The 57,529-nt window shown below is 59.5% G+C and carries 51 protein-coding genes and 1 riboswitch (1 of these 52 running past the window's edge); of the genes, 29 read left to right on the top strand and 22 right to left on the bottom strand.

Annotated features, from left to right (window positions below):
- Window positions 1–126: 126 nt before the first annotated feature.
- The 12 genes from PLU72_09370 to PLU72_09315 all read right to left on the bottom strand — a co-directional run bounded on the left by PLU72_09370 (window position 127) and on the right by PLU72_09315 (window position 15,455).
- The gene (locus PLU72_09370; GenBank protein ID HOT28387.1) at window positions 127–912 is read right to left on the bottom strand and encodes an aldolase/citrate lyase family protein; all 786 of its coding nucleotides are present in this window, start codon (window positions 910–912) and stop codon (window positions 127–129) included.
- Window positions 909–1,700, bottom strand: coding sequence for an HAD-IIA family hydrolase (locus PLU72_09365; GenBank protein ID HOT28386.1), 792 nt, complete (start codon window positions 1,698–1,700; stop codon window positions 909–911). Before PLU72_09365 ends, PLU72_09370 begins: the two co-directional genes overlap by 4 nt.
- A complete protein-coding gene (locus PLU72_09360) occupies window positions 1,675–3,480 on the bottom strand; it encodes a thiamine pyrophosphate-binding protein (GenBank protein HOT28385.1) in 1,806 nt (601 codons plus the stop codon). Before PLU72_09360 ends, PLU72_09365 begins: the two co-directional genes overlap by 26 nt.
- Entirely contained in the window at window positions 3,477–3,974 is a 498-nt protein-coding gene (locus PLU72_09355; GenBank protein ID HOT28384.1) for an NUDIX hydrolase, read from the bottom strand. The genes PLU72_09360 and PLU72_09355 overlap by 4 nt, the downstream gene beginning before the upstream one ends.
- 195 nt (window positions 3,975–4,169) lie before the next feature.
- A complete protein-coding gene (rfbH, locus tag PLU72_09350; GenBank protein ID HOT28383.1) occupies window positions 4,170–5,486 on the bottom strand; it encodes a lipopolysaccharide biosynthesis protein RfbH in 1,317 nt (438 codons plus the stop codon).
- A gap of 12 nt (window positions 5,487–5,498) precedes the next feature.
- Window positions 5,499–6,620 carry a CDP-glucose 4,6-dehydratase gene (gene rfbG, locus PLU72_09345; protein HOT28382.1) on the bottom strand — a complete coding sequence of 374 codons (1,122 nt, stop codon included), beginning with the start codon at window positions 6,618–6,620 and terminating at the stop codon, window positions 5,499–5,501.
- 5 nt (window positions 6,621–6,625) lie between these two features.
- Entirely contained in the window at window positions 6,626–7,396 is a 771-nt protein-coding gene (gene rfbF / locus PLU72_09340) for a glucose-1-phosphate cytidylyltransferase (GenBank protein HOT28381.1), read from the bottom strand.
- 195 nt (window positions 7,397–7,591) lie between these two features.
- Complete coding sequence (locus PLU72_09335) at window positions 7,592–8,554, bottom strand: class I SAM-dependent methyltransferase (protein ID HOT28380.1); 963 nt, start codon at window positions 8,552–8,554, stop codon at window positions 7,592–7,594.
- Between the two features lie 25 nt (window positions 8,555–8,579).
- Entirely contained in the window at window positions 8,580–9,893 is a 1,314-nt protein-coding gene (locus tag PLU72_09330; protein ID HOT28379.1) for a hypothetical protein, read from the bottom strand.
- 51 nt (window positions 9,894–9,944) lie between these two features.
- Window positions 9,945–11,102 carry a glycosyltransferase family 4 protein gene (locus tag PLU72_09325; protein HOT28378.1) on the bottom strand — a complete coding sequence of 386 codons (1,158 nt, stop codon included), beginning with the start codon at window positions 11,100–11,102 and terminating at the stop codon, window positions 9,945–9,947.
- A gap of 71 nt (window positions 11,103–11,173) precedes the next feature.
- Window positions 11,174–13,891, bottom strand: coding sequence for a saccharopine dehydrogenase C-terminal domain-containing protein (locus PLU72_09320; protein HOT28377.1), 2,718 nt, complete (start codon window positions 13,889–13,891; stop codon window positions 11,174–11,176).
- A 58-nt stretch (window positions 13,892–13,949) separates the two neighbouring features.
- Window positions 13,950–15,455, bottom strand: a complete 1,506-nt coding sequence (locus PLU72_09315) for a hypothetical protein (protein ID HOT28376.1) — start codon at window positions 15,453–15,455, stop codon at window positions 13,950–13,952.
- An 855-nt stretch (window positions 15,456–16,310) separates the two neighbouring features.
- Between PLU72_09315 and PLU72_09310 the strand changes: the two genes are divergently transcribed.
- Window positions 16,311–16,532 (top strand): hypothetical protein, encoded by a 222-nt coding sequence (locus PLU72_09310; protein ID HOT28375.1) that lies wholly within the window; start codon window positions 16,311–16,313, stop codon window positions 16,530–16,532.
- Window positions 16,533–16,638: 106 nt separating this feature from the next.
- On the top strand, window positions 16,639–18,414 hold the full coding sequence (locus PLU72_09305; protein HOT28374.1) for a WecB/TagA/CpsF family glycosyltransferase: 1,776 nt from the start codon (window positions 16,639–16,641) through the stop codon (window positions 18,412–18,414).
- Between the two features lie 88 nt (window positions 18,415–18,502).
- Here the strand turns inward: PLU72_09305 and PLU72_09300 are convergent, their stop codons facing one another.
- Entirely contained in the window at window positions 18,503–19,468 is a 966-nt protein-coding gene (locus tag PLU72_09300; protein HOT28373.1) for a hypothetical protein, read from the bottom strand.
- Window positions 19,469–19,632: 164 nt separating this feature from the next.
- Between PLU72_09300 and PLU72_09295 the strand changes: the two genes are divergently transcribed.
- Entirely contained in the window at window positions 19,633–20,088 is a 456-nt protein-coding gene (locus PLU72_09295; protein HOT28372.1) for a hypothetical protein, read from the top strand.
- Between the two features lie 100 nt (window positions 20,089–20,188).
- Here the strand turns inward: PLU72_09295 and PLU72_09290 are convergent, their stop codons facing one another.
- Together PLU72_09290 and PLU72_09285 are read right to left on the bottom strand one after the other, a co-directional pair.
- Window positions 20,189–20,416 carry a cytotoxic translational repressor of toxin-antitoxin stability system gene (locus PLU72_09290; protein HOT28371.1) on the bottom strand — a complete coding sequence of 76 codons (228 nt, stop codon included), beginning with the start codon at window positions 20,414–20,416 and terminating at the stop codon, window positions 20,189–20,191.
- A 374-nt stretch (window positions 20,417–20,790) separates the two neighbouring features.
- Complete coding sequence (locus PLU72_09285) at window positions 20,791–22,677, bottom strand: S-layer homology domain-containing protein (GenBank protein ID HOT28370.1); 1,887 nt, start codon at window positions 22,675–22,677, stop codon at window positions 20,791–20,793.
- 537 nt (window positions 22,678–23,214) lie between these two features.
- Here PLU72_09285 and speB point away from each other — a divergent pair.
- From speB to eno, 15 genes are all read left to right on the top strand, one after another.
- Window positions 23,215–24,135 carry an agmatinase gene (gene speB / locus PLU72_09280; GenBank protein HOT28369.1) on the top strand — a complete coding sequence of 307 codons (921 nt, stop codon included), beginning with the start codon at window positions 23,215–23,217 and terminating at the stop codon, window positions 24,133–24,135.
- 6 nt (window positions 24,136–24,141) lie between these two features.
- Window positions 24,142–24,963 carry an A24 family peptidase gene (locus PLU72_09275; protein ID HOT28368.1) on the top strand — a complete coding sequence of 274 codons (822 nt, stop codon included), beginning with the start codon at window positions 24,142–24,144 and terminating at the stop codon, window positions 24,961–24,963.
- Window positions 24,964–24,995: 32 nt separating this feature from the next.
- Window positions 24,996–25,619, top strand: a complete 624-nt coding sequence (locus PLU72_09270; GenBank protein ID HOT28367.1) for a 2'-5' RNA ligase family protein — start codon at window positions 24,996–24,998, stop codon at window positions 25,617–25,619.
- Window positions 25,620–25,635: 16 nt separating this feature from the next.
- On the top strand, window positions 25,636–26,661 hold the full coding sequence (locus PLU72_09265) for an extracellular solute-binding protein (protein HOT28366.1): 1,026 nt from the start codon (window positions 25,636–25,638) through the stop codon (window positions 26,659–26,661).
- A gap of 8 nt (window positions 26,662–26,669) precedes the next feature.
- Window positions 26,670–28,244: a hypothetical protein gene (locus PLU72_09260; protein HOT28365.1), complete on the top strand. Its 1,575-nt coding sequence runs from the start codon at window positions 26,670–26,672 to the stop codon at window positions 28,242–28,244.
- Complete coding sequence (locus PLU72_09255) at window positions 28,241–28,969, top strand: ATP-binding cassette domain-containing protein (protein HOT28364.1); 729 nt, start codon at window positions 28,241–28,243, stop codon at window positions 28,967–28,969. Before PLU72_09260 ends, PLU72_09255 begins: the two co-directional genes overlap by 4 nt.
- Before the next feature lie 155 nt (window positions 28,970–29,124).
- Window positions 29,125–29,301: riboswitch (cobalamin riboswitch) on the top strand.
- Between the two features lie 27 nt (window positions 29,302–29,328).
- Complete coding sequence (gene cobT / locus PLU72_09250) at window positions 29,329–30,417, top strand: nicotinate-nucleotide--dimethylbenzimidazole phosphoribosyltransferase (protein HOT28363.1); 1,089 nt, start codon at window positions 29,329–29,331, stop codon at window positions 30,415–30,417.
- A 30-nt stretch (window positions 30,418–30,447) separates the two neighbouring features.
- Window positions 30,448–31,218: an adenosylcobinamide-GDP ribazoletransferase gene (cobS, locus tag PLU72_09245; GenBank protein HOT28362.1), complete on the top strand. Its 771-nt coding sequence runs from the start codon at window positions 30,448–30,450 to the stop codon at window positions 31,216–31,218.
- On the top strand, window positions 31,215–32,051 hold the full coding sequence (gene cbiR / locus PLU72_09240; GenBank protein HOT28361.1) for a cobamide remodeling phosphodiesterase CbiR: 837 nt from the start codon (window positions 31,215–31,217) through the stop codon (window positions 32,049–32,051). Before cobS ends, cbiR begins: the two co-directional genes overlap by 4 nt.
- The gene (gene cobU / locus PLU72_09235) at window positions 32,051–32,599 is read left to right on the top strand and encodes a bifunctional adenosylcobinamide kinase/adenosylcobinamide-phosphate guanylyltransferase (GenBank protein HOT28360.1); all 549 of its coding nucleotides are present in this window, start codon (window positions 32,051–32,053) and stop codon (window positions 32,597–32,599) included. The genes cbiR and cobU overlap by 1 nt, the downstream gene beginning before the upstream one ends.
- 1 nt (window position 32,600) lies before the next feature.
- Complete coding sequence (locus PLU72_09230) at window positions 32,601–33,581, top strand: helical backbone metal receptor (protein HOT28359.1); 981 nt, start codon at window positions 32,601–32,603, stop codon at window positions 33,579–33,581.
- Complete coding sequence (locus tag PLU72_09225) at window positions 33,578–34,423, top strand: ABC transporter ATP-binding protein (protein HOT28358.1); 846 nt, start codon at window positions 33,578–33,580, stop codon at window positions 34,421–34,423. The genes PLU72_09230 and PLU72_09225 overlap by 4 nt, the downstream gene beginning before the upstream one ends.
- Window positions 34,420–35,415 (top strand): iron ABC transporter permease, encoded by a 996-nt coding sequence (locus tag PLU72_09220; GenBank protein HOT28357.1) that lies wholly within the window; start codon window positions 34,420–34,422, stop codon window positions 35,413–35,415. Before PLU72_09225 ends, PLU72_09220 begins: the two co-directional genes overlap by 4 nt.
- Before the next feature lie 97 nt (window positions 35,416–35,512).
- Window positions 35,513–35,938, top strand: coding sequence for a preprotein translocase subunit SecG (gene secG / locus PLU72_09215; GenBank protein HOT28356.1), 426 nt, complete (start codon window positions 35,513–35,515; stop codon window positions 35,936–35,938).
- 159 nt (window positions 35,939–36,097) lie between these two features.
- Window positions 36,098–37,396, top strand: a complete 1,299-nt coding sequence (eno, locus tag PLU72_09210) for a phosphopyruvate hydratase (protein ID HOT28355.1) — start codon at window positions 36,098–36,100, stop codon at window positions 37,394–37,396.
- 63 nt (window positions 37,397–37,459) lie between these two features.
- On the opposite strand, the gene PLU72_09205 is transcribed toward eno, so the two are convergent.
- From PLU72_09205 to PLU72_09180, 6 genes are all read right to left on the bottom strand, one after another.
- Complete coding sequence (locus PLU72_09205) at window positions 37,460–38,137, bottom strand: hypothetical protein (protein HOT28354.1); 678 nt, start codon at window positions 38,135–38,137, stop codon at window positions 37,460–37,462.
- Window positions 38,138–38,377: 240 nt separating this feature from the next.
- Window positions 38,378–38,776, bottom strand: a complete 399-nt coding sequence (locus PLU72_09200; GenBank protein HOT28353.1) for an Hsp20/alpha crystallin family protein — start codon at window positions 38,774–38,776, stop codon at window positions 38,378–38,380.
- A 53-nt stretch (window positions 38,777–38,829) separates the two neighbouring features.
- Window positions 38,830–39,276, bottom strand: a complete 447-nt coding sequence (locus PLU72_09195) for an Hsp20/alpha crystallin family protein (protein ID HOT28352.1) — start codon at window positions 39,274–39,276, stop codon at window positions 38,830–38,832.
- 177 nt (window positions 39,277–39,453) lie between these two features.
- Entirely contained in the window at window positions 39,454–40,173 is a 720-nt protein-coding gene (locus tag PLU72_09190; protein ID HOT28351.1) for a hypothetical protein, read from the bottom strand.
- 224 nt (window positions 40,174–40,397) lie between these two features.
- Window positions 40,398–43,280 carry a HEAT repeat domain-containing protein gene (locus tag PLU72_09185; protein ID HOT28350.1) on the bottom strand — a complete coding sequence of 961 codons (2,883 nt, stop codon included), beginning with the start codon at window positions 43,278–43,280 and terminating at the stop codon, window positions 40,398–40,400.
- A gap of 102 nt (window positions 43,281–43,382) precedes the next feature.
- Window positions 43,383–44,588 (bottom strand): tetratricopeptide repeat protein, encoded by a 1,206-nt coding sequence (locus PLU72_09180; protein HOT28349.1) that lies wholly within the window; start codon window positions 44,586–44,588, stop codon window positions 43,383–43,385.
- A gap of 353 nt (window positions 44,589–44,941) precedes the next feature.
- On the opposite strand from PLU72_09180, the gene PLU72_09175 reads away from it, so the two are divergent.
- From PLU72_09175 to PLU72_09125, 11 genes are all read left to right on the top strand, one after another.
- Window positions 44,942–47,272 carry an S-layer homology domain-containing protein gene (locus PLU72_09175; GenBank protein HOT28348.1) on the top strand — a complete coding sequence of 777 codons (2,331 nt, stop codon included), beginning with the start codon at window positions 44,942–44,944 and terminating at the stop codon, window positions 47,270–47,272.
- Window positions 47,273–47,282: 10 nt separating this feature from the next.
- Window positions 47,283–48,491, top strand: a complete 1,209-nt coding sequence (locus tag PLU72_09170; GenBank protein HOT28347.1) for a carboxypeptidase-like regulatory domain-containing protein — start codon at window positions 47,283–47,285, stop codon at window positions 48,489–48,491.
- A gap of 1 nt (window position 48,492) precedes the next feature.
- The gene (locus PLU72_09165; protein ID HOT28346.1) at window positions 48,493–49,740 is read left to right on the top strand and encodes a glucodextranase DOMON-like domain-containing protein; all 1,248 of its coding nucleotides are present in this window, start codon (window positions 48,493–48,495) and stop codon (window positions 49,738–49,740) included.
- 256 nt (window positions 49,741–49,996) lie between these two features.
- Window positions 49,997–50,986, top strand: a complete 990-nt coding sequence (locus tag PLU72_09160) for a hypothetical protein (GenBank protein ID HOT28345.1) — start codon at window positions 49,997–49,999, stop codon at window positions 50,984–50,986.
- A gap of 13 nt (window positions 50,987–50,999) precedes the next feature.
- On the top strand, window positions 51,000–51,989 hold the full coding sequence (locus PLU72_09155) for a hypothetical protein (protein HOT28344.1): 990 nt from the start codon (window positions 51,000–51,002) through the stop codon (window positions 51,987–51,989).
- Window positions 51,990–52,250: 261 nt separating this feature from the next.
- On the top strand, window positions 52,251–53,192 hold the full coding sequence (locus tag PLU72_09150; protein HOT28343.1) for a hypothetical protein: 942 nt from the start codon (window positions 52,251–52,253) through the stop codon (window positions 53,190–53,192).
- 133 nt (window positions 53,193–53,325) lie between these two features.
- On the top strand, window positions 53,326–53,781 hold the full coding sequence (locus tag PLU72_09145; protein ID HOT28342.1) for a MarR family transcriptional regulator: 456 nt from the start codon (window positions 53,326–53,328) through the stop codon (window positions 53,779–53,781).
- A 28-nt stretch (window positions 53,782–53,809) separates the two neighbouring features.
- Window positions 53,810–54,433, top strand: a complete 624-nt coding sequence (locus PLU72_09140; GenBank protein HOT28341.1) for an NAD(P)H-dependent oxidoreductase — start codon at window positions 53,810–53,812, stop codon at window positions 54,431–54,433.
- Window positions 54,434–54,477: 44 nt separating this feature from the next.
- Window positions 54,478–55,215, top strand: a complete 738-nt coding sequence (locus PLU72_09135) for a hypothetical protein (GenBank protein ID HOT28340.1) — start codon at window positions 54,478–54,480, stop codon at window positions 55,213–55,215.
- Window positions 55,216–55,227: 12 nt separating this feature from the next.
- Window positions 55,228–56,079 (top strand): prolipoprotein diacylglyceryl transferase, encoded by an 852-nt coding sequence (locus PLU72_09130; protein HOT28339.1) that lies wholly within the window; start codon window positions 55,228–55,230, stop codon window positions 56,077–56,079.
- Complete coding sequence (locus tag PLU72_09125; GenBank protein ID HOT28338.1) at window positions 56,076–57,476, top strand: deoxyribodipyrimidine photo-lyase; 1,401 nt, start codon at window positions 56,076–56,078, stop codon at window positions 57,474–57,476. The genes PLU72_09130 and PLU72_09125 overlap by 4 nt, the downstream gene beginning before the upstream one ends.
- Here the strand turns inward: PLU72_09125 and PLU72_09120 are convergent.
- Window positions 57,457–57,529: the 3' portion of a coproporphyrinogen-III oxidase family protein gene (locus PLU72_09120; GenBank protein HOT28337.1), read on the bottom strand. Its footprint extends 1,058 nt past the window's final position; the window shows 73 of its 1,131 coding nt (coding positions 1,059–1,131); its start codon lies off the right edge, out of view; it ends in the stop codon at window positions 57,457–57,459. The two genes, PLU72_09125 and PLU72_09120, sit on opposite strands and share 20 nt — an antisense overlap.

Genomic DNA, 57,529 nt, shown 5'->3' with positions numbered 1-57,529 from the left:
TCAGAGACGATGGATCGTTGATTCTACCCTACCCACGCCGAATAGCGAAGAGCCCTTTCATACAACCCCATATCCCGACCGAAAAGCCACAGATTCCTCTGTAATCGATCAGGGATCATCTCGCCTCTATTTCTCCGCCACTCTTGCCTCGAGCATAGCAATTCGCTTCTCATCTTCCTTATGAATGCGATGATAGTATCTTCGCTTGCTTTTCAACCATAACAACTCGAATTTGATTCCCTCGGTAAGGCCAGCAACGAAATTCTCCACGCCCGTGTTGCGATAAACCAGTTTTCTGGTCTCATATTTATCGATCAGGTTCTGGTCGACAAGGGTCCGGATAAACAGTTCAGATTCGTTGGAAATAGCTCCACCAAGAGCTGTTTTCAATTTCTTTTCCCGGACCTTCCGAAAGATGGTGATACACTGATCCAATATTTCCGGGCTATCGGCGAACTTCCGATCCTTGCCCATCGAGCCACAAAAATCCACCCGCCCGACGGTGATGCTTTGCAGAAGGTTCAGTTTTGGGAGGCGAAGAATCTCATCCAGATTTTGAAACGCCGTTATGGTCTCAATATTGATAGCGAACTCGATATCCCGCTGGTTGTCCTCGGGAACGAAAACATCGATCATATTGAGAAATTTGCTTGCTGCGAATGCTGTTTCGGCCATGGGAGCGATGATTCCTCGTGCTCCGAGCGAAAGGGCTTCATACATGTCCGTGAGAGCTTCCACCCCTCCGATCTTGAGAATGATGGGCAAATCGACCCGGTCCACCACATCCTTCAACCGCATTAATTCCACTTGGCGGCTGCCCTCGCTTTCATACTCCGCTTTGATCTCGAAAACGCCATACTCGTATTTCAGGCGTTTCAGCATATCAATCATTTCATATTCGAGAACATTCATTCATTCCTCCGAAGATATTCCTGGAATTCCTCCAGATTCTTGAATTGTCGGATCCCGGGATCAATGACCAACGGACCACCGATCAGGACACCGGGACTCCGAAATTCTCTAGCCATCGCCATATCGCTGGTCAAGGAATCTCCCACAACCATGAGCTCGTCAGGCTGGACCCCATGTTCTCGCGAAATCTTAGCTAGCATGTAAACATGAGGTTTGCCAACGATGAAATCCGGCCTTCTACCAACTGCCGCGGCAATCGCTCCGACCATAGCGCCACAACCAGGCATTACTTTCTTTCCTTCTACGGGAAACGATGCATCCTCGTTACACGCGATGAATCGCCCCCCCCGAAGAATGATCGACAAGGCAATGGCGATCTTCTGGTAGGTAAAGCCGGAGTCAAGTCCAACGACCACGTGTTCCGCAGATTCATTGTCCACCAGCGTAATGCCATAATTTGTCATTTCTTCGTGAAAATCAGAAGATCCGACCAGAAAGATACGATTTAGGGCTTGCTCCTGCAGATAGCTGATCGTGGCAAAAGAGGAGGTGTAGATCTCCTCCGGAGCGCATTCTATCTGTAGCCTGCATAGTTTTTCGAATATCTGTCGGGGTGTTTTCGTCGAATTGTTTGTGAAGAACACCACCCTCGCCCTCCGGCGGATATCCTGGACAAGATCAATCGCCCCAGGAACAGCCTGTTCGCCAAGATACAATGTCCCGTCAAGATCGAAGGCAATGAGTTTACAAGGGAAAGTCATCCTATCCTTTTTCCTGAACAAGATCATCGACAATCATATTGGATCGGAATTCATCCCTGTCGAGGAAAGGGAATAGATCTTCCAAGGGCTTGGAAACAAGCTTGCCATCCGCTTGTTTCTCCGACGACACCTTGGGAGAGAAAATATACTCCCGATTCAGAACGATTTCGATCAATGCAGCCCCCGGGAAATTCAGGATGTTCGTCAAGTCCTGATCCATGGTTTCTGTGGATTGGATCCGGAAGAAGGGGAAACCATACAGGTCAGCAAGCTTTGCACAATTCGGGAGAGAAACCCCGGAACTCTCATTGCAGCCGATGAAATCCGCCTGGAAGAACGAAGTCTGGGTTTGCTCGATCGACCGATACCCACCGTTGTTCAGGATGAAGAGCTTGATAGGAAGCCTGTATTCCTTCATGGTCTGCAACTCCTGCAGGTTCATCTGCAGGCTACCATCGCCGGCGAGGCAGATCACTTCATGGCCTGATGCAAGTGACGCACCGATCGCGGCAGGCAAATCATACCCCATTGCGGCACACCCTGAGTTCCAGAACTGGCGTTGGCCAGTCTTCACGACTCCAGCCTGGAATAGTACGACACAGGCCGTCCCATTCCCAGCAACCACGATAGCCCGGTCGTCTAACTTGTCGGTCAGCTGTTCAAAAAAGACATATGGGTGAACCGCAGATGGGGAGGGCTTTTTGTATTCCTCCAGAACGGTCGGATATTTCCGTTTGCGCACCACACACCATTCCAACCAGAGTTTGTCCACATAAAGATCGGGCGGCAAGAGCCGGTCAAGTTCGGCCAGAAACAACCCGGCATCCATCCGGATCAGAGAATCCCCCTGAACCGTCGGCTTGTGCAATTCAGCCTCATCGATATCCACGATGACCTTCCAAGCCTTTCGGGCAAAGCAATTCCAGAAATAACTTACCTGCCGAATATTGTTCCTGGTTCCCAAAAACAACACCACGTCAGCATTCTGGAGAGCGAAATTCCCGGCCCGGTTTCCAAGCGTCCCAATCCGACCAATGAATTGGGAATCATCTGAGGCTATCAGATCAAAACCGTTAAAGGTGGTCACCACCGGAATGCCAAGCCGGGTCACCAAGTCCAGGAAGGCCTTCTGAGCACCGGCAATCCTGATCCCGTGCCCAGCAACGATCAGAGGACGTTTAGCCATTTTCAAACGTTCAACAACTTCAGCAATTTTCGCAACAGGAACTTCCTCTGCTACAGATTCTCGGATTTCAACAGGAAGCCGATCCGGATCGATTAAGGCTGCTTGGACATCAAGGGGGATGTCCAGCCATACAGGGCCAGGGCGACCGGTGGTTGCAAGATGGATCGCTCGTTCCAGCTCGATCTTGATGGATTGAGGATCAGTGACCATTTTGGCGTATTTTGTCACAGGTCGGACAATGTCGACAATGTTGATTTCCTGGTCACCTAGCTGGCGCAACCCACTTCCAGGAACGGAAGCGATGGTCGTCTCGAATTTTACCTGTCCGGAAAGGTAGAGAACAGGAACGGAGTCGAGCCACTGCCCGATAACCCCCGTCAACGCATTTGTTCCCCCTGGACCAGTCGTCACGCTGACCACGGCCAATTTTCCCGAGATTCGGGCATAGCCCTCTGCAGCAATAGCCGATCCCTGTTCGTGATGATTGCAGATATACTGTATTCGCGTTTCCTTTTTCAAGGCATCATTCAAATGCATGGCGCCACCACCGACAACAAGGAAGACATGCTTGACCCCGTAATCGGCAAGATGGCGGAAAATGAAATCAGAAACTCGTATCATGAGAGGTATCTCCGATAGATGTCATGAAGTTTCAGCAAGTCGCTGGGGCAGGCTTCATGCCATTTCACGAACCCGGCGTCCCTCGGCGATAATCCGGCGTTTTTCGGCACAAAATCGGCAGGCAGCGAACATTTGTATAAAATTGAAATGAAGTGCCCTCGCGTTTCACGGTGATAGTTGATGACCTGATTGATCGCCACCGGTGCAGGATCAAAATCCACCAAAGCCCCAACCTCGGTTTCAGCTACCTTCTGAATCCGCGTTTCCAGCGTCTCTCTGAAGCGCACGATTCCCCCCGGGAGATGCCACCCCTGGCCGGCTAAAGGATCATCACGCCAAGCAAGGAGCACACGCCCATTGGGATCCTTGATCAACAGATCCACATTGACCATGGGAGTGATTTCCGAGACAAAGTAGAACAGATCATCCGGCAATCCTACCGTTGGATCTGTAGCGTAGGCTTTGAGCGCCCCTATGGCATCAGAGCTTTTCATCGTCCTTTCCCGTAATAATCCCAGCTCCCATTTTTCATTGCATGATCCATTATCAGAAGACGTATTTTTCCCCATGAAAACCCAAGGGATGATAGTAAACCCTCCGCGGTGGAGAAACAAGAGGGCTCAGGAATCGATCAAGGCAGGGGGATACCGGAGAATCGTTCCCACTCATCTTCCGGTGAGTGGGGCAATTTAGATAGCGATATTATTCAAGAAGCTATCGAATGTATAATGAACATGAGCGAGCATTTCGGTTGTCATGCCAGGGTAAACGCCGATGAAAAAGGTATTGGAGGTTATAAGGTCGGTATTCAAAAGAGAGCCGACAATTCTGTGCTGAATGTCTGAGTAGGCCGGATGGCGAAGGAGATTTCCGCAGAAGAGATTTCGTGTTTCTATGCGGGCGGCTTCCAAGACTCTTACCAAGTCGTCGCGTGCGAACGGTGCATCAGGCCGAACGCTTATGACGAACCCAAACCAGGAGGGATCGGAATGAGCGGGAGTCATAGGCAAAATCAGATACTTCTCATGCCTTTTCAGCTTTTCATTCAATAAAGCATGATGTTTTTTTCGTAATGTAATAAATGATTCAAGTTTTCTAAGTTGAGCAACGCCGATCGCAGCTTGCATATCTGTAACCTTCAGATTGTACCCGATATGGCTGTAGACATACTTGTGATCGTATCCGAACGGCAGCATTCCAAACTGTTGGGTGAACCGCTTCCCGCATGAATTGTTCACTCCTCCGATGCAATAGCAGTCACGTCCCCAATCGCGGAAACTTCTGGCAATTCTGGCGAGTTCTGCATCAGCAGTGATAACAGCGCCACCTTCACCCATCGTCATGTGATGAGCCGGATAGAAACTGAACGTGGCCAGGTCGCCGAATGTGCCCGTCAGCTTCCCGTTATACCTGCTGCCAAGGGCATCGCAATTATCCTCGATCAGCCAGAGTCGATTCCTTTCACAGAATTCTTTTACTTCAGCAACCGGGAACGGGACACCCATTGTGTGAGCCATCATGACCGCCCGTGTTCTGGGACTCAACGCAGCTTCGATGCGCTCCATCGTCGGAACATAGGTTCCCAGCTCAACATCGACGAAAACGGGAATCGCACCATGTTGAATAATTGGATTCACGGTCGTCGGGAAGCCGGCAGCAACGGTTATGACCTCATCTCCTGACTTGATGCGCCGATCCTTCAACTTTGGGGAAGTCAACGTCGCAAATGCTGCAAGGTTCGCGGAAGACCCGGAGTTTACGAGAAGAGCATGATCAACGCCATGATATGCAGCAAAGTTTTTTTCAAATTCGGAGGCATACCGGCCAGCCGTCAGCCAAAAATCCAGCGAGGAATCGACAAGGCAGACAAGCTCATCATAATCATACTGACGACCAGCGTAATGAACTGTATCCTTCCCTGGAATGAAGGCTTTTTTCTCGCCTGCCTCCTGATACTCCCTGACCAGCTTCAATATCTGATGCCTGATGGCTTCTCTGTCCGACATGAATAAACTCCGTTACTCATCTGATGCCCAAGGAATTCCAAAAGAGTGGGCAGCTTTCGTATAGTCAGCAATTTGTTTTCTTGTCATTTCACGCATCTGATCGCTCGTGGATTGATCCAGCAATTTCCTATACCAGCGAACAGTTTGCTCAACCGTAATCTGAAAATCCCAGGCAGGGAACCATTTTAGATGATGCCTTGCCTTGGCGATAGATAACTGCAATAATCCGGCTTCGTGTACGGCGCCAGGATCGCTGCGGTCTTCCCATTGGCCGGGATAATAACGAAGAATTTCACGGACAAGTTCTTCAACGGTCTTATTCGACCGATGATCCGGTCCAAAATTGAAGGTCAACTCGCCTTCACCGAGAGAACCAGCGATAGCAGTGGGCCTTGCCAACACCGCGGCAAGCCAGAGGTATCCGCTCAAAGGTTCCAGCACGTGTTGCCAAGGACGCGTTGCCGATTTATTCCGTACAATGATTGGTTTTCCCTCTCGAAGGAACCTTATACAGTCAGGAACGATCCGGTCTTTTGCCCAGTCACCGCCGCCAATAACGTTGCCAGCCCGCGCGCTTGCGATCATCACCGGATGGTCCTTGAAAAAGGATCTTCGCCAAGCAGAAATGGCTAGTTCAGCAGCAGCTTTACTCGAGCTGTAAGGGTCATGCCCACCAAGGGGATCAACTTCCCGATAGCCGTACACCCACTCGCGATTTTCATAACACTTATCGGTGGTTACCATAATTGCGATACACGGCTTGTCCAGGCTCCGCAAGGATTCCAACACATGGATCGTTCCATTGACATTTACTTGGTATGTCGTAAGCGGCTCTTCATACGAGAACCGAACAATCGGCTGGGCAGCAAGATGAAACAGAAAATCGGGCTGCTGCCTCAATATCCACGCCTTCAAGCCGGCCAGGTCACGAATGTCCCCTATCTGATGATCGATATCGGCATCAAGGGCGAGTATATCGAAAAGGGCTGGCGAAGTCGGTGGCTCAAGCGAATATCCTGCAACTTTTGCTCCAAGAAGGTGCAACCAGAAAGCAAGCCACGCTCCCTTGAACCCCGTATGACCGGTTATTGCAACTTTCTTTCCGAAAAACGCCTTTGCGAAACAGTGCTTCAACGGTTTCACCAAACTTTCCAGGGAGCCTTTTGGCTTTGCCAAAGTTCTTCAAGCTTGATTTTATCCCTCAGCGTATCCATTGGATACCAAAAGCCATCATGCCTGAAGGAATACAGCTGGCCTTCCTTTGCAAGCGATTCAAGGGGAAAACGTTCCCAGATCGTCTGATCATCTTTCAAATATCTGAAAATTTCAGGTTCCAGAACAAAGAATCCACCATTGATATGCGTCCCATCTCCTGAAGGTTTTTCTTGAAATGATTCGACTCTGTTCCCCTCATCTATATTCAAAACTCCAAATCTTCCAGGTGGTTGGACAGCCAACATGGTCGCATATTTCCCATGACTCTTATGAAATTCGATTTCTTCTCTCAGATTTACGTCGGAAATTCCATCCCCATAGGTCATACAGAATGTTTCATTGCCAACGTATTGTCTCACTCGCTTCACTCGTCCACCAGTCATCGTATCTTCGCCCGTGTCGACAAGCGTGATCTTCCAAGGTTCAGAGTGGTTGGAATGCGTCGTTATTTTATTGTTTGCGATATCTATCGTCAGGTCAGACATGTGCATAAAATAATTGGCAAAAAATTCCTTGATCATATAGCCCTTATAACCACAGCAGATGACAAACTCATTCAGCCCATACGAAGAATAGAGTTTCATGATATGCCAGAGAATAGGTCGGCCGCCGATTTCCACCATCGGCTTGGGTTTTACCGTTGTTTCTTCACTCAATCGCGTGCCGAGACCTCCAGCAAGAATTACAACTTTCATGTATTTTCCTCAGAGATTCCATGGTTATATTGAATATCGCTTGATATCATTTCTTTTTTCCAATAATTCGCAAAATACAACACACCGCTCCATCACCACATTCGTTCTGATCTTCCATAGGCGAGTTTTGAATTTCTCACAACTGTATCATGCGCTGCTATCTGAATATGGTATTTCTCCGTCTCCCATTCTACTTTACACCCTTCGCCTTCGAAAATAAAATGCCGCCTGATCGCCCTGGTGGGTCCGATTCAGCATTTTCGCTTTTCTTGCAAACATAAGCATTTTTCGCTGCGAAAAAATCGAACGTGCAGGATCGATTCCGTATGAGTTCTTGTCACCTAGTGCAATGCCTTTTTGGTATTGTTCACTTCCCCAAAATTGAAAGGCTGTTGAATCAAATACAACATCGACGAGTTCGAGCCTGGTCAGTGCAGCCAAATACTGCATGCTTTCAATCGAATGAAGGAACAAATGCCTCGGAGCATCCAACTGCACCCAATTTTCTCTGTAGTGACTCCAAGCATACGACGATACCGTTGGAATTCGAACGACACACCATCCGTTGTCAGATAGGATTTGTGAGACACTTTTCAGGGTCTCACACGGATCAGGCATATGTTCAAACGAGTGATGAAACATCACGATATCCCACGTATCCTTGATCTGATGGATATTTTGTTTATGGATCACAAGGCCGGAGTCGTAAACGATCTTTTCTCGAATGAAGGGATCAATTCCTGCAAGATGAGTGAAACCCAAATTTTTCATTGAACACAGTAATGCTCCTGAACCACATCCAACGTCCATGATCCGTGAATCCCTGGCGATGTTGAGAATTTTCAGACTTTCCAGGGCCTGGTTGTAAGAAACAAGGCTCAGAAGCTTACCAAGAACGCCATTTCCAAAGAGGGCATATCTGTTTTTTAATTGCAGTAATGCCTGTTTTAGACCCGGCAGGAGCGTTTTCGAAATTTTTCTATATGAGTAGTAATCGTGCGGATAATATTTTTCCATGTTCTCAGGAATGTCTTTTATCTGGAGGCATTGACATTGAGAACATTGGAAATATATAAATTCAGCCCCAGACCCAAACATTTTTTCCTGGATATGAAATTCAATTAAATTTTCTGTATTTCCACAGATTTTACATTTCATTGCCATTCTTTCAAGTTGTATGAATTCACCTGATGTGGGACTTTCGCTGGTTCTGCCAAATATAGACAGCCATGGGAAGTCCAAACAAGAGGTTCAGCCACATTGAAGCATAGACAAGTGAATCCACCGAATAGTATTTCCCTGTAATCCACGTCAAGCATCCCTGAGCCACAGCACTAATAATTGAAACACCCAAGAAAGGCTCGACTTTATGAGCTCGACAGTAGGTTGCCATGTTGTCGCCCCATATCGCCAGGAGGGTTGAGAAAAGCTGCACTGCTACCAAATCCAAGGAAAGGAAGCGCTCTGCAAATCGCGGAATGCCCTGAAGATACCAAACGAGGCCCAGCCCGGCACTGCTCGCCCCCAGAACCACCAGTGTCGTTTCTCCCATGAGACGGCGAAACAGCGCGTCCAGAGCCGGCCAGTCCTTCAACGCAATCAATCGGCACATTTCTGGGTTCCGGGCCCCTGTCCAGACCATCGCCACAGCAAGGATTGCATTTCGCATTGCCAATGTCAAACCCATCTGACCGGCAATTTTTGCTCCCTGATATGTGAAAAGAACGGGCGTGAACAATTGAAAGATAAAATATCCGGAAGCCCATGACAGAGCGATCCGCCATTGCATTGGCCAGATATCTCTCCCCCATGAAATGTCATCAACCTGATTCGAATCGGAACGATGACAAAGAATCCGCCTGAGAAATTTCCTAAATTCGAAGAACAAGAGTCCCCAAGAAAACACAGCATTTCCAAATGCAATCATAAACACCGAGTAAAGACCGTAACCGCAATAAATTCCGATCCAGGCCAGGGCACATCCCAAGAGTCCCCCAAGAAGAGACCGTTTATTCGCCAGATGAATCTGTCCAGCTCCTGTAAGAACCCCCCAAAACGGGACACTCGCCAAATTCATCGCGGTTCCAGCAACAGCCAAAAGCCACGGAATTCGCCAGGCAAATGAACCAGAGTCACACTGTTGAAAAAAGGACAATCCAACAGGCGCCAGAATGGCGATAAAGAGAATAGAAGCCACGCCAAACCAGAAGACTCCTTTTTTCGACAAGGTCAAAAATCGCTGAATGGCAACGGAATCACCTTCCAGCTCTCCATCTTGAAGCCAGTGGATTTTCGCGAATTCGCATCCTGCAAATTGAACAAGAACATTGGTCAGACCTAATTCAAAAAAGATCTGAAGCGCCAGAAGGCTCCCGAAGGTGTAATAATATCCCTGCTGCTCAGGAGTAAAAAAGCCTGTTACGAGAGAGACTGTAACCAAACCAGCAAGGAAGCTCCAGCTTCGGGCGAGAAATCCCCAGAAAATTGCCTTGTTCATGGAGTTTTTTGGAGAGTCGTCAGTCTTTCCATACATTTCAAGAGAAAATCGTCATGAAATTGGACTCAATATATTTACAATATTTTGAATATGAATTTCAGGCTGAAACTGTCTTTTATAGAGTTCCAGTGAGGCTGAGCTCATCCGCCGGTAGCAATCGGGATCGCGAAACAGCGAAGCGACGCCATCCGCGATCCAAACCGGATCGGCGGGACACAGCAGGCCGGTGTTCCCATCGCTGACCATGTCGGGAATGGCACGATAGGGGGTTCCGACGAGGACGCAGCCGTAGGCGAGGCCTTCGATCAGGGCCAGGGGTTGGCCCTCGTTCGGGTAGGCGGAGGGGAGTAGCAGGAAATGGGCTTCCTGAAGTGCGCGGATCTTTTCGTCGCCGTCTACGCGGGAATCGTAGTGAACGCATGTTTCGAGATCGTGTTCGCGGATATAGGTATCAAACCAGTCTTTGGCGGCGGCCGGCGAAGGAAAGCGCGTGTCCTCCGGCGAAGACATGAAGCCTCCGCAGAACCTTGCCCGCACGTTCAGGCCATGATGGTGAACAAGCCGCTCAACGGCCTCCAGAACGACCGGCCAGCCCTTGCTTTCGATCATGTTCGACAGGAAGAGAAGCCTGACCGGTTCGCCCATGCGGATGGTCTTCGGGGCGGTCGGGCAACCGGTCGGTTCGAAAGGCAGCCCGTTCGGGACAACACGGACTCGCCTCTGGACTTCGGGCCAGGCGTCGAACATGAACCGAAGCCTGTCGCTCAGCAGAATTACGGCGTCACAGGCGGCCAGGGCGGCCACGGCGGCATTGCGAAGGAACGCGGGGGCGCGCCTGAGAATCTCGTCATACCAGCCACCGTGGATATGGACGATCACCCTGAATCCAAGATGCTGGGCAGATCTCATCAGGATCAGGTCACGACACAACCCGTCGACCGCCTGGTTCAGCGTGATGTAGACCGTTCCGCGACGCCCGGCCAGCAAGGCTCTGAAATAGCGCCCCATGATGAATCCATACTCGGCAATCCGGCTGAACGGGAACCATTTCATCCCAGGCCAGCGCGGGCTGTAATCGATCACGCGATATCGAAGCCCATGTTCCCTGCACCCTCGGACGCACATCTGGAACGCCAGCGTGTGCCCGTTGTGGGGAGGCGGGAGCGGGCCGAACAAAATCAGTTTCTGCGCGAGATCCGACGGATTCATGCGCAAACTTTAGCTGATTCCCTGAGGGGAATCAACCCATTGCCGGGAATCTCCTGCGCCCCGCCTTGATCTCAGGCTGTTTTTACGGCTTCGATATGCTCTGTCATCCGAATCCCGATCGATTCCAGTTCTTCGAGAATCGGACCGTACACCGCAGGGATGATGGGAATCAAAACCCCGCTCAGGCCCCGAATCCTGCCTTCGAAGAACAATCTGAGGAAGATGGCGATCGGAAGGCCGACGGTTCGCGCGACGGCCAGATCACCGTTCGGGACACCGTAGTCGGTCAGCGTCGAGGTTATCCGTTCGAGCCTGTCGGGATACTCGGCGACAAGCTCGTGATGCATCAGGACCATATCGCGCTCGCCGGGCCTATAGGCAAGTTTGCTCTGCAAATGCACGCACAGAATGTCGAGCAGACTGTTCGCGCCGGCCGGCACTTTTTCATCGCCAAGCAGGCCCAGCCACTCGGCGCACCTGATCTCGACAGAGCCGCGCGAAACATTCCAGCAGGAGCACAGGTCGGCGGTCAGATCGCCGCTTCCGGGCACCAGGACACGCATGATCTGGCCCCAGGTCTTGCCGTCGAGATCAACCCGAGGCATATCGCTGGACCATCCGAGGCTGAACATTTTCTCCCAGAACGAGCACCATCCCGGATTCCGAAGCGTTCCGCGAAACATGGTTTTCACGTCGGGAAGACCGTAAATCTCTTCATAGGCAACCGCATCCCGGCACGGATAGACTTCGAACGTCCCCATCCCGGGAATGGCCACCTGGCCGTGGCGCTTGAACACGTCGGGGCCGGAAACATCGACAACCTCGCCCCGCTCGCGATATCTGGCATGCGTCCGGCCGGCTTCGAGAACGCAACGCATGTTCCAGCTGTATCTATAGCCGAGAGGATTCATTCCGGCCTCGGGTGCGGGAAGCGCACCGCCGTACATTCTGAGCGACGCCACCTTGCCGCCGCCCGCTGTGACGCGGTGGATGCTTCGCATGGCAATCATGTGATCGATGCCGGGAATCACGCCCATCTCGTTCAGCAGCATGATTCCGGCACTCCGGGCGCGCCCGTCCAGTTCCCGCATCGCTTCACCGGTATAACTTGTCGTGACCATGTGTTTCCGGTGCGTGATGCACAATTCCGCAATGGGGATGTGATATCGGTAGGGAACCAGGCTTACAACGAAGTCTGCAGGTCGGATGAGACTTTCGAGTTCATGCCGGTCGTCGAATTCGACGGCGACCGCTTTGCCGCGGGAGTATCCCTTGACCAGGTCGGCGGCCATTCCCGACGTCTGGTCGGCACAAATCACCTCGTGTCGCGTCTTTTCGAGAAGATATCGAACGAGAGGCCTCGCCAGCGAACCTCCGCCGAGGATTAGAATCTTCTTTTCGGAAACCCCTACGACCGGCGCTGTCTTGAAGCTCTGAGAGTCAAGCGTGCTCTCTTCAACGGCCTCTTCATCGGAAGGCGCCCTTTTCAGAAGAATGCGCAGATGTTCAAAGGCCGGCGTCAGCCTGCCGCGCCACAGGATGGCGGCCCGGCGAAGAGGCATCGGAAGCCCGCTCTTTTCGATCGGCGCCTCCGTTTCGACATTCGCCAGGTTTTGAAGCAGGGGCAACAGCGCATGGCTGATGTCGGCAGACACTTCTTCTGGCAATTCACAGGCCGGCTCGGCAAGCGACACGATGACGGGACCGTGACCATCGAATCCGTAGGCAATGTCATCCATTTCAGGCTCATAGACGTATGCCGGTTCATCGAACATGGTGGCGACGGACGCAAACTCAATAGCACCTTCAACGGTCCCCCCCATGTCGCCAATGACCCTCAAGCGTGGACGGGCACCGCCTTGCCACATGTGCTCAGCGTCGGCTTTCGTCATGATGCGGGGAGCGCCCGCACTGCGGGGGAGGCTATTCACTAGGACTGAAAGATGATGAATATACTGTCCGAAATTGTTCACGAAGCGCTTCGGATGCCGATACAACTCTCCAAGGGTCATTGGAGTATCTTCATCCTTCGGCCGAATCGTCAGCTCTTCAGCAAAAACCACCTTGAGTATTTCGTTTCCGCCATTGCAAACGGCACCGGCAAGGAGCTCGGAAGGCGTGATTTCGCGATGTGGCAGTAGATCGAAGATCTCCTGCGCGCCCTTTGACACGCAGTTTTTCCCAACAAATCCGAAAATGAGCGGGCGCAGAACGGTAGATAATCGTTGGTCGCGAAGCGTCTCGCCTATTCCGATGAGCGCACGCCGGGCCGAAGCAAGGTTTTCATATTGATACGCCCGTCTAATCGCGGCAAACGGCGTCTCGTATCCCTCGTGTTTCAACCGATGTCCCAACGCCCAGAGGGCATCGATCATGCCAACCGCTCCTGAATATGTATCAACAGTAATAAGTTTACGCCCACGATCATCCATGAGGCTGCTACAGTCGATAAGAGAGCACCCAAGCTCATTCAATCGTCGTAGCAAGGCAACGCCGAATGGCTGCCCGGGGGAACGGCCAAAACACATATATATTCCGCCAGGATACAGCGATTCGGCTGACGGCTCATTCATGCTTACCACAAACTCACAACCAGCGGCGCTATCATCTACCCAAGCACCGACGGTTGTATATTCGACATCCTGTGAATGATCTGCCAATGAAGGCTGAACGATGATCTCGAATCCAAAATCACTGACAAGTTGCCGCACATCTTCCGGAATCAGTGGGATGATATTTCTCCCATCTCTCAGAAATTTCCGAAGAATTCCTATCCTTCGAATCCCCATGGTAACTCCTCTCTCTCCTGTGTTCACCAGGAGCGCATTCGCTCCCAAGAATTTTCATCTACAATGATTTAACTGTGATCTGCTCAGGATGATCTCTGATCAAAAGAAACCGACCTTCCCGTTGGATTCGCTGAGCGTTGTTCGAAAACTGAATGAGTTTTGGCGGATATTTCCATCCCGGAATAATAACGGACAATTTATCTCCACCTTCATATTCCGACAAGAGAAAATACTCAATATGATACTTTTGCAAGTATTCCCGCAGTCCTCCAGCCTTCAAACAATTTATATACTCCCAACTATTAATAAGGCCATCGCCATTCACGACACACCTCTCGGAAAGATATCCCGTCTTCCCTGATGCATCAACTTGAAAAATTGGTGTTTGCTCAGAAATATTCTGGCGCAGCCACCCGGAGATTGCGAGGACATCATGCTGCGTATTCACTGTTTTTTTTATTGCGTATAATCCACTAGAGACCATGAGCAGCAAAGATACGACCAGTAGGAATGTTTCATGATGAAACACTGCTTTTATTCTTGTGTGTTTCACCCATTGTCTTGAGAATACACCAACGGTCGAAAACAACACTATTGAAATGGGACAAAGGAAATACCATCCTCCAACCCCTTTTGCAAAGCAAATCAGAATTATCATGTAGAAAAGCACATAGCCATTGAGCGCCGCAAAAAACAGATTCATGCCAGCTTCTTTTTCCGCAACCAAACGACTCACCCACCAGGCACGAAGGGATAAGCCGAAATACAATCCACTTGCGATAAGACAAAAAAGGAGTCTGATTCGAACTCCCGATCCTCCAAGATCAGTCCATCCAGTTTCAAGCATGCCAGGCCATCCCATTTTGAGATAGCTCGAAACGGTTGTAGGAGCTGAAAACAGATAGGTATTCCCCAAAAAATAACAACCCATTCCTGCGACAGATACAGCCAGCACTCCCATTCCCTCTTGAAACCGAGACGATGCGGCTTGTCCGCAACTCATTGCAAGAGGGGTAAGAATAACAAACCCCAAGAGGAGTGCCAAGTCGATTCTTGAAAGGAAAAGCAATACCGACAAGATTGCTGCCAACCTCCAGTTTGCGCGTTGATGCTCATACAAGAGAGAGTATATTTCCGCAAGAAAGGCCCAGGCTATGACCAGCACCAATCGCGATTCGAGCCCAAAATCATTGATTCCCATGAATAATATATAGGCTAGTCCAAGAGGCAATCGAAAAACATCCGACAATCCCAAACGTTGATATAATCGGTCTGCGATCAGCAAAAAACATGCAAACAATATGATGTCGATGAACATCACCATGTATATCCCGCCAAGCCCTTTTATGGGAAAGACGGCTGACACTGCTGATAGAAATGCCATATAGAGCGGGTGATATCCGTTTGTGATATTGATTCCGTCGAACGTTGAGCCTTTCCCATCGGCGATATTCGCCGCCGTTTTAAGATAAAAAAATGAATCATCGTGCAGGAGCGTGATGATCGACACACCCGGCAACCGGACGAAGAGAAAAACCAAAAGGCCCAAGAGAAAGAGACTCACCGTTCCTCGCGGGCTTTCACACATCACTCGAATAGGCGAACTTTTGCACATGACGAAGAAATTTCACATGACCCAGTATCGGAAAGGGCCGTTCCTTGGCTGCAGTAAAGATGGGATGCGACTTTCGTCTTCACCGAGGAGGAACGGCCATGATCAGAATCCCCGAGATTCAGGAACTTGTACAGCCCCTTCATGCAGCTTTCTCGAAACCCACCTAGTTCTTGTTGGAGAACATCATCGAAGGCTGGGTTCTTTGTCCATGCCGTCGCACTGTGACCGCGATCTTTCCTTTCGGGGATCCAGAAAGGGCTCACTCTCATGATGCCTACCATCGCTGGTTTCAAGTCAGTGTTTGGACAGATGCCGCGGTCGGGCATGCCATCTATTTCCTTGCTTGGGGTTGGTTCATCAAAAACGGCGATTTCAAGGTTTCTCCATATCGTCCATGGTATGAACCCAAGACCACGCCGTCGTGCCAAGATGGATTGGCCGGAATCCAACATCAGATCTGGGCTTTCCGAATTTCGGAAACCGTGCCTGACAAGTCTGAGTTTCATGAATTCTCCGAAATCATGATCGATGCAATATCGAGGGCTGCATACACATACGAAAGCCCACCTCATCGAAAGCTAATTTACTGGCTCCGTTCATGTCGGGGTATCGAGGCACAAACCAGCGCTTGCTCATTGATTCCGATTTTATCCCTTCGACATCTCAGGGCAAACGGGTTGTTTTCACTTTGCAGGACTCAATACTGCGGTTTTGTATATATTCTGCATACGATACATCATATCTCCTTTCACCTCGCATATGGCGTAAATTGAACTGACAGCCTCGATGTGATAGGATATCTTCATGGTCTTGTATTATATCATTCCGGCATATCTGACGGCGATTTTTGTGGCGGCCTACTGGGTCGTGCGAATGCTGCTCGTCGTTTTCGACGCCCTCAATTTTTTCTGGGACTGGTGGGACGCAAAGCGCACCGCATTCCCGGTGATGGCGTATTCCGAGTTCCTGATTCTCGCCGGGTTTGTCTACTACATCGTCAAATGGGAACTGACCGGGGCGCCGTGACGCGCTTGGTTTTCACGCATCGAACGGGCGCATTGAAGTGCGCCCGTTTTGGCGTTGTATGGGGCAGGCGATGTGAAAAAGAGCGTGGGTGGTCGATAGTTCGGGTATGGATATCATGACGGTCGCCTTTGCGGGGGCCCTGGGTCTGCTCGGAACCATTGCAGGGTGGCTCCTGCCCATCATTTGGGATGTGGTTCACGCGGGCGGCCCCTGGGCGCTGAATCGGGCAACGGGGCATCTCGGCCGCGGGATGTATGTCGGCGGGTTTCCGGTCGTTCTCGGGACGCTGTGCGTTCTTCTGATGCCCACCACTTCCTGTATGCCTGAAGCGCACCACCTTGCCGTCATCACGTTGCTGTTCGCGGCATTGGGATTCGTTCGCGATGTGATGCGCACCTCATGGACGGTCATGATGCCGTATCTGGTGCTTGCGGCCATCGCCGGCGCCTGGAGCGGCATCACGATCGATCATCCGGTTCGGGCGATCGAAGTCGCGCTGACGCTGGGATGGCCGATCATCACGATTTTCAGCCTGAAACTGGCCGAACTCGTCTTCGGCATGCCGGCTCTTCTCTGCATGGGAACCGGGATTTCCTTCCTGCTCTTTTTTCCCGGCCAGTCCGCGACCCCCGACACCGCCCCGTTCTTCACGCCGATGCTCATTCTTCCCTCCCTCGTCGTCCTGGGCGCGGGAGCCGCAGGGCAGCGCTTCGTGCTCGGCGATTCGGGGCATTTCGCGCTCGGTTGGCTGCTGGCGGGCATTTCGATGATCGGCCGGTCGAAAACGCTGCTTTTGCTCGGCCTTCTGCTGCCTTCCGCCGTTCTCATTCTCCCCCTTGCGTTCGTCTGCCTCGTCATTCTCGGCTCGTATCTCGGAAACGAATTGTATGCATCCGATCCGTCGAACCGAAGCAGAACGTTCACCTGGAATCTTCCCCGACAGCGGCTCGTCCTCCTGGCCGGTCTCGTGTTCATGAGCCTGAACTTTACCGTTCTGCTCTACGCCAGTCAGGCGGGGTTCTGGGGGTTCATTGCCCTCGGCATTCTGGTCGCCGGCGTCATGATCAGCTTCGTGCGAACCTTTGCGCAAAAAGCGCCTCGGAATGAAGGCTCTCCGAAACCGGGAAGAATTTCGCTCCTGGGCTTTCCCATCGATTCCCTTTCACGCAGGGAGGTCCTCGCCCGCATCGACGGCTGGATACGCTCCGGAGACGGCTTCCGTCATCTCGTGACCGCCGACTCCCTGGCCATCGACCGGGCCCGGCACGATGAGAGCTTCGCGGGAATCATGCGGCAGGCCTCGCTCGTCATGCCGGACGGCGCGGGGCTGCTCTGGGCTTCCGATTTTCTCGGCACGCCCCTCGTCGAGCGCATTCCCGGGGTCGGCATGGTCGAGGATCTCTGCCGGCTCGCCGTCGAAGCAAAGCAATCGATATATTTCATCGGCGCGAAACCCGGCATCATCGACTCGGCAGTCGAACTCATCGGGAAGCGCGTTCCCGGGATGATCGTCGCAGGCACCCATCACGGCTACTTCGCCGCCGACTCCGAAGAGGAAACAGCCGTCATCAAGACGGTTCTCGAAGCCAGGCCGCGCCTGTTATTCGTCGCCATGGGGGTTCCCCGGCAGGAGCTGTTCATTTCGAAACTCCGGCACGTTGCGTCGGGAATGATCGCCATCGGCGTCGGGGGCAGCTTCGACGTGATCTCCGGCCGCCTGCCCCGGGCCCCGGCATGGATGCAGAAGTTTGCGCTTGAATGGCTGTTCAGGCTTTACAAGGAGCCGGGCCGCTTCTGGCGCATGATCCGTATTCCCCTGTTCGTCGTGGCCGTATTGCGTGAAAAGCTGAACCAACCGACGGATACGGATTGCACATCATAAAAATCGCCCCGGCAACCCACACCAGGGCGATTTGATGCGATATGCGATCGAAACGGGCGCATCGGGATGCACCCATACGCATTGGGTGTTATTTCTTTTCGGGGGCGGCGGCCATGCGTTCCTGCATCTTGGCGATAAATGCGTCGAACTGGGCCTTGGGAAGCACCAGGCCGAACTTTACGGTCTTCCCGTCGGTGTCGATCTTCGCCTTGTTGAAAACATCGACCACTTCAGGCACATCGACCGCCCAAGCCTTGAACATGTCGACGTAGTTTTTGAGGCAGTCGGCGACGGCCTTGGCTTCGTCGGCCTTGGCGACTTCGGCGATGGCGTTGATTCCCATCTCGGCGCCGAAGCTGACGCTCAGGAGCATCGCGTTGGCGGCGGCCAGGGGGGCGCTGACGGGGTTGGCCTTCGCCTGGGCCTTCATGTCGTCGGTGACGAGGGCGCAACCCCAGACACCGGCTTTCGGATCGACCTTCTTCAGCATGGCCGCAAAGGCCGGGGTCGCGGCAAGGGACTTCGCCTTGCCGTTCTTCACGGTCGCGGCGGTCTTGATGACGGCATCGGCGCCCATGACGGCGGTTTTGTCATCGAGGAAGGCGGCTTTGCGGCCGCTTTCCTTGCCGGCGATAGCCGAAAGGCCTTCGAACTCGACCAAGTCGACCTGCTTCTGGAACTCGGCATCATTCTTGAGGCCTTCGAGGAGCTTTTTCGCTTCGAACGAGCCGTCGACGAGGATGCCGACGTGATCTTTCATGTCTTCCGCCTTGAAGCCGGCTTCCGGCGAGTAGATCATCACGTTGGCGAGCTGCTTGAAGGGATCGAAGCCCAGCTTGGCGACGAACTCTTCGAGGGCCTTCTTCCCTTCGGGAGTGCCAGTCCCAAAGGATTCGTCGATCATCTTCTTCATCGGCTCGAAGGTGAACATCTTGGTCATGTTCAGGTTCAGCACGAACGGCGCCTCGGCCGGCACCAGGTCGATCAGCCCGGCAAACGCCGGCGCAACCGTCATCGCGAAAGCCACAGCCAACCCGAGAGCAAACTTCTTCATCGTTTCGTCTCCTCCAAAGTCATATCGGACATTCCTGTTGCATGGTAGAAGCCCCGGCATTTTTTTGTCAACATCCCATTCAATCACTCGGAGACAACGCACCACAGACACCGAGACACAGAGTTTTGAAAACTGGTCTTTCTCTGTGTCTGTGACTGGTATGTGTGTTTCACTTTGAGAACCAATCCGCAGATGACGCTGATGAAGCAGATTTCGCAGATGAAATTCTGAAAACCTTCTTTCCCTGGAGTTTTCGGGTCATGGCGAAAAAAGGTAGCTCCAGGCGTTCGCTCCTATCTGCTGCTCATCTGGTTTTCATCTGTCCTTCATCTGCGGATGCGTTCCTGAAAACCGAGTGGTTTTCAACGGAGTATCTCTGTGGTGCGTTGTTTTTTCGTTATTTTGCTCGGTTAAAGGAAGAGTTTGTAGCTGGTGTGGAAAACGGCGGCCAGTTTGTGGGCGAGTTGTTTGCCGATGGGGCGGCGGCCGCTTTCGATTTCGGAAATGTGGCTCTGGCGCGCGCCGACTTTTTCGGCCAGCTCGACCTGGGAGAGCCCGTCGCGCTGCCTGTATCCGCGGAGGGTGATCCCCGGGTGAATCGACGGAAATGCCTTCTCTAACGGAATGAGTTCGGCATCGTCATCTGTCGAAACGCCTCCCAGGCAGGCAATGACCTTTTTGATTTCGTCGGCCCGGAATTCCGGCACGAGAAAATGAAGTTCAACGAAACCTTTTGTAATCTGCCTTTTCATGAGTTCCAGCATACACCACCTCTACGATCTTTTTCTCTCTGTCCGTCGTCTTCCAAACCATGACATACGTTGGGTGCCCTTTTTGGATATGGCAATGATGAATTCCCGTTCTGAGCTTGCCGTAATTCGGCCAGTCGCCTCGAACAGGGCCTAAAGCGCGTATCGAATGAAGAAGGGCCAGAAAGTTGCAGAACACCGTCTCAGGAAGATCCGCCAGGGCTTTCGCGATTCGCTTCGGAATCAACACATTCCACACGGTTTCCCCCAGGCTCAATTAAGATGAATATACCACAATAAGGTATATCGTCAATGCCGTCCGGAATGTTTTTCCGGTGGCTCACTCTTCCATCAGATGAACCATGGCCTTGGGGAAATAAAGCAGGTTTACCACAAAGTCACGGAGACACAGAGTTTAGAATTCATTTCTCTGTGTCTCTGTGACTCTGTGGTGCGTTGTCTTTTCAGCATGTCGAGAGGGTTGCGGGAGCGGTTCGCGAACCGCCCGGATTGCCGGGTAAGGAAAGAGCCCCGCTTTCGCGGGGCTCTTTGAGGACTGGTTAAGCTATGGGATTAGAAGCGGCTGTAGAGTTCAGCCCAGAACATGTTGTAATCCCGATCGTTAACAATCGAGTTACCCTGACCAGCAGCGACGGCCGGAACCGTCTTCTGGAAATCACCAGACATATCGAAGGCGGTGTAGCCAACGCGGATGCGGGTGTTCTCAGCGAGCTGATAGCGATACTCGAAGGTCAGGACGGTCGCCTTCGGATCGGAGACGAAGAAGTTGTTGTAACGATCATACGGAGTGTCGGTCTTGGGGGTAGTGAGGATACCAGCGGTGGTATTGTCACCGGCAGCCAAGCGGGAGAGATCGTTGGACACGGTGTCCTTCATCTCGTCGAGGAGGTCGCCAGCCAGGCGGAAGTAATGCTTGGTGTTGCGGGGGCGATACTCGACCTGGAGCTTGATGTCGTTCATGTTCAGCAGACCGTTGCGGAAATAGGTGTTGCCACGGCTGATGTCTTCGTAGGGGGTCTCGATACCGTCATCATAGCGGTGATCGTTGTTGATGGCGATAGCGCCGTTGGATTCGTCATCAGCGAAGGTGTAACCGAGTTTCGCGGCCCACTCTTTCTTGGAATCCCACTTGATTGCGGCATGACCCATCCAACCCTGAATTTCGGGGCTGATCAGGGTGCCAGCAGCGTTGTTCACGATGTCCAGCTGATAGTCGGTATAGGCGAAGCCCAGGTCATAATCCCAGTGACCGTTCTTGCCCAGGGGGCCCTTGCCGCCGAATTCAACGTCGAACATCTTGTCGCTGTCCTTCTGACCAGCAACCGGCTTGACACCAGCGGCGATAGGAACAATGTTAACACCAGCAAGAGCCTGGCTCACGCGGTTCGCGGTGTTCGGCTCATCCTGGCCCCAAAGGTTCAGATACAGGTCGTGATCGCGATACTTGGTGCCGAGGGTCAGGCCCCAGATGTTGCGGAAGTCAGTGGCGGCGGAATCAGCATAGGTGCCAGCGTGGAGATCATAGATGCAATACAGAGCCACATCGACATCGCCGGTGCGCTTGGCATACTTGATCGCGTCGACGTAGTCGCTGAGGAGGAGGCTGTGACCGGTCGCGTAGAAGTTGCGGCCGAAGGTGAAGTCGCCACCGAAGCGGAACATGTCTTTGATGTTCAAGTAAGCAAGGTCAATCTCGCCATCAGTGTTTCCGTTGTTAGAAACGTTGTTGAGGGAAGAAGCGCCAGCGCCATTCGAACCCCAGCGGCCGCTGAAGTCATTGTCATTCACCATGCTCCAGCGAGCAACGGCGGTGACGTTCTCGTCGATGTTGGCCTTGAACTGGAAGCGAAGCTGAGTGTAAGTGCGGGTATTGGCATTGTCATTGGAAGCCCCATTCACGCCATCATAGGCGTAGGCTCTGGGGTTCACGCCGTCTTTCTCGGTAATCATGCTCATGTGGCGAACGAGCATGTCGCCGGAGAGCTTAACCTTCTCCATACCGCCCTTGGCCATGTAGTCCTTGATGCCCTCGACGTCCTTCTTCAGGGTCGCGACATCTTCCTTCACGACCTGCATGTCGTCTTCGAGAGCGGTGACTTTCACGCCCAGAAGAGCCAGCTCGTCAGCGAACTCGACGGTGAGCTTCTCGAGGGTCTGGAGGTCGGACTTGGTGACGAGGTTCGTGCCAATGCCCTTCTCGAGCATCTGCTCGACATTGGCGAGCATCTTGGCGGTGACCATGGCGAGAGCGTAGCGGGTGACGTGCTTTTCGCCCTTGTAGGTGCCATCAGGATAGCCCTGAAGGATGCCCTTGGCGGCGAGCTTGTTGACCGCGTCATAAGCCCAGTGAGAGAACGGTACATCGGAGAACGGGTTGGCACTGGCGGCCACGGTGCTGAGCACCAGGGCCAGAACCAGAAGCATGGAAATGCGTTTCATTGATTTTCCCCTTTTCGGTATTTTGGTTTTTGGAGTTTTTACCACTTGGCGGGGAAGAATCCGTTCGATTTGTTCTCTTTTGGGGGTGTTTCCGGCTTCACTTGAAGTATCCACGTTCCCTTCCAGTTTTTCCGTTGGCACCCTTAAGATCTCGCTTCTACTTGTCTTCTTCGCCCTCAGGCTTGGGACCACACCTATCAGGCTACCTACTTCAGTTGCACCTCCTTCCGCGCACCTGGTTGGTGTTTCAGGTCTTACACCTTGGTCCGAGAGTATATTTGCGTATTTCATGAAAGTCAAGAAAATATTTTTGGGGTTGGACATCGATCCCCGGAAATCCTCTACGATTGTTTCCGTTCAGACATATCCTCTTTTCTGAGGGACCACTTGATTATCGGTCATGAAATACCCCTTGCTTAATATCTCATAGAAATTGAGTCGTCAGAAGAATGGTAACCATCCAGAGCGTCGCGTCTCCGTGATTCGTCACATCCTGTGGTATGATGGCACCCGTGAATCTTCCACCACGGAGGCTGCATGTCACTCGATAAACTGCATTTCCGCGGCGGTTACAACTTCCTCGGTCTGCCGGCCGACGAAGCCCGCTATGAAAACGCCCACGCCGTCATTCTTCCCGTGCCGTACGACAGCACCACGTCCTACCGCGCGGGCACCCGCGAAGGTCCGGCCGCCCTGCTCATGGCCTCGCGAAACGTCGAACTGTACGATCTGGAACTCGACTGCGAGCCTCTCAATGCGGGCGTCTGCACCCTGCCCGAACTCGAACCCGACATGTCCGGCCCGCAGGCGACGATCAAGAACGTGGAATCGGCCGTCGCGGCCATCTGCGCCGACCACAAACTCCCCGTCGTTCTCGGCGGCGAGCACAGCATCTCGACCGGCCCGGTACGCGCGCTCAGGAAGAAATACGGCGAGGAGTTCAGCGTTCTCCAGCTCGACGCCCACGCGGATCTGCGGGATGCGTTCGAGAACACGCCTTACAACCATGCGTCCGTCATGCGCCGCGTCTACGATCTCGCCGAACTGACCCAGGTCGGCATCCGGAACATCTCGTCCGGCGAGATGGAATTCGTCCGCGAGGCTCGTCACGACGGCATCTTCTGGGCCCACGATCTGCAGGGACCGGCCGAGACCTGGATCCCGAGAGTCGTCGACCGGTTAAAAAAGCATGTCTATATAACGATCGATCTCGACGTGTTCGACCCCTCGATCATGCCCGCCGTCGGAACGCCGGAACCGGGCGGCCTGCTCTGGTATCCGGTCCTTCAACTGCTCGACGCGGTCGTGGCGAAGAAGAACGTCGTCGGCTTCGACGTCATGGAACTCTGCCCGATCCCCGGACAGATCGCGGGCGATTTCCTGGCGGCGAAACTCACGTTCAAACTGCTCGGCAAGATTTTCGCCCGCAACGGCTGGATTCCCCGGGGCGAGGGCTGATCAGGCGTGTCTCTTCCCGACATTCTGAGCGTGGTGGCCGCCGTGATCCTCGGCGCGGCCGCCGGACCTCGTATATCATGGGCTATACGTTCCTGGCCCGGCCACGAGGATCTGCTCGAGGACTACACGAAATGCCACGTCTGCCCCGGCGGCTTGCGTCGGGGCTGCGTGAACGCCGGGAAAAACCAGGACCTGGCCTACCTGGCCTTCTCTGCGGCGCTGGCCGGCCTTTCCGTCGGCATCTGGGGAATCGGCACGAAAGCCGTTCTTTCCTGGGTCTTCGGCGTTTCGTGCATGATCATCACGGTCGTCGACGTCAGGTTCCTGATCATCCCCGACAAGCTGTCGATCAACGGCAGCTGGGCGGGGCTGGCCTATGCCCTGGCCTGCTGGGTCTGGACGTCGCCGCTCGGGAAACAGCCGCCCCAATACTACGTGACGCTCACCGACAGCATCCTCGGCTTTCTCCTCGGGGGCGGGTTCCTGTGGGCGCTCGGCTGGCTCGCCTGGAAGATCCTGAAGAAGGAGGGCATGGGGGGCGGCGACGTGAAACTGCTCGCCGCGTTCGGCGCCTGGATGGGCTGGAAGCCGGTCATCGCCATCGTCGTCCTCGCCAGTCTCCTCGGAACCATCGGCGGCGTCGGCAGCATCATCTACCAGAAGATTCGGTATCATCGTCAGTACAAGCCGCTCACGCACATGATTCCCTTCGGCCCGTATCTGTGCGTGGCATTCATTTTCGTCTTCTATTGCGGCATCCAGCCGCTGCTGAACATCATGGACATGTATCACGCCTGGGTCGAGGCGAAATTTCTGCACGGACGCTGACCGGCCCCGGCCGGCGAGCCCAACGAAAACGGATGGAAACCCGACTCGCGTATCTCGACGTCTATCTGGAACTGCCCGACGAGGCGCTGGAACAGGCCCGCGCGCTGAACCGGCTCGTCGTCTCTTCGGCCGGCGGCGGCGTCGATTTCGAAGCGGGCAGGATTCCGCATATCACCCTGTATATGGGATTGTTCCCGGAGGCCGAGCGGGCGTCCGTCGCTCGCGAACTGGATGCCGTCGCGGCGGAAACGGCCCCGTTTTCCATCGTTCTTCGCGAGATCGAAACCTCCAGAGACGGCTACATCTTCTGGAAGGTCGTCGCGGACGAACCTCTTCTGCGGCTCCACGAGCGCGTCGTCACGGCGTTGAACGTTCTGAGGCGCGGGGCGATCCGCGAGAAATTTCTCGAGGACCAGGAACGCTTCACAAAAGAAGAGTGCGTCTATATCATGAAATATGGATTTCCGTGGGTGTTGAGCCGTTTCCGGCCGCACGTGACGGTGGGTCATCTCGGGGAAGGCGTGACGGAAGCCGTCGAGTCGCTCGGATGCCCCGAATCGCGCGGAGAGGCCTCCCGAATCGCTCTGGGCAGCGTCGGGGAACGCGGCGTCATCCTCGAGACACTTGGGACATTTTCCCTGACGGGATCCAGGTGAAGGAGATAAGAAGCTGATGGCACGTCATATGTTCTTCGTCGTCTGCGTGGCTCTGACCCTCGCCCTCTTCGTGACGGCCTGCGGGCCCGAAGCGCCCGTCGTTACGGCGTATGTCACGGTGGACCAGCCGTTTGCCGAACCGGTCCTGGCGAGCTTCACCGCGCGGACGGGGATTCGCGTCAAACCCGTTTTCGACACCGAGGCGGCCAAGACGGTCGGCCTGGCGAACCGCCTGCGCGCCGAACGGGCGCGCCCCCAGTGCGACGTGTTCTGGAGTTCGGAGTTCGCGCATACCGTGCGGCTTTCCGACGAGGGCATGTTCGCGGCCCGCGACTGGCCGACGGCCGGCGATCTGCCGCCCGAGCTTCGCGATCCCGAGGGACGGTGGGTGGGGTTCGGTCTGCGCGCCCGCGTGCTGATCGCGAACACGGCGAAACTCGCCGCCGCATCGATGCCGGCCAGGCTGGCCGACCTGCTCTCCCCGGCCTGGAAGCCCGGCGAGGTGGCCGTCGGCCTTCCTCTCTTCGGAACGACGAACACCCATGCCGCGGCCATGCTTGCCATGAGCGGCGAAACCGGCATGCTCGAGTTCTTTGAGGGACTGAAGCGGAACGGGGCGGCGATCGTCGACGGGAACGCCGTCGTGCGCGATCGCGTAGCGGCCGGGGCCTGCCTCGTCGGCCTGACCGACACCGACGACGCCCTCGTCTCGGTCGCCCGCGGCGACCCGGTGCGCATGATCGTTCCCGACCAGGAGCCGGGCGGCTCGGGCACCCTGCTCATTCCAAACACGGTCGCCGTGATCGCGGGCGCCCCGCATGCCAGCGAAGCCGCGAAGCTGGCCGATTATCTCGCCTCGGTCGAGGTCGAGGCGATGCTTGCGGCCGGAGAGTCGCAGCAGATCTCCGCCCGCCCGGGCGGCCCCGTTCCGGCGGGCCTGCCGGCGCTCGGTTCGCTCCGCCCCCTGCCGGTCGGCCTGGCGTCTATAGCGGAAGCTATTCCTTCGGCGACGGCGCTGCTGCGCGACCGCTTCATGCGCTGAGCCCGATCATGAACGACTGGTGGCCGGCCGCGGCGCGCACGAAACGCGCCGTTGCGGCGGCCGTCGTCTTTGCCGGGCTGGTGATTCTCGCTCCCCTGACGTTCATGGCGCTGGCCTCCGTTCTGCGGGAGCCGGCCGGAATCGGCGCGACGGCCTGTCCACCGTCATGGGAACGGCTGTGGCCGCTTGCCGCACGGTCGGCCGGAATCGCGTTCGGTTCGGCCACGCTCGCGGTCCTTTCCGGCGGCGGACTCGCCTGGACGCTCCTGTCCCGCCGGGACTTCCTTGTGCGCACGCGCGAACTCCTCCTGCTTCCTCTCGTCGTGCCGCCCTATCTCCTGACGCTGGGCTGGGTCGCGGCATCCGATGCCGTCGCCATGCGCCTCTCTCTCACGCCGGGGCTCAGCGGCCCGGGCTGGGCCGTCATCATTCTCGGCCTGGCCGCGGCGCCGCCCGTTGCGCTCGTCCTGGAGGCGGTGCTCCGCCGGAATCTCGCGGCGCCGTTCGAATCCGCGCTGGCGGCGTTCGGTCCGGCCGGGGCGGTGCGCGTGGCCGTCATTCCTGCGTTGAGACGCCCCGCGGCCGCCGTCTGGCTGTTCGTATTCGGCCAGACCCTCGCGGAATACGGGGTGCCGTTGTATCTGCAGACGCCGGTCATGGCCACCGAGCTCGTTTCGTCGTTCACGGGCGGCAGCCCGGCCGGAAACGTTCTTCTGTCGTCCTGGCCGCTCGCCCTGCTCGTCGGATGCGCGGCCGCGACCTGGAGTGCGATGATCGCGCGGGAAGGGGCGTCGCGACGCGCCGGGGAGCGGCCCGGCCGGCCGCTCTGGCTCGATTCTGCCGTTTGGCCGGCCTGGTGGCGCGCCGGAACCGCGACCGGCTGCATCATCGCGATGTGCGGCATCGCCGTGCCCGTCGCCGGGCTGGTCATGGGGGCCTTGCGGGCGGGCGGCGGCGCGGCCATGCTGGCGGCCGCGCTTCCCGCCATGCGGACATCCGTGGCGATTGCCGGCGGGTGCGCCCTCGTTGCGCTCATTCCGGCCCTGGTTCTCGGGGATGCGCTCGGCGCAGCCGCGAAGCGAATCCCTCTGATGGTTTCGGCGCTGGCTCTCGCCATTCCGGCCGGATGCACGGGAGTCGCCCATGCCGGATTCTGGAATCTGTCCCCGTTCGCCGGCGGAGAAACGGCGATCTGGTGCGGTCATCTGGCCCGGATTCTTCCCGCGGCCTGGCTCGTGGCCTCGTTCATGCGGACTCCGGCCGGCTTCCCGCCCGCCGGGGAAGCGGCGATGCTGCTGTCTGGAAGCGCCTTCCGACGAAGCCTGCTCCGGATGCGGCTCGAACTGCCCCGGGTGTGCGCCGTGGCCGGGGTCGCCTTCGCCGTGTCGATCCGGGAGCTCGACGTGTCGCTTCTCACGGTGCCGCCGGGCGGGGAAACCCTCCCGTTGCGCTTGTTCAACCTCATGCATTACGGCGCCGGCGGCGACGTGTGCAGGCTGGGTCTGCTGCTCGGCCTTCTGCTTGCGGTCGTGACGCATGCCGCCGCGGCTTTTGCTCTTCCTGAGCGGAAAGGAAGCGTATGAGAGGCGGATCGCTCGTCGTAACGGGCGTCACGAAGAGATTCAACGGTCGCTCCGTTCTCGACGAACTGGGGCTGAACATCGACGCGGGTGCGGCGACCGTGCTGTTCGGGGCGTCGGGCTGCGGAAAGAGCACTCTGCTCAGGCTCATCGCGGGCTTCGATGCCCCGGACTCCGGCACGATCACGGTTGGCGATGCCGAGGTGTCGTCACCCGGCCGAATCGTCCCGCCCTGGCTGCGGAACGTCGGGATGCTGTTCCAGGGCGATGCGCTGTGGCCGCATCTGACGATTGCCGAGCAGGTCCGCATGGTTGCGGAAGCCGCGCCGAACCGCCTTCCCGAAGAGCGGATCAGGGAATTCGGGGACCGGCTTGAAATCTCATCTCTGTGGAACCGGTTTCCCGGCGACCTTTCCGGCGGGGAAGCCCGTCGCGCCGCGCTGATACGCACCCTGGCCGCGATTCCGGCCCTTCTGCTGCTTGACGAGCCGTTCGCCCACCTCGATGAAACCTCCCAGCATCTCGTCGCCGACGTCATCCGTGACTGGCACGCCGCAACCGGAGCGACGCTTCTCATCGTTTCCCATGAATCCTCGCTTGTATCTTCCATGTGCCGTCTTCGGCTCGATGCCGGCCGCATCAGGCCTCAGGCGAACTTCTCCTACTCGTCGCAAAAGGAACACGACACTCTTCCCGTATACTCGCATACTCGATGCCGTTCGTGCTGAGCTTGTCGAAGCACCAAAGCTCTCGCCCTTCGACAAGCTCAGGGCGAACGGCCGTATCATGTCAGGTCGCATACGATATATTTCATACGCGATAGTTGTCGCCTCCCATAGGAGAGGAGTATCCACTTCCCTTTTTGCGTCCCGGTTGACACCGGGGCGAAAAAGGGGTACAAGGTGGCCGGGGCGAACGGAAAACGGTCGAATGCCGTTGCGAGTCCGTCGCTGTAGCCGGGAACGACCGCCGCATCATGCCACTGTCTGAAAAGACGGGAAGGCGCGGCGCGAGAAGGATCCGGAAGCCAGAAGACGTTGCCCCGCCGAACGAACGGATCATGCCTTCGCGACAAGGAGACGGCAGTATGACTGCGCTATCTTTTGCACTTCCGGCGACGATCGCCGCCATCACCCCCGCCGACGACGCCTGGCGCGCACGTGCGCGCGAGCGGCTTTCGAACCTCACGATGCCGACGTGGGCCATGGGCCGCGTCATGGATCTGGCGCTCGACGTCGCGGGCATGACCCGCTCCCTGGCCCCGCGGCTCGACAGGCGCGCCGTCGTCGTCATGGCCGGCGATCACGGCGTGACGGCCGAAGGGGTCAGCCCCTATCCCTCCGAGGTCACGGTCCAGATGATGCGCAACTTCATCGCGAAGGGCGCCGGCATCAACGCCGTGGCCGGGGTCGTCACCGCCGATGTGCTGGTCGTCGATATGGGGGTGGCCGGCGATGTATCCGACCTCGCCGCCGCGGGCCGCATCATCTCCAACCCGATCGCCAAGGGAACGGCCAACCTGGCGAAAACGGCGGCCATGACGCGGGAACAGGCCGTCGCGAGCATCGAAGCCGGCATCGCCCTGGCCGGCCGCCTGGCGCCCGACTACGACCTGTTCGGTCTCGGCGAGATGGGAATCGGCAACACCACCCCCAGCAGCGCGATCACGGCCGTCTTCTGCAACGAGCCCCCCGAGCGCGTGACAGGCCGCGGAACCGGCGTCGACAATGCCGGGCTTCGCCGCAAGATTTCGGTCATCCAGGCTGCCCTCGATCTGCACGCTCCCGACCCATCCGACCCCGTCGGGGTGCTGGCGGCCGTCGGCGGATTTGAGATCGGCGGCCTCGCGGGCCTCATCCTGGGCGCCGCCGCCGCGAAAAAGCCCGTGCTGGTCGACGGGTTCATCACCACCGCGGCCGCGCTGCTGGCCCAGGCGCTCGCCCCCGATGCGCGCGACTACATGATCGCCGCGCACAGAAGCGTCGAGCCCGGCCACATCCTCGCCCTGAAAAAACTCCGGCTCGAACCGCTTCTCGACCTTGGTCTGCGGCTCGGCGAAGGGACCGGCGCGGCTCTCGCGATGCCGCTCGTTCTCGCCGCACGCGCCGTTCTGACCGATGTGGCCACCTTCGGCGAGGCCGACGTGACCACGGCCGAGAGCGTCTTTGCCTCCTGAGCCGGGTTATCGAGCATTTCAGGGAATACGATGAGCGGCATCAGGACGTTTCTCGCGGCAGTCCAGTTTCTCACGACGCTTCCCGTGTCGACCGCGTTCACATCGGACGAGATCGGACGATCGGCGCCCTGGTTCCCGGTCGTCGGGCTGGCCGTGGGAGGGCTCGTCGCGATCGCCGATCTCGCCGCGCGGAACGTCGGACTGCCCTGGTCGGTCCGCACGGTCCTTGCCGTCGCGATGCTCGCGGTTCTGAGCGGGGGTCTGCATCTGGACGGCCTTGCCGACACAGCCGACGGCTTTTTCAGCTCGAGAACCCCCGACCGGATTCTCGAAATCATGCGCGACAGCCGCATCGGATCGATGGGCGTCCTCGCGCTGGCCCTGGTGCTCGGCCTGAAGGCGGCGGCGATCGCGGAACTGGCGCAGGGCGGTGCGCGGACGGGAGCGCTCCTGCTCGCGCCGGTGTTCGGCCGCGCCCTTCAGGTGGCGGGCCTGACCTGGATGCCGTATGCCCGCCCCGAGGGCGGCCTGGCCTCCGTCTTTCTCCCGCATCGATCAATATATTTCGGTATAATATCATGTGCGATTCCGGCCTTGTCTGCCGGTCTCGTGTTCGGCCGGACGTTCGCCCTGGCGCTCGCCGCGGCCGTCTCGCTGCTGGTCGCCTGGTGGGCGCGGGCCTGCCGCAACACCATCGGCGGCATGACCGGCGACACGCTCGGAGCCCTGAGCGAACTCGGCGAAGCCCTCGTCCTGGTCGTCTTCGCCTGGAACCTTCCGGACGGGGGGAGATGCGGATGACACATGTGCGCGCAGACGCGCTCTGTCTGAAGGGGCTGTTCGACTTCAGGCTCGGGACGACCTCATATATTATTCCTGATGATATACTACCGAACGTGCGATGGCTCGCGCCCCGCATCGACGACGTCGAACTGGTCCTGTTCGAGTCGGACGCGTTTTCCAACCTGCCGTCGCCGGACGCCGTCAGGGAGCTCGCGGAGATCGCGGAAGAGCACGCGCTGAGCTACACGGTCCATTTCCCCCTCGACGTCGCTTTCGGGCACCCCGATCCGGAGACCCGCCGCGAATCTCTCGACGGCTGTCTGCGCCTCGTCGACCGCATGGAGCCGCTGTCACCGTTCGCCTACGTCGTGCATTTCACCGGGGACCGGCGCAGTCAGACGCCCGCGGACGACATGCGGCGATGGCTCGACGGGCATCGAGATGCGCTCGAGCGGCTTGCCGGAAGGGTCGGTTCGCGGCGTCTCTGCGCCGAGACGCTGGAGTATCCGTTCGATCTCGTCCTGCCCGTCGTCGAGGAGCTCGATCTCGCCGTCTGTCTCGACATCGGTCATCTGATGCTGACGGGACGGGATGTCGCGAACCACTTCGACCGGCTGGCCGGGCGGACCCGCATCGTTCACGCGCACGGCATCATCGACGGCCAGGACCACAAATCGCTCGCCGCCTGCGATGCCGGCGTTCTGTCGGGGATTGCGCGCGGATTGGCCCAACGGTCGGGCGACCCCGTCGTTCTGACGATGGAGATCTTCTCCGAAAGCGATTTTCACGACTCGATGCGGGTGATGCGCGATCTGTGTCGGTCGCTTCCGGGGCGCGGGGAGGCGATGTGATGGCCGGAATCACCCTCGTCACGGGCGGCGCCCGCAGCGGAAAGAGCGATCATGCGCTGAGCCTGGTCCTCGGGCCGCGCGACGGAACGGCGGTTTTCGTGGCGACGGCCGAAGCGTTCGACGATGAGATGCGGCAGAGGATCGAAAAGCACCGCCGGGAGCGGCCCGCAGACATGCCCACCATCGAGGCCCCTGTCGACCTGGCGGGGGCCCTGCGAAGCCTGCCCGCCGGAACAGGGATCGCGGTCATCGACTGCCTCACGGTCTGGATGAGCAACCTGATGCATCATCTCGGACCGGACGCGGATTCGTATCGGCCGGTACAGGAGCTTCTCGAGTTCATCGAGCGCCCGCCGTGCGACCTGGTCTTCGTGACCAACGAGGTCGGGCTCGGCATCGTTCCGGAAAACGCCATGGCGAGACGTTTCCGCGACCTGGCCGGGGGACTGAACCGGGCCGTCGCGGCCCGCGCCGACCGCGTGATTTTCATGGTGTGCGGCATTCCGGTGCAGGCGAAACCGCCGGTCGCCGGCGCGAAGGAGAAGTGAGATGACGATGCGCCGAATGGAGCGTTCGGTCGGGGTTGGCGCCCTGGTCCTGTTCGTGCCGCTTCTTTTCTGGGTCGCCTGCGTGGTGCTCGCCGAAAACGATCTGAATACCATAAAACCAGATAATATATTGAAAGATATTTCGGCAAAGCCGCCGATGCGCATCGTCTCGCTCGTGCCGAGCCTGACCGAGACGTTGTTCGTTCTCGGTCTCGGCGACCGGCTCGTCGGGATCACGGATTTCTGCGAACACCTTCCCGCCGCGCGAACGATCCCGTCGATCGGCACATGCCTCGAGCCGAGCATCGAAGCCATCGCCGCGAAGCATCCCGACCTGGTCCTGTGCGGGTCCGATCAGCAGAGCCTCGCCCGTCGTCTCGCCGGACTGGGCATCGAGACGGTCCAGATTCATCAGATCGCGCTCGACGACATTCCGCTGGCAATCCGGCGCATCGGGGAGATGTGCGGGGTCCCGGACGCCGCCGCGTCCGCCGCGGCCCGGTTCCAGTCCCGGCTGGACGCGGTCGCCGAAACCGTCCGAAACCGTCCCCGACCGCGGGTGTTGCTTGCCGTCGGCCGCGACGTCTCGGGCGGCCGGATCGAGCAGGCATACGTCGCGGCGCCCGGCGCGTATCACGACGAACTTCTCCGGCTCGCGGGCGCCGAAAACGCCTGGCGTGGCAAGGCCCTGACGGCGTATCCCGTCGTGACCCAGGAAGGTCTGATGAGCCTGAACCCCGACGTCGTCATCGACCTCGTTCCCGACCCCGACCGCCAACCCGGCGGCATCGAGGGACTGAAAGCCGCATGGGCCGCCGTTCCGGGCATGACCGCCGTCGCATCCGGCCAGGTCGCCCTCCTTACCGAGCCCCACCTGTCGATTCCGGGCCCCGACTCCGCCGCCGAAGCCGCCGAACGGCTGGCCAGGCTCATCCACCCCGAGGCGAACTGGCATCCTGCGGAAACGAGGCCGATGCCATGAGCGTTCCTGCGCCCGCCCTGCGGGCGGTGAACCTGAACGTCGACCTGGGCGGGGTCCGCGTTCTTCATGATATAACCATAGATATACCATCCGGCGCCAGGACGTCGATCATCGGGCCGAACGGGGCCGGCAAGACGACGCTGCTCAAGGCCCTGGCCGGCCTCGTGAAGCCGACATCCGGCGAGATCCTCGTGAACGGCCGGCCGCTCTCCTCCCTCGACGCGCGCGGTCTCGCGAGGCAGATCGCCTACGTTCCGCAGATGACCGAGAAGACGATGCCCTGCCGCGTCGCCGATTTCGTGCTGCTCTCCCGGTACGCGCACGGCCGCCACCTGTTCGGCTCCGCGGACGCGGCCGACCGCGAATCGGCTCAGCGGGCCATCGAACGGGCCGGCGTCGCCGGTTTCGCCGAGCGCGACCTGTCGACGCTCAGCGGCGGAGAGCGCCAGAAGGTGCTCGTGGCGGCGGCCCTGGCGCAGGAAGCCCCGATCCTGCTCCTCGACGAGCCGGCCGCCTTTCTCGACTACCGGCGCCAGCTCGAGCTTGCCGATCTGCTCGAAGGAATCCGGCTCGAAGGAAACGGCTCCGGCGGTCCCTGCACGGTTGTCAGCGTCGTCCACGACCTGAACGGCGGCGCCCTGGAAGGCGACCTCGTGATCGCTCTTTCCGGCGGCCGCGTCGCCTTCTCCGGCAGTCCGGCGGAGCTCGTCGAAGACGGCCGACTGGCCCGGATTTACGGCGTCGAGTTCGAGACGATCCGGCACCGGGGAACCGGCCGCACCCTGCTCGTCCCCGTTACGCTGCACGGTTCCGCTCAACCGGCCGGAGGCGATCGCGCATGAACGGCCGGATCATCCTTCCCTGCCTTGCAATTGCCGCCGTCGTCACGATGCTGATCGGCCCGTTCATCGGGGGCGTCCCGGTCGCGTTTGACGCGCTGTTGCGCCCCGGCGCTCCGGACGCCGGAGCCGTCCTGCTGTGGAAACTCCGCATGCCGCGCATCCTGACGGCGTTCTTCGCCGGGGCGGCCCTGTCCGTCGCCGGGGCCGCGTTCCAGGCGATGTTCCGCAATCCTCTCGCGACGCCGTTCACGCTCGGCGTTTCCGGCGCGGCTTCTCTTGGGGCAGCACTCTACATGCGCTGGGGAGCCGATACCGGCACGGCGGGTCCGGGGGGCATTCTCGCCTCCTTCGCCGGCGCGGCGGCCTGCGTGGCGGCGGTTTACGGACTTGCCTGGGGCCGGGGCGGCGTCTCCAACGCCCGTCTCCTGCTCGCCGGCGTCGCGATCAGCTTCTGCTGCTCGAGCCTGATCATGTTCTCGCACTACGCCTCGACCGCGACCGACGCCTTCCGCATGATGCGACACCTGATGGGAAGCCTCTCGTCGAGCGGCTGGGAAACGGTCGCCATCCTCCTGCCCGTCACCCTGCTCGGCGGACTCCTGCTGTGGGCCCTCGCCTGGGAACTCGACCTGCTGGCCGTCGGCGAAGACATCGCCCAGAGCCGCGGCGTGCCGGTCGAGAGAATCCGCCACGCGATCTTCCTCGTGACGTGCGCTCTGGAGGCGTTCGTCGTGGCTCTCTGCGGCCCGATCGGCTTCGTCGGCCTCATGATTCCCCACTGTTGCCGCCTCTGGTTCGGCGGCGGCCACCGAACGCTGCTTCCCGCCTCGCTTCTCCTCGGCGGCATCTTCCTCTCGACCTGCGACACCGTCGCCCGCACCGTCGTCGCCCCCTCCGAAATGCCCGTCGGCGTTCTCACCTCCCTCATCGGCGGCGTTTTCTTCCTCTGGCTGCTCTTCGGCGCCTCCTCGACGAACACATCGCTCGAGTGATCACCGCGGCCGGAAGGAAAGAATTGACTTTTCATGTACGGGTTGGTAGACTTCCCCCCTGTCCACCTCATGTACGGTTGCAAAGGAGTCTCTTGGAATGATCGCCGTTCTCGTGAAGCTGATTCACTTCATCGTGTGCATCGGACTTGTCGTCGTCGTCCTGCTCCAGGCCGACAAGGGCGAGGGTCTTGCCGGCGCGTTCGGCGGCGGTTCGTCGAACACCATTTTCGGTGAACGCGGCAGCGGCGGCATCATGACCAAGATCACGACGGGAATGGCCGTCATCTTCATGCTCACCTCCCTGACACTCGCGCTCAAACTCCCCGACTGGGACAAAGCCTCTCAGGGTGTCGACCTCTCGTCCCGCCCCGCGCCGATCGAGACCAGCATCCCGATCCCGGCGGCCGGCGAGCCCGTCGCCCCGGCCGCGGCCATCCCGGAAACGGCGGCTCCCGTGGCTCCCATAGCTCCGGTCGCCCCGGCCCCAGCTCCCGCTGTCCCGGCGGTTCCGACAGGCCAGTAACGCTTCGCATCCAGAACCGCACACGCCGGCCCGTTCCCGACAAGGACGGGCCGGCGCTCTTTTTCGCGTCGGGGAAGTGTGATACACTACGCCCGCCCGAGCACCGAACTGCGCGACAGTTTCCGGAGAGCCGGGTCATATCCTTTCAGGAGGCGTTTCATGTCGATCATTGAAGCCATTCAGGCGCGTGAGATTCTGGACAGCCGCGGGAATCCGACCATCGAAGTCGAGGTGCTCCTCGAGAGCGGCGCATACGGCGTCGCCGCCGTTCCGTCCGGCGCATCGACCGGCGAACACGAGGCCGTCGAACTGCGCGACGGCGACAAGAAGCGCTACCAGGGCAAGGGCGTGCTGAAGGCCGTCAAGAACGTGAACGACACGATCGCCAAGGAACTCGAGGGCATGGATGCGCTCGAACAGCAGATCATCGACCACGCGCTGATCGCCCTCGACGGGACGGAAAACAAGAGCAAGCTGGGCGCCAACGCGATCCTCGGCGTTTCGCTCGCCATCGCCAAAGCCGCCGCCGAGTTCACCGGCACGCCCCTGTACCGCTATATCGGCGGCACCAAGGCCTGCGTCCTGCCCGTTCCGATGATGAACATCCTCAACGGCGGCGCCCATGCCGACAACAACGTCGATTTCCAGGAATTCATGGTCATGCCCGCCGGCGCCAAGCGTTTTTCCGATGCGCTGCGCATGGGCGTCGAAACGTTCCACGCGCTCAAGGCCGTCCTCAAGGCGAAGGGCTACAACACCGCCGTCGGCGACGAGGGCGGCTTCGCGCCGAACCTCAAGTCGAACGAGGAAGCGATCGAAGTCATCTTGACCGCCATTGAAAAGGCCGGCTACAAGGCCGGTTCCGACATTTTCATCGCTCTCGACCCGGCGGCGTCGGAGTTCTACGACGCCGACAAGAAGGTCTACGTGTTCAAGAAGTCCGACAAGTCGCAGCGCAAGCCGAGCGAGATGGCCGACTACTGGCTCGACTGGGCGAAGAAATACCCCATCATCTCGATCGAGGACGGCATGGCCGAAGACGACTGGGATGGCTGGAAGTATCTGACCGACAAGAACGCCGGCAAGATCCAGCTCGTCGGCGACGATCTGTTCGTCACCAACGTGAAGCGCCTCGCGATGGGGATCGAGAAGGGCATCGCCAACTCGGTTCTCATCAAGCTGAACCAGATCGGCACCCTGACCGAGACCATCGAGGCCATGGAAATGGCCGAGCGCGCCCGCTACACCTCGGTCGTGTCGCACCGCTCGGGCGAAACCGAAGATACCACGCTCGCCGACCTCGCCGTCGCCATGAACGCCGGCCAGATCAAGACCGGTTCCGCGTCGCGCACCGACCGCATCGCCAAATACAACCGCCTGCTCAAGATCGAAGACGAGCTGGGCGAAACCGCCAAATTCCTCGGTCTGCAGGGCCTCTACAACATCAACCGCCGCTGACGGGCGTACATACCGATGTAGGGGCGGGTTTCAAACCCGCCCCTACGGTTGTTTCAAGAACGATCAATACGTTCGGTCGAACGAGTCGGCCGGTGTTCCTCCGGGAAGCGGCCGAGACAGGATCGGGACGGCGGGGGCGTTCGCCGGCATCGCCGGGGCCGTCGGCGCCGGCGCGTTCAGCGAGTTCATGTGATCCAGAATCCGCTGTTTGATCTGGGATGCCCGAAGTTCCGAATCGGGTGACAGCCCGGAGTTCTGGGCGCGCTGGAGAATCCTGTCCATCTTCGCATCGGCATCGGCCGGCAAGGGCTTTGCGGCGGCAAAGCCGCCGTCGCCGAGCGGCGTCAGCTGGACCTGGCCCGGGCCGGTCGGAGGCATGGCGCCAGGCAGCATCGGAACGGGCGCGATGACATCCGCGGCCGGGACGGCCACAACCGGCGGGTTTTCGGCCATCTGTTTGCGGTGGGCCGCCATCGCCAGTTCCCATGTGTAGACGTCGGGCTCGTAGATGAGCTGCTGCTGGACGCTCACGCCGGGAACCCTCTTTCGCTGTTCCTTGACGAACACGTCGTGGCGCGACTTCGGATAAATCGAGCTCCGGATGAGGAACTCGCTGAACTCCTGCTTCTCGAGCACCTGCCGGGTGGAACCGTCGGTGACGGCCCGGGCGGGAGCAGTCGCCCACAAGATGCAGAACGGGAGTGAAAGAACGGCGACGGGTATCACGAATTTCAGACGCATTTCGACCTCCGTGTGTACAGAAAATGACTCCGGGTCGAGAATGTGTGTACCAGTCATCCCTTTGTCAAGGACAAAAAATCCCTCGCTGAATCGGTCTGGAAAAATCCCTCGGGGAACAAGCATCCGCAGATGAAACGCTGAAAACCGTCTTTTCCCGAAGTTTCCGATCCCTGGCGAAAAGAACAGGGCGCAGATTTCTGAACACCGAAATCTGCGCCCTGGCCGGTCTGCCGATGTGCGTCAGCTTACCGTGACCTGGATTTCGCGGGGCTTGGCCGCCTCAGCCTTGGGGAGGGTGAGCGTGAGGACGCCGTGCTTCAACTCTGCTGTGATCTTGTCCTGGGCGACGTTTTCCGAGAGTTCGAACTGCCTGAAGAAGCTGGTCGGCTCGTATTCCTTGACCAGAAGTCCCTCGCGCTGGGAGATCGGCGCCTTGCCCTCGATCGTCAGGATGCCGTCCTCGACCTGGACCTTGAGGCCCTCTTTCGTGACTCCGGGCAGATCGGCCATGACCGTCAGGCCATCATTGGTTTCGTAGATATCGACGAGCGGCGTGGCGAAATACTCGCGGTTGCGGGTCACTTCGCGCTGAATGACCGGTGTTTCCTTCTTGATTTCGGGAACAGTCTTCTCAGCCATACTATTTCCTCCTGTATTCATCTTCATGCGTCGGTTCCGATGCCGGCGACGCGTCAGCTGTGCTTGATTTCGATCAGGTGCGGGCGGGCGGCGGCGGCCTTCGGCAGGGTCAGCGACAGGATGCCGTTCTTGTATTCGGCCGAAACCTTGTCGGCATCGATGTCGACGGGAAGCTCGACGGTGCGGACGAACTTGCCGGCGGCGCGCTCGCAGCGGTGATACGCTTCGTCCGGGATGGTCGACTTGGTCTTCTGCCCGCTGATGGTGAGCGAGTTCTTCACGACGCTGACCTTGAGGCTTTCGGGGTCGACCCCGGGGGCGATGGCTTCGACGAACACGTTGTTTTCATCGCTGCCGATATTCATCAGCGGGAAGTGCCTGGCCGACAGCCCCGGCAGAAACGCGAGTTTCGGGAAGCGGCCGGAACCGAATTCGCGCGTCAGCTCGCCGAGCTGGCTCTGCAGGTCTTCCATTTCCTTGAAAAAGCTCCAGAGATTCATATTTCATACCTCCTCGTCGTTCTTCGAAGTGGTTTTTCAACCTCGACACCCGATAAAGCAATGCGCGTGCCAGGGAAACAAATCTCGCTTTCCAAGCGGCATGACACGGGTTTTGCGTCGTTTGCGGCAAACGTCTGCGACGTCGCCGCGACGTCGCTCGCTTCATGCGGGAACGGGCTACTCGAGGAGAAGCTCCGGAGAGCGGGCCGCCCTGGAAATACCGGTGCATGGCGTGGCCTCAAGGCTGAAGATGGTCCGGTACGTGCAGCGGGCGGGCGCTTCGGGGTCACGCATGAGGATCAGACCAAAATCCTCCCACCTCCCCGTCTTGTGATACGCATCGAAGATCGTGCGAATGATATCGGTGACGTCGATCTCGACCTCGGCCGCTCCCGTGCGGGGTAGCTTCCCCCAGGCGCGTGGCTGGGAAAAATAATCCCCTCCCGCCGTCGCCCACGGAAGTTCGGTCGTCGCCCGGAACCAGGTGCAGCCCCGTTCGTTCCGGAAATTCATCCCCGGGAAGCCCGCCCCCTCCTCGAACGGGCGAGCGAGGGCGTAGACGACGAGCGGAACATCCTCGCGGGCGTCGCCATCCGGCGTGACGCGCACCACGAGCGTGGCGCGGGCCGGAGTCCAGGAGGCCGGATCGATGCCGGCCTCGCCGCAGGCTTCCGGGATGTCGAAGCGAACGAGATACCGCAGTCCCGTCGCTGAATACCAGGAGCCCAGGGGCCCGGACGACGGTCCGCCGGCATTCGACGCCGCGCGCGCCGCTGGATGTGCGTCGTTCGGACCGCGAATGAATGCGTCGCGTCCTCGCCGGACGACGACGCTCGCCCGCCGCGAACGCGGCGGTGCGGACGGCCACGTGACCGCCCGCAGGCACGACGGGCACACCGTCGCCCGGTCGGAAATCGAAACATTGCAGAACCCGCACGGTCTCGCATCGGAGGCTGGCAGATATAATAATGTTAAATATATGAATAAGATTGCACATGAAGCCGCCGAGGCCGGGGAGAGACGGGGTCTCTCGGCAACGTCGGGGCGGACGATCGTTCGCATGGTGCCGGGTTCGCTGCTTCCGTGCGGGGCGGGACGGTTCCCGCGCATCGACGGTGCCGTCAGACGCTTCCCTGGAGCTGTTTCGCCTCGATCTGGATCTTCTCGATCATCTTGGCCGAATACGTGCCGTGCTGGCTGCGCGGGTCAACCGCGTTCGCGATGGCCTGGAACGTCGCCAACGCTTCCTTGTAGGCGCGGCGCCGGTAATAGACCATGCCAAGGTTCAGGCGGAGCGTTATGTCGCGCGGCTCGACCTGGACGGCGGCCACGTAGGCCTTGGTGGCGTCGATCAGCTTGCCGGTCTTGTAATACAGGTTTCCGAGCGCCGAGTAGACGTAGGCCGCCTTCGGGTTGATCTTGAGCGCGGATTTGAGTTCGCGTTCGGCGTCGGCCATCGCGCCGAGCCGCATCTGCCGCATGCCTTCCTGGAAATGACTCTGGAACGCCTCCTGTTTGCGCCTCGTCGTGTTCAGCAGGTCTTCCATCCTGCGGAACTCCTCGGGGGGCATGATGGCCTTGAGCGCCGTCAGAGCCTCGCGGCTGATCAGCGGGTCGTTGTCCTTGAGCGCTTCGAGAAGCGGGGCCTGGGCGGCGGGGGGGCGCAGCTGGCCGAGGGCCTTGATCGCGGCGCGCCGCTCCTCCCAGGGATGGATCGGCTTGAGGAGCTCGACGAGCTCGGGCACGATCGCCGGCTGGCCGAGCAGGGCGAACGCGTCGATATAGGCGACGCGAGCCTCGACGTCGATTTCCCGCTCGAATCGCTCGCGAAGGGCTTTGTAGCTGTCCGCATACCGGATCTCGCCGATGGCCCGCACGACCGGGATCTTCAGGTCGAGCGCCTCCTCGTCGAGCATCCGGAGCAGGTCGGGAATGGCCCGGCGGGCCTTCATGCGACCGAGGGTCTGGACGGCGTGAGCTTTGACGGTCCACGACTCGCGCTGGAGCGCGGACATGAGGCCGGGCACGGCGCGGTCGTCGCCGATGCGGCCAAGGGCCTTGCAGGCCGCCATCGACAGGTCCTCGTCGTCGTCCTCGAGCGCGTCGAGCAGAGCGTCGACCGACTCCGGCGCCGAAAGCGTCCCGAGCGTCTCGGCTGCGGCGATGCGAGCCGGCCAGTGTTCGTCCTTCAGATGCGCGGCGACGGTCTCGGCATCTTCCTGGCGGCCGATCTGGCCGAGGGCCAGGATCGCCTGGCGCCGGACCTCGTTCGCCTTGCTCTCGAGCAGCTGAATAACGGGCTTGCGGGCCTGTGTGGGGAATCCCTCAAGCACGCGCCGGATCCAGTAGCTGAAATGCTCGTCGTATTTGCCCAGCGCCTGGCAAAGGCGCGGGACGACGAGCTCGGCGGGCATCTGGCGCAGGGTCTGGACGACGCTTTCCAGCAACCGCCGCTTGTCGCTCTTGAACAGGGCCAGCAGGTCGTCCAGAATGCTCGTGCCGTAGTTGGCAAGGGCTTTCTGGGCCGAGTTGCGGATCGCCTCGGAAGGATCTTCGAGCGCACGGAACAGAAGAGGGAGCGATATATTCGACCCTATTTTTCCAAGCGCCTGCAGCACCCAGTATCGGACCTCGGAGTCGCCTTCCGAGGCCAGGTTCGTCAGTTCGACCAGCGCTTCGCTTCCGAACGTGCTCAGCACCTCGGAGGCGGTTTTCCGGATCGTCCAGGACCGATCGCGAAGCAGTTTCACGATCTCCGGGAAGATGCCCGCCGGCCTGATGTCTCCAAGCGCCCGAAGCGCCCAGTACCGCACGTCCTCCTCGACCGAGCCGAGGGCGCTGAGCAGAGCCGGGACGGCCGGCATGCCGCAGGCGACGGCGGACTTGCACGCTTCGCGGCGAACGACCCAGGAAGGGTCGAGGAACCGTTCGATGAGCAGCGGAACGGTGTCGGGCTGGGGGAACCCGCCCAGCGCCTGGACGGCAGCCATGCGGATTTCCGAATCCTGGTCGGTGAGGAACTTCCGGATCTCGGGCAAGGCCGACTCCTCGCGCATCTGGCCGAGGATCTTGACGGCCCAGAATCGCCGTTCCTTGTCCTGGCTCTCAAGCGCGGCCGTGAGGGGCGAGATCGCCTCGCTGCCCATCTCGGCGAGGGCGCGCGCCGCGAGCGATCGTCCCATCCAGTATTCGCTGGAGAGCGATTCCATAAGAAACGGTATGGAATGGGTGCCGAAATCCTTCAGCGTCTCGTAGATCAGGTCGCGTACCTGCTCGGACGGCTGGGACAAGGCTTCGAACAGCTTCCCGACGACGCTCGGATCGCCGATCTCGCGCAGGGCGCGCAGGACGGCCATCCGCACGCCCGTTTCCGGGTCGGAGAGTTTGGCGACGAGGTCTTTCGTGAAGCTCCGGTCGCGTAGGCGGCCGAGGCAGATGGCGGACCAGAACCGGATGTTCGGGTCGGGATCGTCGAGCGATGCCTTGAGCGCATCGGTGGCGGCGCGGCCCATACGGCTGACGGCCATCGCCGACCGCGAGCGGATCTTCCAGTTCTTGTCGCCGAACTGGCGGATCAGGACCGCGAGGGCGGACCGGGGGCTGCGGGCGAGGCATTTCGCCGCCATCACGGCGACGCTGTCCTTGAGGTCGCGCATCAGGTCGAGCAGGCACCGGACGGCCTCCTCGTTGTCGCGGCCCGTCAGGGCGTAGGCGACCCGGAGCCGCACGTCGGCCGACCGGTCGCGCGAGAGCGGAATCATCAGCTCGACGAGGTTCGCCGGCCCGATCGCGGCAATCGCCTCGATGGCGGCGCATCGCACCTCTTTCGAGCGGTCCGCCAGCATGTCCTTCAGCGGATCGACGGCCAGGGGCGTTTTCAGCTTGCCCAGCGACTTCACGGCTTTGAGCCGCTTGGTGATGAGGGTGGACTTGAGGTCGGTGACAAGGTCCTCAAGTTCGCGCTGTATCTGACAATCGCCTTTGAGCGTGCGTGTTTCGGCCATAGATGTTCCTCTGCGAAGAATCTCGATCCCGCCGAAGTATACCACGAGCGAAGAAGTTTGAAGGTTGAAGGTTGAAGAGGGACGTTTGAAGGCGGGAAGGGCTTACAGACTCAGCGCGGCGGCGGCGGATTCGAAGGGAATGCGGCCGGCGTAGTCGTCCTCGCTGTCGTAGATGATGAAATCGGTGGCGCCGAACCGGTTGCGGGCGGCCGCTAACGATGCGCGGGCCTCGTCGGCGCGACCGAGGGTCATCAGGGCGCGGACCTCGTAGAGGGCCACGTGGGGGGCCATGATGCCTTCCGGGAAGACGCGGCGATACTCCGCGGTCCAGCGGAGCGCCGCCGCCGGGTCGTTCAGCTTGTCGAGGGAAAGGCGCACGAGGTTCGCGAGCGCGTCGTCGGCCCAGACGTTGTCGGTGCCGTATTCGCGAAGGTAGGCCTCGTAGGAGCGCGCGGCGTCGGCGAACCGGCCCAGGCGGCGCTCTTCGACCCATGCGATGTAGTATTTAACCGAGTCGGCGTACCGGTAGTGCGGATACTTCCGGATGAGCTGCTCGAAGGCGGCCAGCGCGGCTTCCGGCTTCTGCAGCGTCCTCAGCTGGGCCATGCCGCGGTAGTACAGAATCAGTTCGGGCCGGAAAAACGTGATCCAGACGAAGGCGCCGATCGTGCCGGCGAAGACGATCAGCGTTCCCCACCGGTTCCAGTGCCTCGCCCGCTCGCGGTCGGCCTCGATCGCCCGCTGTCGTTCGCGCCGCTCGGCCATGACATCGATCGGCGGCAGCCCGCCCTCGGCGGAGAGCTTCGTGACGAAATCGGCCCACCCGATCGACCAGCGCAGGTACCGCCAGGCCTCGACGAGCGTCCAGGAGAGGATGACGAGGAAAAAGGAGAGGAACGGCCCGTTGAACGCCCCGGTGACCGTCTTCGCGTTCAGCCTCAGCAGCGCCGTCCAGCACCCCCGCCCCGCCAGCTCCGGCACCGCCCGCAGCAGCACCCACGACAGCAGCCACGTCATGGCGAGTGTCGCAAGCGGATACATCCACAGCACGACCGTCGGCATCATCATGCCGCACCGCCCGAGCACCCCGTCGACGAGCCTCCGCGCGGCCAGGGAAATCACCGTCAGCGCGACGCCCAGTCCCACGATCAGCAGAATCCCCCGCTCGAGCGTGAGGTAAAAGAGCTGCCCGAGCAGCGTTTCTATCGCAATAAACATAATACCAAGCACGATAAAAAACAGGTGCCCCGGCAGCCTGAACTGCGTCTTCGCAAATTCTTCCGACTCGCTCACGTTCATGCCGTCCATGATATCAAAAAAAACAAATTCGCCATTTGCACATCGGAAGTGAATCATTCCAAATACCCCGAGATCATTCATGACACAGGCACCCAGATACGAAGCGACAATACCGGGAAGGTCTGTTCGGTTATACAGGCATATTGGCTGCCGTAGTCCAGTTTTCAAACCACCCTTACCTTCCCATGCGGAAAGGGCGGCGTTGGCATCTCGACGCTCTTCTGAGTTCCGGGGACGTGATCCTACATCCGGGTTCGATATCACGTCCCCGAAATTCCGGAAGGGAATCTCAGTTTTCGTGCAGAAAATGCCGATAGGGCTGATGGGTTATCTCGGACAAAGGAAAAAACCGGGCTCCGCACATGAGGCAAACGCAAGCACGAACGAGGTTCTCGGCCCTGGCTCTGATCGGGGCGCTTCTGCTTTTCTGCCTGATTCCGGCATCGGCCGGAGCGCAGAGCGCGGCGTTCCAGGATCTTCCGAAGGACCACTGGGCCTACAAGGACATCGATTTCCTGATCAAGTCCGGCTACATGGAAGGGTATCCCGACGGCACGTTCAAGGGCCGCAAGGTGATCACCCGCTACGACATGGCCCTCGTTCTCGCGCGCGTGCTGCGCCAGATCGACGGGAAGAAGGCGAGCGAGAGCGAGGCGACCGAAACCGAGCGGGCGGCCCTTTCCCGGCTCACGAAAGAGTTCCGTGACGAGCTGGGCCTTCTCGGCGTGCGCGTCGACGGGCTCGAGCGCCGGATGGCGGACGCAGAGTCGAAGATGTCACAGCTCGAAAGCGCGCTTCCGAAGGTGAAGGTGTCAGGCTTCTACCGGGCTCTCGGCCAGTATGTCATGGATCCGGGAACGGTGTATCGCGATGAGTGGGGCGATCCGATCGAAAAAGAGGATATGTATTCGAAACCGGGGCTGGTCACGTTCTACCAGACGATGTACCTCCGGTTCACGGGAAAACCGCTTGGGGACAAGATCGAGACGTTCTACGAGCTGTACGGCTACGTCAGCGGCAAGTCCTGGAACAAGCTCGTGTATAACGATTTCGGCAAGAGCAGCGGCTCGAACCCCTTCGATGCCATCGACGATTATGTCACGAAGGTGCAGAACGACCGGTATGCCCAGACCAACAAGGTGCACTTCATCAGCAACGCCAAATCGATGAAGGTGCGCGTGTTCGCGGGTGAATCGATCACCGGCATCGACGATCCGCTGAACACCCTCACCGAAGATACCGACATCACCGAGCCATACGAAGGCGTCGAACTGTCGGGCACCGACAGGGGGCTCAACTATCAGGCCTCGATGCTGAAGCGCGACAACAAATACAGCTATACCGACGAGAAGGAAATTCTCAGCGGCCGCCTCGTCTGGAAGCTGCCGAACAAGTTCAGCCCCGACTCGTTCAGCGTCGGCACCACCTACGCCGAAAAAATCGCCGACTATAAAACTCCCGGCAACTCGAATACCGTCCGGGGCGCGGACATCAACTATTCCACCGAGCGCGTCGGCAAGATCCAGGCGACGGCGGAGTTCCTGACCTCGACGGACTACCACGAGGACACCAGCGACAACAAGAAGAAGAAAAGCCTCGGCGACGAGGCCACGAAGATGGACATCAGCGTGCAGAACGGCGGCTTCACCGGCACCGTCAAGCATTACGACTTCGGCAAGGAGTTCCGGGCCCGCCTCGCCCCGATCTGGGCCTACGACATCGGCGACGAAGACGACGACAGCGATTATCCCGACGACCCGATCTTCAAGGACAACTACGGCCACGAAGGGTTCTATGGCGAAAAGCTGACGCGGTTCTCGAGCAACTACGATTTCGGGAACAAGCTCCTGAGCATCGCGAAAAACCTCTCGATGGAAGCGACCTACCTGACGAAGACCTGGGAAGTCGATCCCTTTGCGCCCCAGAAGACCGACGGCTACTCCGGCCGCAAGTTCACCTACCAGGTGCTCTCCGACTTCACCGACAACACCACCCTCAAATACGATTACGAGCAGAAGCTCGACGCCCTGCCCGACGAGTCCGGCACGATCAAGAACACGATCGAGCTCGACCTCAAGCTCAACGAGTCGGTCAGCAGCAAGGGCAAGGTCTACGTCTCGACCGACCACGACGACAAGGAAGAGGTCGGCGGCACCACCTACAAGCGCAACGACCGCACGGGCTACTTCGAGCTCAACTCGAACATCAATCCGCGCGTCTTCGCCAAGGGAAGCGTCGAACACCAGGTTCGGTGGGCGAACACCCCCACCAAGGAGAACACCCGCATCGACTACATCGGGGAAACGACGTACAATCTGACACCCACGACCAGCCTGACGGGCGGCGTGCAGCACGTCGATTACGAACACTCGGGCGATTCGACCAAATCGAGCCTGGCGAACGCGATTCTCGCCGAGCTGAAGAAAAACTTCACCGACAAATTCCGCGGCCGCGCCTTCTACACACGCGGCGTCATCGACTACAAGAACGGTCTCAAGGACTCCCTCGACCGCGAGAACATCTACGGCGAGCTGATCTACGATATCAGCAAGGACGCCAGCGTGAAACTGAAATTCGGATATGACTACCCCGACAAGTGGCGCTGGGACGTTACCAGCACCGATAACGGCCGCGACTGGGAGTCGATCGAAACCCAGAAAATGCTGTCCTTCGAAGCCAAGGCGAACTTCTGAGAAACGAACGATGAAACGACGAGCACGTGCACTTCTGTTTTTCCTGCTCCTGGCGGCGGCGATGCTTTCGACCGGCTGCATCCAGGAGGCGCTGGTCATTCCCGTCGCGACGGTGAAAGGCAAGGTGGTCGTGCCGGCCGGCCAGACGCCCCTCGGCATCCGGGTCACGGTTGCCGGGAACCCCAACGTGAAATCCTACGTGAACGAGAAGGGCGAGTATAAACTCGAGTTCACCCGGGCGGGCCGGTATCTGCTCGTGGCCCGCGGAGCGAATTTCGACGTCGATTTCATCTGGGTGGACGCCATCCTCGAGGAAACCGTGACGGCATCAGACATCAGCCTGTCGGAAAAGATCACCGGCGAGGCGAAGTGGATCGCCACGACCGTCGATTTCCCGGGCGCGACGAATTTCAAGATCAAGAGCATCAACCCGAAATGGGCGACCGACACCGTCGCGATGACCGACGACGGTTCGGGCGGCGACAAGTATGCCGGAGACGGCATCTACACGCTGCGTCTGCGGAATCTGCCGACGGGGTCACAGTTGTATACGCTGCTCTATACGGGGAAGGCCCCCGAGGATTCCGATGATGAAGACAAGGACGAGATCAAGGAGCGCGACGCGAAGAAGGACCCGCACCACGAAAACGAGCGCATCGGCAACTCCGAGATCATCGTTCCGGAACCGGCGATGAAGCTCGCCCGCGGCTACGTTTCCTCGTCGCTGACCGGCGTGAACTACTCCGAAGTCGTCCTGGGCACCAAGATGGGCGCCCGGAAGATGAATGTAAATAGTGATGGATATTTTTCGATCCCGATGGAAGGCAACGGCCGCGAGTATCTCGCGTTCCGCAGCCCGAGCTTCCATATCAGGGTCATCCCGGTCGACCTGAGCACGACGCCGATCTACGAGGTACCGACCGTCACTCTGTCGGCCAAGGCGGCCGGCGAGGCGACGTTCATGCTGATCAAGTCCGACTTCCAGACGGTCACGAATCCGACCGTCGTCGCCGACTTCACCAACTGGCAGCCGCAGTCGCTCTACGACGACGGCACCCACGGCGACGCGACGGCCGGCGACGGCGTCTACACGCTCGTAAAGACGGGCGTCGCCCCGGGGTATCACAAGTATGCGTTCAACGTCACCGCGACGTCGCAGGTCCGCGATCCCTACGAGGAGTCGGGCGACTCCCAGTATTCGATCCTGCTGGTGAAGTGAGATGATGCGCCGTTTCCTGCTCACGGCCCTGTTCGCGGTTGCGGTCGGCATCGCACCAGGTGGGGCCGCGGCGTCACAGCCGCCGGTGAACTACTACGGGGAGAGTTCGCCCCTGATCGACGTACGCGACCCGGTCGCCGACGACCGCGGGCCCGGGTATTACACGTATCCCCTCGACAAGAGTATCCGGCGCGGAACGTTCGACCTGAAACGATTCACCGTTTACGAAGAGGGCGACGTGGTCGTCTTTTCGATTCAGATGCGCGAATACATCAAGACCGCGCTCCAATCCGGCCGTCGCGGGGACGGCGAGGAACAGGGGTTCGTCGTGAACTCTTTCGACATCTACATCGACACCGACCGCAAGCGCGGTTCGGGTTGGAACAAGGCGCTTCCGGGACGCGACCTGCTGTTCTCCGACGGAATGGGGTGGGAAAAGGTGGTGCTCGTCACCCCTCTCTCGCAGTTCTATGCATATAATATCATTAAGGATAAAACAGACGAGATCGGGTTTCAGGATATGGTGCCCGATATCATCCTGCCCGACTACGTGCAGGTGCAGCGCGACCGGATCATCGTCAGAATCAGCAAGGAACTGCTCGGCGCAAAACCGGGGCCCGACTGGGGCTTCCAGTGTCTCGCCATGGGGTTCTCGCGGGTCGTTTCTCCGAACCGTCTCCTGAACATGGACGTGAAGGCGTTCGCGACGCCGAAGGATTTCGGCGGCGGCTGGGACACCTACGGCGATCCGCCCGTAATCGACATGATCGTGCCGGGGGATTCCGAGGATGCCGATCGCAGGCAATACGAACTTCTCAAGGCCTACCGATCCGAGCCCTACCGTGGCGAGATCGAGTATGCGATGATTCCCTTCGTCTACGGACGGGAAAAACCGGCGACCGCCACCGGGACAACCGGAAAGGGGCCCGCGATTCTGGCCGAACCGCCGGCCGTCAGGCCCCCGACCCCGCAGACGCAGCCTCCCGCGCTGATCCTGCCAGACGACGTTTCCGCGCCCGTGAAAAAGCCCGTTGTCGCGCCGCCGAAGCCGGCGAAGAACGGCCCTGCCGATGGCTCGACGTCGACGGACGGCTTCCTGCCGATCCGCAAGGCTGCGCCGGCCACGGGAACCGCGAAGACCGGAACGACCGCCCCGACCGGCGGCTCGTTCCAGCCGCTGAAGAAGACGTCCGACATGCCGACCGGCTTCATGCCGATCCGCAAGGCCCCGCCCGCGACCGGCGATTGAGCCGGCCGGCGGCCGCCCGGCGTTCTGCCCGCGCCCGCCAGGATCACGCGCGAATCATCGCCCCCCAAGGCCGCATCCCGCAGAGCCATAGAGACCTTTCCGCCGCGAAACAACAAAATCACTCGGGATAGGGCGCCGATCTCGTGATGAAAAACAGATAGACCCTCATTTTTTTTCACGAATGTGACGAAGAAAGAGACGAGGTGTCATGTATCAAGAGGCGTTTCCGCACCCGACCTGCCTGAGGAGGTAGCTCATGAAACAACACGCAACCATCCGCCTGACGGCGATGATCCTCTGTATGATGCTGCTCTGCGCCTTCGCGGCTCCCGCTTCGGCGCAGTCCGCGCGCGCACGCGGCATGGGCGGAGCTTTCCTCGGCGTGTCCGACGACGAATCGGCGGCCTACTACAACCCCGCCGGCCTGTCGCAGATCCAGGGCCGCGAGGCATCGTTCCAGATGAAGGTGAACGAACGCGACGACTTCAACTGGACGTCGGTCGCCTTCACCGGCCACATCTACGAGGACGACGAGAAGGACACCTTCTCCATCACGGATTATCTCGAACACAACGTCCTCGAAGAACCGGTCGCCCGCCGTCCGAAATACAGCTACGGCGTGGCCTATTCGCAGGACAACCGCGACGTGGGCTTTGGCCAGCGTGTCGGCGGCGAGTTTCTCGGCGTCAAGCGCGAGGTCGAGGACCTGCAGATCGGCTTCGGAACGCGTTTCCCGATCGCCCGGCGGATGCTGGCCCGCGAGCAGCTGTACGGCGGCATCAAGCTTCGCGCGACGGCGGCGGACCGCTGGATCAAGACGCTCGGCACGCATGCCAAGCGCGATACCCAGTCGATGGGGCTCGGCTTCATGTATCACTACAACGACCGCATCACGGGCGGTCTCACGGTCGACAACCTCGTCCAGCGCGTCGACGGCGTGGGCAACAATCGCGACGGCGTGAGTCTCAACCTCGGCGGCTCTCTGACGCTCACCAAGGGAACGATCGTTTCGGCCGACGCCACGAACATCACGAACTCCGATCGCACGAACGAACAGCAGTACCGGGTCGGCGTCGAAAAGAAGTTCATCGAGAACGACCTGACCATGCGCGTCGGCTCGTGGAACGGCACCCTGACCGTGGGATTCGGCATGCACGTGCTGCCCAACGTTCGTCTCGACTACGCGTATTACGCCGGCGACGTCGTCCAGGAGCATTATGTGGGCGGCCACATGACCTTCGACTGACGGAAGGGGCGGCATGACGCGATATATATCTAAGCGCATACTACGCTGCGCCGGCATCCTGCTGGCGCTTTGTTTTCTCTGGAGCGCCGGGGCGGAAGCGCTCGATCTGCCTGCCGTGTCGACGATGACGGTGGATTTCGGCCGCCAGGCCGTGACGGCATGGGGTATCGCCGGACAACCCTGGGAACCGACGACGTCCCAGGAGGAGGAAAAGGCGCGCGCCTGGATGGATGCGATGCACCATGCCTACGCGGCGGTCCTCGACGTTCCTCTGATGGAGGGGTTGACCGTCAGGTCCGCCATCGCCGGAAACGCGGCTCTCAAGGAACGGCTGGGTCAGGTGCTCCTCGAAACCGACCCGGTGTTCTACGACCCAGACATGACCGGCCTCGTCAGATGCCGTATGGAGTTGCCCTTCGCGGGCAAGATGAGCCTGCGGACGGCCTTGTATCTGGCGGCGCTGCGGCCGCGACCGCAGGAACCGAAAGCGTTTCTGGCTTCGTGGACCTCGATCGCATCGGCAACCGAGCTGGCGGCGGATACGGCATCGGCTACCGGCGAGGCGCTCAGGCGCGTCATCATCGATCTGCGTCGCACGGCGTTCGAGCCGTCGCTCTTCCCTCGCTTTTTCTCCGAAACCGGCGAACTGCTGTTTCAGGAAGGGCTGGTTCCCGGCCCCGACCGGTTCAGCCGGCCGGTCGTCAGATTCACGGAAAACATCGAGGAGGCGGCGCAGGGCCTCGGCGAAGGGCAGGTGGCGTATATCGAAGCACTTCTCGCCCCGACGGCGCGCCGGGACGTCCGAGTGCTTCAGCAGGAAGCCGGCCTGTTCCTGGCGTTCAGCCGGATGCTCGCAGAAGAACCGCTCGGCGGGCGCGACATCATGATCGTTCACGGAAACCGCCCAGCCCCGTCCGGCCTGCTTCCAAAGGCCGGAAAGAAAGAAAAGGGCGGCGACAAGTCTGCGACGGGAAAACGCGGCAGAACCCCGAAAGCCCCGTAAGGGCAGTTTCGCTCCCGTTCGTGCCGCGCCTGTCGAAGCACGAGTGTCTTTCGCCTTTCGACAAATTCGGGGCTGACGAACGGCGTTCATTCTGCGGAATTCGACAGCTTGCCTTGGCATTGCGGGACAGATTTCCCGGGGTGGCGGCGCGGCACGATTCCTGATATCCTTGGGGCCGCCGGACGTGGTTCGCACGTGCCGGGTCCGGGCAGCTTGCGCGCAGCCCGAGCACAGCCCCTCTACTCTGCGGAGGTCTGCAGCATGCCTCAATCTGTTTCAAAGATTCTGATCGTTCTGCTGGTGTTTGTCGCATCGCTGATGCCCGGCATGGCGGCCGAAACGGCGGCGACGGTCGAAACGCGCAGCATCGAACGGCTCGAACGCTACGTGTACGGCGAAGTCCAGGCCGGCGACGCCGCAACTCGCCTCGGCAAGCTCGAAACCGATCTGCTCGGCCGTCGCATGGGCCGCTCGGCCGCTCACCGGGCGGCGAACCTGGTCTCCCTGGTGTTCAAGGGCTCGGAAGGCACGCCCTCGCTCGACATGAAGCTCAACTTCCTCGAGTGGAAGGTGTTTCAGGAGACGCGCGGCGGCAAGCTCGCCGAGCGGATCAAGGCGCTCGATACGTCGATCGCGGGGCGGACGTCATCCGAACCCCTTGCGTTCCGCGTGGAACAACTCATGCAGATGACGCTCGACAGCGGCATCATCTCGCTGCACCCGGTGAAAATCCCCGCCGGAACGGTGTTTCGCGTCAAGCTCACCGCCCCCATCTCGAGCGCGACCGTGAAGGAAGGCGACCCGGTATCGCTGGCCCTCGCCGGAGACCTGGTTATCGACCGCTCCGTCCTGGTCGTCAGCCGCGGCGCCCCCGTCGTCGGCGAAGTCGAGAAAGTGCGGCGCGGAGGCCGGTTCGGCCGTTCGGGCTTCATCAAACTGCTGGTGAATGACATTCCCGGCATCGACTCGACGGGAATTCCGGTGAAGATCACCGGTTTCGCCCGCAGCGAACTCGACCGGAAGAAACTGGGCATGGCTGCCGGCGCGTCGGTGCTCGGGTATCTCGCGATGGGGCCGGTCGGCCTCGTCGGGGGCGCTTTCGTGAAGGGTCAGGATGCGGTTCTTCCCGCCGGAACCGAACTCGAAATCGAGACGGTTTCCACGACCCAGGTAACGGGCATCGTCGTCACGAACTCGAACTGACCCCCGAAGAAACGTTCGAGCGAGCGTCGCCGCCGGAATTCGACCGGCGGCGATGCGCGTTTTCAGCGGTCGGATACGAATTCCCTTGACATAACTTTAATATTGAATATTTTGATATTAAAGGAGTTTCGCGATGGGTACGCACTACAGGGGAACGCGTGAAGAGACGCGGGCGCTCGACGCTTTCATCAAACTGTTGCGGGCGGCCGACGCGGTGTCGAGGCGCACGCGGGAGGTCATATCGACGGCCGGGCTGACGGAAAGCCGATTCGGCGTTCTCGAAGCGCTGTATCATCTCGGTCCCCTGAGTCCCGGCGAGCTCGGGCGCAAGATCCTCAAGACCGCCGGCAACCTGACGCTCGTCATCGACAATCTCGAGCGCGACGGCCTGGTCGAGCGCCGATCCGGCCTGAATGACCGGCGCGTGAAGAGGGTCGCCCTGACCCGGCAGGGGCGCGATCTGATCGAGCGGCTGCTGCCGCCCCATGCGGAACTGATTGTCTCCGAAATGTCCGTGCTGACGGCCGAAGAGCAAATCGAGCTCGCCCGCCTGTGCAAAAAGCTCGGCCTGAAACAAGATACACATTGAAACAGAATCACCAGACAGGAGGATAACCATGAAAACCCTGCTTCACATCATCGCCAGCCCGCGCGGCGAGGCTTCGTTCTCCCAGCGCGTCGGAACCGCCGTCGTCGAGCAGTTTCGCCGGCAGCATCCCGACGGCAAGGTCGATACGCTGGATCTGTTCGCCGAGGAACTTCCGCGCCTCACGTTGAATACCGTGAACAATAAATATCGCCTGCTCAGCGGAAAGGAACTCGACGAAGAGACCCGGCCCGCCTGGAAACCGGTAGAGGCCCATATCGAGCGGTTCAAGGCAGCCGACGTGGTCGTCATCGACAGCCCGATGTGGAACTTCGGGATCCCCTACGTTCTCAAGCATTACTTCGATGTCATCCTCCAGCCCCGCTACCTGTTCAGATACACGGCGAACGGCGTGGAAGGTTTGGCCGGCGACAAGCGCGTCGTCGTCGTCACGGCACGCGGCGGAGATTACGGCCCCGGAAGCGGCGGCGAAGCGATGGATCTCGTCGTGCCGACCCTGAAGACGATGCTGGGCTTCATCGGCCTGAAAGATCCGACCTTCATCAACATCCAGCCGACGCTGGCCGGCGGCCCCGAAGCCGCGCAGAAGCGTCTCGACGATGCGCTCGCCACGGCGGGACGTCTGACCTTCTGATCATCCGACGCTCGCGAGATCGATGAGAGACTGCATGCCCCCATGTGGGAGCCCTCCCAGTAGACCTTCCCGCAGTCCTCGCATCTGGCGAACAGGTCGTATCGTTCCGCGGCGCGCGGCGGAACGCGATCCAGGACAGCGTCTCGCGCAACGGCCTCCAGCAGACCGTTGCACAGCATGCAGCGCGTAAACGGGGCGAAATGGCTCCTCAGCGACAGCCGTCCAACGACTTCCCTGAGTTGTCGACGCGGCTGTCGCTCCCGTATCCACCGGCCGCCACGAACGGCGCCGTGCATGAGCAGCCTGATGTCGCACGTCAGGATGAACCTGCCCCGGGCCGCCGCCGTCTCGACGATCTCGTGATCCGAATAGTCATTTCTATACATTGCATCGAATCCCAGCAACCTCAGCCAGCGGGCCAGTTTGCCGAGATGCACGTCGAGAATGAATCCCCGCGCTGGATCGAACGGCGGCTTCAGCCCGCCCTGACGCCCCCTGTCGCCGTCGCGCTCGTCCGGGAAAACCTCGACGCGGTCGCCAGGTGCGAGGCGGCTTCCGAACGTCGCGTTCCTGCCGTTGATCGTGACGGCGTCGATTTCCGGATGCGGGACTCCCAGCCCCTCTATCACGTCCTTCACGGCGGGCGAGCCGGCGAGTTCGACGGACAGGTCGGAGCCGCGCTTCCCGGGCGGAAGGAAATCCTCCAGTTCCCCGAAGAAGCGCACGTCGACCACGGGAGCGTTTTTTGCGCCTTCCATACCCCTATGATAGCAGGTGTGTGATATTCTGGGCCCATGCACCCGATCCTCTTTCAATATGGCCCGATTCGTATCGGCTCGTACGGCGTTCTTCTCGCGCTGGCGTTTCTCGCGGCGATCTTCTTCACGAATCGCGAATTCCGCAAAAACGGCGCGGATCCGGCTCTGGCGTGGGACATCTACCTGCTGGCGATCGTCGGCGGCCTCGTGGGATCGCGGATCCTGTATATCATCGAACTCCCCGAGCAGTTCTTGAGGGCGCCCCTCGCCACCCTGTTCGGCTCGACCGGTTTTTCTGTCATCGGAGGTTACGTCCTCGCGTTCGGCCTCTGCTGGTGGCGCGTGCATGCCGCCGGAGAACCGTTCTTCCGGACCGCCGACCTGACCGCGCCGGGAATGAGCGCCGGCTATGCCGTCGGGCGGCTGGGCTGTATCGCCGCAGGAGACGGCTGCTACGGGATTCCGACGTTTTCCGCCTGCGCCATGCATTTTCCGAACGGCCTCGTACCGACGCTCAGCGCGAAGAATCACCTGTTGACCTCGTATTTTCTGCGCCTGTTCCCCGGACACCCCGTGCCTGTCGATATCGGCGTCCACCCGACCCCCCTGTATGAATCTATATCGCACTTCATATTACTGGGAATTCTCTTGCTTCCCTTCTGGCGCGCCGGGTCCGGGCGACGACTGGCGTTCTTCTTCTGCTGGTTCGGCGTTTCCCGATTCCTCGTCGAGTTCATCAGGCTGAATCCGCCCTCCTGGCTCGGTCTGACCAGCGACCAGTGGTTGAGCATCGCCATCTTCGCCGTTGGCTCGGCCGTGTTCATCCGGGCCGCTTCCGGCGCTTCGCAGACGTCGGTGTCGCCCGGCTCCTCCGCGCCAGTCTCGTGAAGACGGGCATCGACGCGCGTCGCCGCCGACTCCTCCGCGAAGGAAGTCCCGGGCGAGGTCCCGTCGTCTACTGGATGTCGCGCGACCAGCGCGTGAAGGACAACTGGGCCCTGCTCGCCGCCCGGGAAGATGCGGCCTGGCGCGACTGCGGCCTGGCGGTCGTTTTCTGCCTCGCTCCGACGTTCCTCGGTGCGACCAGGCGTGCATACGATTTTCTGCTCCGTGGTCTGCGCGAGGTCGAGCGGGATCTCAGACGGCTCCAGATCCCGTTCCACCTGCTCGAGGGCGATCCGGTGGAAACCCTTCCGGCCTTTCTCCGCGACGCCGATGCTGCCGAGCTCGTCACCGATTTCGATCCCCTCAGGCCGAAACGCGAATGGCGCGTTCGAATATCCAAAGCTCTCTCTATTCCTTTCGTCGAGGTCGATGCGCACAATATCGTTCCCTGCCGGCAGGCGTCCGACAAACGCGAGTGGGCTGCGGCGACCCTCCGCCCGAAGATCATGCGGCTGCTTCCCGCCTTCCTGACGGATTTTCCGCCCCTCGAAGCCCTGCCCGGGAACGCCCCCCTGCCGGCCCCGGTCGACTGGGAGGCCGTGTCCGCACGTCTTTCCTGTGATGAATCCGTCGGTGTGGTCCACGGCATACTGCCCGGGGAATGCGGCGCCGAGACGGCCCTGAAGAATTTTCTGGCGCACCGTCTGCGCGGATACGCCGGCGCCCGCAACGATCCCAATCTCGACGGGCAGTCGAGGCTTTCCCCCTGGCTGCATTTCGGTCACCTCGCCCCCCAGCGGGCCGCCCTGGAGGTCTCCCGGGCGGCGGACGTCCCGGACGAAGACCGGGCGGCTTTTCTCGAACAGCTTGTGATACGGCGCGAACTGGCCGACAATTTCTGCCTGTACGAGCCGAACTACGATTCCTTCGAGGCGACCCCCGCCTGGGCGATGCGGACGCTCGGCGAGCACAGGGGCGATGTGCGCGATCGTCTCTACGAATACGAAATGTTCGACGGCGCCGCCACGCACGATCCGCTTTGGAACGCGGCTCAAACAGAGATGCGCGTCTCCGGCTCGATGCACGGCTACCTGAGGATGTACTGGTGCAAGAAGCTCCTCGAGTGGAGCGCAACCCCCGAGGAAGCCTGGAAAACGGCGGTCCGCCTGAATGACCGGTATGAGCTCGACGGCCGCGACCCCAACGGGTACACGGGCATCGCCTGGAGCATCGGCGGCGTCCATGATCGGCCATGGAAGTCGCGGCCCGTCTTCGGATCGGTCCGGTACATGAACGATCGCGGCTGCAGAGGAAAATTCGATGTCGATAGATATATATCTACATGGCTAGAAACAAATCCGGCTTCGCCCGGGAAAAAGGTCAGAAAAGGTCGGCGATGACCCTGTTCGCGAGGGCGATTCCCTGACGACTCAGGGAAACGACATTGCCCTTC

The organism is Candidatus Ozemobacteraceae bacterium (assembly GCA_035373905.1).
Classification (GTDB): domain Bacteria; phylum Muiribacteriota; class Ozemobacteria; order Ozemobacterales; family Ozemobacteraceae; genus MWAR01.
Note: the sequence above shows the minus strand (reverse complement) of the source record. Positions and strands in the feature narration are given on the sequence as shown.

Excerpts from the sequence above, each read along its gene's own strand:
- PLU72_09205 (HOT28354.1), bottom strand. The coding sequence starts at position 38,137 with ATGCGTCTGAAATTCGTGATACCCGTCGCCGTTCTTTCACTCCCGTTC.
- PLU72_09230 (HOT28359.1), top strand. The coding sequence starts at position 32,601 with ATGACGATGCGCCGAATGGAGCGTTCGGTCGGGGTTGGCGCCCTGGTC.
- PLU72_09165 (HOT28346.1), top strand. The coding sequence starts at position 48,493 with ATGATGCGCCGTTTCCTGCTCACGGCCCTGTTCGCGGTTGCGGTCGGC.
- PLU72_09180 (HOT28349.1), bottom strand. The coding sequence starts at position 44,588 with ATGGACGGCATGAACGTGAGCGAGTCGGAAGAATTTGCGAAGACGCAG.
- PLU72_09300 (HOT28373.1), bottom strand. The coding sequence starts at position 19,468 with ATGAAGAAGTTTGCTCTCGGGTTGGCTGTGGCTTTCGCGATGACGGTT.
- cobS (HOT28362.1), top strand. The coding sequence starts at position 30,448 with ATGAGCGGCATCAGGACGTTTCTCGCGGCAGTCCAGTTTCTCACGACG.
- PLU72_09140 (HOT28341.1), top strand. The coding sequence starts at position 53,810 with ATGAAAACCCTGCTTCACATCATCGCCAGCCCGCGCGGCGAGGCTTCG.
- cbiR (HOT28361.1), top strand. The coding sequence starts at position 31,215 with ATGACACATGTGCGCGCAGACGCGCTCTGTCTGAAGGGGCTGTTCGAC.
- rfbH (HOT28383.1), bottom strand. The coding sequence starts at position 5,486 with ATGTCGGACAGAGAAGCCATCAGGCATCAGATATTGAAGCTGGTCAGG.
- PLU72_09285 (HOT28370.1), bottom strand. The coding sequence starts at position 22,677 with ATGAAACGCATTTCCATGCTTCTGGTTCTGGCCCTGGTGCTCAGCACC.
- PLU72_09145 (HOT28342.1), top strand. The coding sequence starts at position 53,326 with ATGGGTACGCACTACAGGGGAACGCGTGAAGAGACGCGGGCGCTCGAC.
- PLU72_09310 (HOT28375.1), top strand. The coding sequence starts at position 16,311 with ATGGTCTTGTATTATATCATTCCGGCATATCTGACGGCGATTTTTGTG.
- cobT (HOT28363.1), top strand. The coding sequence starts at position 29,329 with ATGACTGCGCTATCTTTTGCACTTCCGGCGACGATCGCCGCCATCACC.
- PLU72_09365 (HOT28386.1), bottom strand. The coding sequence starts at position 1,700 with ATGATCTTGTTCAGGAAAAAGGATAGGATGACTTTCCCTTGTAAACTC.
- PLU72_09330 (HOT28379.1), bottom strand. The coding sequence starts at position 9,893 with ATGAACAAGGCAATTTTCTGGGGATTTCTCGCCCGAAGCTGGAGCTTC.
- PLU72_09265 (HOT28366.1), top strand. The coding sequence starts at position 25,636 with ATGGCACGTCATATGTTCTTCGTCGTCTGCGTGGCTCTGACCCTCGCC.
- PLU72_09220 (HOT28357.1), top strand. The coding sequence starts at position 34,420 with ATGAACGGCCGGATCATCCTTCCCTGCCTTGCAATTGCCGCCGTCGTC.
- PLU72_09270 (HOT28367.1), top strand. The coding sequence starts at position 24,996 with ATGGAAACCCGACTCGCGTATCTCGACGTCTATCTGGAACTGCCCGAC.
- PLU72_09305 (HOT28374.1), top strand. The coding sequence starts at position 16,639 with ATGGATATCATGACGGTCGCCTTTGCGGGGGCCCTGGGTCTGCTCGGA.
- PLU72_09355 (HOT28384.1), bottom strand. The coding sequence starts at position 3,974 with ATGAAAAGCTCTGATGCCATAGGGGCGCTCAAAGCCTACGCTACAGAT.
- secG (HOT28356.1), top strand. The coding sequence starts at position 35,513 with ATGATCGCCGTTCTCGTGAAGCTGATTCACTTCATCGTGTGCATCGGA.
- PLU72_09185 (HOT28350.1), bottom strand. The coding sequence starts at position 43,280 with ATGGCCGAAACACGCACGCTCAAAGGCGATTGTCAGATACAGCGCGAA.
- cobU (HOT28360.1), top strand. The coding sequence starts at position 32,051 with ATGGCCGGAATCACCCTCGTCACGGGCGGCGCCCGCAGCGGAAAGAGC.
- PLU72_09370 (HOT28387.1), bottom strand. The coding sequence starts at position 912 with ATGAATGTTCTCGAATATGAAATGATTGATATGCTGAAACGCCTGAAA.
- speB (HOT28369.1), top strand. The coding sequence starts at position 23,215 with ATGTCACTCGATAAACTGCATTTCCGCGGCGGTTACAACTTCCTCGGT.
- eno (HOT28355.1), top strand. The coding sequence starts at position 36,098 with ATGTCGATCATTGAAGCCATTCAGGCGCGTGAGATTCTGGACAGCCGC.
- PLU72_09255 (HOT28364.1), top strand. The coding sequence starts at position 28,241 with ATGAGAGGCGGATCGCTCGTCGTAACGGGCGTCACGAAGAGATTCAAC.
- PLU72_09130 (HOT28339.1), top strand. The coding sequence starts at position 55,228 with ATGCACCCGATCCTCTTTCAATATGGCCCGATTCGTATCGGCTCGTAC.
- PLU72_09320 (HOT28377.1), bottom strand. The coding sequence starts at position 13,891 with ATGGGGATTCGAAGGATAGGAATTCTTCGGAAATTTCTGAGAGATGGG.
- PLU72_09325 (HOT28378.1), bottom strand. The coding sequence starts at position 11,102 with ATGAATCCGTCGGATCTCGCGCAGAAACTGATTTTGTTCGGCCCGCTC.
- PLU72_09225 (HOT28358.1), top strand. The coding sequence starts at position 33,578 with ATGAGCGTTCCTGCGCCCGCCCTGCGGGCGGTGAACCTGAACGTCGAC.
- rfbF (HOT28381.1), bottom strand. The coding sequence starts at position 7,396 with ATGAAAGTTGTAATTCTTGCTGGAGGTCTCGGCACGCGATTGAGTGAA.
- PLU72_09360 (HOT28385.1), bottom strand. The coding sequence starts at position 3,480 with ATGATACGAGTTTCTGATTTCATTTTCCGCCATCTTGCCGATTACGGG.
- PLU72_09170 (HOT28347.1), top strand. The coding sequence starts at position 47,283 with ATGAAACGACGAGCACGTGCACTTCTGTTTTTCCTGCTCCTGGCGGCG.
- PLU72_09260 (HOT28365.1), top strand. The coding sequence starts at position 26,670 with ATGAACGACTGGTGGCCGGCCGCGGCGCGCACGAAACGCGCCGTTGCG.
- PLU72_09155 (HOT28344.1), top strand. The coding sequence starts at position 51,000 with ATGACGCGATATATATCTAAGCGCATACTACGCTGCGCCGGCATCCTG.
- PLU72_09335 (HOT28380.1), bottom strand. The coding sequence starts at position 8,554 with ATGAAATGTAAAATCTGTGGAAATACAGAAAATTTAATTGAATTTCAT.
- PLU72_09200 (HOT28353.1), bottom strand. The coding sequence starts at position 38,776 with ATGGCTGAGAAGACTGTTCCCGAAATCAAGAAGGAAACACCGGTCATT.
- PLU72_09160 (HOT28345.1), top strand. The coding sequence starts at position 49,997 with ATGAAACAACACGCAACCATCCGCCTGACGGCGATGATCCTCTGTATG.
- PLU72_09150 (HOT28343.1), top strand. The coding sequence starts at position 52,251 with ATGCCTCAATCTGTTTCAAAGATTCTGATCGTTCTGCTGGTGTTTGTC.
- PLU72_09175 (HOT28348.1), top strand. The coding sequence starts at position 44,942 with ATGAGGCAAACGCAAGCACGAACGAGGTTCTCGGCCCTGGCTCTGATC.
- PLU72_09195 (HOT28352.1), bottom strand. The coding sequence starts at position 39,276 with ATGAATCTCTGGAGCTTTTTCAAGGAAATGGAAGACCTGCAGAGCCAG.